The organism is uncultured Alsobacter sp., assembly GCF_945952055.1.
GTDB lineage: Bacteria > Pseudomonadota > Alphaproteobacteria > Rhizobiales > Beijerinckiaceae > Alsobacter.
Window position 1 is genome coordinate 108371 of sequence record NZ_CAMFHB010000006.1, and the last position, 57344, is coordinate 165714.

Sequence of the window (57344 nt, forward strand, 5' to 3'; positions counted from 1 at the left end):
GACCACCGTGTCGATGTAGAGCGCGCCGATCTCGCGGCAGTACTCCATGATGTCGAGGGAGGAGGTGTCGACCGAGAGGTTGACGCAGAATCCCTGGCCGGGGCCGGCCTTGAGCAGCGGGCCGAGCAGGTGCTTGTAGTTGTCCTTCGTCACCGCCTGGTGGATGAAGGAGACGCCCTTCCCGTCCAGCAGCTTGCGGTCCGCGTCCGACGGATCGATGACCGTGAGCTTCGACCGGTCATAGTCGAAATGGCGCTCGATCAGCGGCAGCGTGCCGCGACCGATGGAGCCGAAACCGATCATGACGATCGGGCCGTCGATGCGGCCGTAGACGGGATGCTGGCTCACGGTCGGAAGTCTCCTCTTTGGCAGGGGGGGCTTGCGGAAAGCGGGTAACAACCAAGCCGGACCCCGTCCGTCAACCCCGCTCGTGTCGAAGATCAGGCGATGTAGGGGTTGGACGCGCGTTCCTCGCCGATGGTGCTGGTCGGGCCGTGGCCGCAGATGAAGGCCACGTCGTCGCCCAAGGGCAGGATCTTGGTCTTGATGGACTGGATCAAGGCCGCATGGTTTCCGCCCGGCAGGTCGGTGCGCCCGACCGAGCCCCGGAACAGGACGTCGCCCATCAGGGCGAAGCGGTTTTCCGGATTGAACAGGACGACGCTGCCGGGCGAGTGGCCCGGACAGTGGAAGACAGAGAAGGTCAGGTCCGACACCGTCACCGTGTCGCCTTCCGCCAGCCAGCGGTTCGGCGTGAGCGCGCGCTGGCCCGTGATGCCGAACCGCTGACCGGCCTCGACCAGGGTGTCGAGCAGCGGCTTGTCGTCCAGGTGCGGGCCTTCGACGGGCACCCCGAGAATTTCGGAGAGCTCGGCGGCGCCGCCGGCATGGTCGATGTGGCCGTGGGTGATGAGGATCTTCTCCACGGTGATGCCGGTCTGGCGGATGGCATCCTGGATGCGGTCGAGGTCGCCGCCCGGATCGACGACCGCGCCGATCTTGGTGCCGTCCGACCAGACCAGGGTGCAGTTCTGCTGGAACGGCGTGACGGGCACGATGGCGGCGCGGGCTTGGGGCATGGCTGTCTCCGACTGTCTGAAGCGTGCACATAGCGGAGCAACACCCCGATGAACAGGCAAGCCGCGCGCCAGGCGCCGCCTGTGGCAGACTCCGCAGCCGTGATTCTGGTGCGGACACCGCGATGCTCGCCGAACTCCTCCTGAGCGCCGTGACGCCGGCATCCCGCGCCCTGCGAGGCATGGGGCTGGTGACGGCCAGCGTCGGCCTGTGGTCCCGCGGCGCCCGCCGGTCGCGCGAGTGGGGGCCGCACTATCGGCGCTGCCACGCTGCGGTGGGCCGGGCCATGGGCGGCCTCTCCCGCCGCCGCACGGCGGTGGTGCTCGGTTCGGGCCTCGTCCGGGACGTGCCGATCGCCGAACTCCTGGACCAGTTCCGGCACGTCCTCCTCGTCGACGCCGTGCACCTGCCCACCGTTCGGGCGCGCTTCGCCTTCGAACGGCGCGTGAGCTTCGTGACGGCCGACCTGTCGGGCCTGGCGGGATGGCTGGAGGGCACTGAGCAGGGCCGCGTCGCCCCCGATCCGGGGCTGTTCGCGGGCGAGGACGTTGACCTCGTGATCTCGGCCAATCTCCTGTCGCAGATCCCGCTCGGCGTGGAGACCTTCCTCGTCGATCATCCGGACCGTGCGAGGACGCTGCCGGACGACCTGCTCGCCCGCTCGGTGCGCGGCCATCTCGACGATCTCGCGCAGGCGAGGGCGCGCGTGTGCCTTCTGACCGACGTCGTGATGGAGAAGCGCGACAGGGCCGGAGCGTTGACCGACCGCCTCGACCTGATGCGCGGCGTGCCGCTGCCGCGCCCCGACGAAGGCTGGGACTGGACGGTCGCGCCCTTCGGCGAGCTCGACGCGGAGCACGAGTACGTTCACCGGGTGCACGCCTACGCGGACGTCGCCGGAGTCCTGCGCGACGCTGCTACAGGCTGAAGCGCCGGACGTCGTCGAGCAGGGCCAGGAAGCGGCGCGGCGTGCGCGAGAATGAGCCTGCCGGCCTCGGCGGTCGCGCGGCTGGCATCCCCCAGGGCACCGGTGGCATGGAGGTCCTGGGCCATCCAGGCGAAACCGGCCGGGCGGGTCGCCCGCAGCACCGTGTAGTCGTCCTCCATCGCCCGGCCACGCGAAACGAAGTCGGCGGCCTTGTCCATGCGCACGAGGTCCGGGCGGCAGGCGAGCATCACGGAGGTCTCGGCAAAGCCGCCGTGCCAGTCATGGGCCAGGTCGTTGGCCAAGTCTGGGCCGAAGTCCGGCGGCGGGCCGAGCCTTTGCCAGGACGTGGTCACAGCGATCATGCCGAACCGGACCCGCAACGCCTGCGCCACGAGGTCCATGACGGGGGTGTTGCCGCCGTGGGAACTCACCAGCACGATCCTCGTGCAGCCCGCGCGATGGACGCCTTCGCCCAGCGCCGTCCAGGCCGGCAGGGCCAGCGCCGGCGTCAGCGACAGGGTTCCCGGAAAGGCGAGGTGCTCGTCCGACGCACCCACGTCCTGCACGGGCAGGAGCACGAAGGGGACCTCTCCCGGCGCCGCGAGCACGGCGTCGAGATGCGCCTGCATGATGAAGCGGTCGACCCCGAGCGGGAGATGGGGCCCGTGCTGTTCCACCGCTGCCAGCGGCAGCACGGCAACGGCCTCGCCCAGACGGCCGCCGGCGATGTCGTCGCGGCTCAGTTCGCTCCAGTGGCGTGGCAGCATGCGGATCCTCGCGGTGTCGCGTGCGACAAAGTCGTGGCCGCGGGGGTGCCCGCCGGCGTGCGGGCGGAGTATATGCTGCCCCGCAGCCGGCGCCGACCCTCGTTCGGCGGCCGCGGCCGCGTTCCCCGGAGTGTCCGTCATGCCCCCGTCCATCGTTCGTGCGCTGTGTCTCGCCGCGATCGCCTGGGTCAGTGCGGCCGCCGTCCCGGCCGGGGCGGCGGACCGGGTCACCTTCGGCACCAATTGGCTGGCCCAGCCCGAGCACGGCGGCTTCTACCAGGCGCTGGCCGACGGCACCTATGCTCGCTACGGCCTCGACGTGACCATCGCGCCGGGTGGTCCGCAGGTGAACAACCGCATGCTGCTGCCCACCGGCAAGATCGACTTCTTCATGGGAGGCAATCTCGTCCAGGCCTTCGCGGCGCTCGAGCAGGACATTCCCACGGTGGTGGTGGCCGCCCTGTTCCAGAAGGAGCCGCAGGTCCTCATCGCCCATCCGGGCCAGGGCTACGAGCGGCTGGAGGATCTGCGCAAGGCGCCGCTCTTCCTGGCCAAGCCCACCGTCGCGACGACGTTCCAGTGGCTGAAGTCGGCCTGGGGCTTCCGCGACGAGCAGGTTCGCCCCTACGCCTTCTCGGCGGCGCCTTTCCTGGCCGACAAGAGCTCGGCCCAGCAGGGCTACGCCACCTCCGAGCCGTTCACCATCGAGAAGCAGGCGGGCTTCAAGCCCAAGGTGTTCCTGCTCGCCGATTTCGGCTTCGACAGCTACGCCACCACCATCGAGACGCGTCGCGACCTCGTCGAGCGCAACCCCGACCTCGTGCGCCGCTTCGTCGAGGCCTCGATCGTCGGCTGGTACACCTATCTCTATGGCGACAACGCCAAGGCGAACGCCGCTATCAAGGCAGCCAATCCCGACATATCCGACGAGCTCATCGCCTTTTCGATCCGCAGCATGAAGGAGAACGGCATCGTCGACTCGGGCGATGCCCTCACGCTTGGGATTGGTGCCATGTCGGACGCCCGCTTCGCGTCCTTCTACGCGACCATGGTGAAGGCGGGCGTGACACGCCCCGGCCTCGACGTGCGCAAGGCCTACACGCTGGATTTCGTGAACCGCGGCGTGGGCCGGGAGCTTGGCCGCAAGCCGTGAGCGTGTCGCGCGGACCCCTCGTCTCGCTGCGGGACGTCTCCCGCGCCTTCGGCGACCGGGTGGCGGTGGCCGGCGTCGATCTCACCGTGGACGAGGGCGAGTTCGTCGCCATCCTGGGCCCATCCGGCTGCGGCAAGACCACGGTGCTGCGGCTCATCGCCGGCCTTGACGATCCCACCGCGGGAACCGTCGGCGGCCGCGACCTGGGGCCTGCCGAAGGCGGCGTCGCTTACGTCTTCCAGGATCCCACCCTGCTGCCCTGGGCGACGGTGTTCGACAACGTCTACCTGCCGCTGCGCATCGCCGGGGTGCCGCGCGCGGCGGCCGCGGACCGCGTCCGGGCCATGATCGCACGGGTCGGGCTCGCCGGGCGCGAGGGCGCCTGGCCCCATGCCCTGTCCGGCGGCATGCGGATGCGCGCCGCGCTGGCCCGGGCGCTGGTAACCCGCCCCGGTCTCCTGCTGATGGACGAGCCCTTCGCCGCGCTCGACGAGATCACCCGCCAGCAGCTCAACGACGACCTCCTGCGCATGGTGGCGGAGAGCGGCTGCACGGTTCTCTTCGTGACCCATTCGGTGGCCGAGAGCGTCTATCTCGCGACCCGCCTCGTGGTGATGGGCGGCGTACCGGGCCATGTGGTGGGGGAGCTTCCGGTGGAGCTGGGGTCCGTGCGCAACGAAGCGTTGCGGCGCGACCCGGCCTATCTGGCGCTGTGCATGCGGGCCTCGGCCCTGCTCGCGGTGGGCATGGGGACCGGAGGGACGCTATGACGCGATCCACCACGGTCGCTCTCATGCCAATTGCCGTGCTGGTGGTGCTGTTCGGCGGTTGGGAGCTCCTGGTCCGCGTGATGGCCATTCCACCCTACGTCCTGCCCGCGCCGTCGGCGGTGCTCGCGGCTCTCGTGGGGGATGCGGGCATCCTGCTTCCGGCACTGGCCGTGACGCTGCGCATCACCGTGGCCGGCTTCGTCACGGCGGTCGTCGGCGGAATCGCGCTCGGCGTCCTGATCACGCGGTCGCGGCTGGCCGAGGCGGCGTTCTCGCCGCTCGCGGTGATCCTCCAGGTGATGCCGCTCATCGCGATCGCGCCGGTGATCGTGATCTACGCGGGCCCGGCGGTCACGGTCTATCTCAGCGCGTTCATCGTCGCCTTCTTTCCCGTTCTCGCCGCGACTGCGGCCGGCCTGAAGGCGGTGGAACCCGCCCACCGGGATCTCTTCCGGCTCTACCGGGCTCGGCCCGGCCAGAGGCTCGGCTGGCTGGAAGCCCCGACCGCCGTTCCCTACGTCCTCGCCGGCGTGCGGACGGCGGCGGGGCTCTCGCTGGTGGGCGCGGTGGTCGCCGAGTTCGTCGCTGGCACGGGCGGGGCGGGATCCGGCCTCGCCTATCGCCTGGTGGAAGCGAGCTACCGCCTGAACGTGCCCCGGCTCTTCGCGGCGGCACTGCTCATCTGCCTGGCCGGAGTGGTCATCCATGCCGCCGTCGGCCGGGCCTGCGCGGCGCTGCTGCGGCGCTGGCGGCCGCAGGGGGAGCGATGAGCGGCACGCCTCCGGCGCAGGGGAGACAAGCGGCGCCACGAATTCACTCCGGTGCCGAAACCTGTATAGGAAGCCGCGGCCGCGCGGACGGCCGGGCTGCTGGTAGGGCATGACGGCGAGCACCACCGACGATACGCAGCGCACGGCCCGCCGCGACCGCCTGCTCGGCATCGGGCTGATGTGCGGAGCGCTGCTGTGCTTCTCCTGCCTCGACACGACGGCGAAGTATCTCGGGCGCGAACTGCCGACGCTCCAGGTCGTCTGGGCGCGCTACTTCTCCAACGTCGCCATCGTGCTGATGGTCATCAACCCGGTCACGCAGCCGGGCGTCCTGCGCTCGCGGCGCATCGGGCTCCAGATCTTCCGCTCGTTCCTGCTCTTGGCCTCGACGATCCTGAACTTCTGGGCGCTGCGCTACCTGCAGCTCGGCGAAGCCATCTCCATCAACTTCATGCTGCCCCTGCTGGTGGCCATCCTCGCCGTGCCCATGCTGGGCGAGCGGCTGGAGCGCAACCGGATGGGCGCGATCCTGGTCGGCTTCGCGGGGGTCCTCATCGTCACCCGCCCCGGGCTGGGCGGCATGCATCCCGCCGCCCTGCTCTGCGTCATCGGGTGCATCTGCTACGCGTTCTACGGCATCACGACGCGCATCCTGTCGACGCACGACAGCTCGGCCACCACGCTCGTCTATTCGGGGTTCGTCGGCGTCGCGCTGCTCACGCCGATCCTACCCTTCCTGTGGCAGCAGCCGGCCTCGACGACGACCTGGCTGTTCATGGCGTCGATGGGGATCTACGCGGCGCTGGGCCACTATCTCCTCATCGTCGCCTACAAGAAGGCTCCGGCCGCGGTGGTGGCGCCGTTCATCTACACCCAGCTCTTGTGGATGAACGTGCTCGGCTACCTCGTCTTCGGCGACGTGCCGGATCGCTACACCCTGCTCGGCGGCCTCGTGGTCGCCGGGTCCGGGCTCTATCTGCTGTTCATGGAACGGCGGAAGGCCTGACGGCCCTCACACGGCCACCGAATGCCGGCCCTTGCCGGCGCGCAGATAGACGTCGAAGGCCGCCGCCGCGAGGCGCATGAAGGGCCGCCCCCGGTCGGTGAGCCGCAGCATCCTGCCGTCGAGCTCCAGCACCCCGTCGCGCTGCAGGCCCTCGAGGTCGGGAAGGGCATCGTCGAGCGCGTGGCTCTCGCCCGTGGCCGCCGCGGCCAGCGCGCCGAAGTCGACGGCGAAGTCGCACATCAGCCGTTCGATCACGCCGCCGCGCAGCACGTCGTCCTGCGAGACAGCGCAGCCGCGCACGATCGACAGCTGGCCGGCCTCCACGGCCCGGCGCCAGGCGCCGACATCCGGCGCGTTCTGCATGAAGCCCTCCGGCGCGCGCCCGATCGATGACGCACCCAGCCCGATCAGGGCATCCGCGACGTCGGTCGTATAGCCCTGGAAGTTGCGGCGCAGTGTTCCTTCACGCGCGGCGATGGCCATGGGATCGTCCGGGCGGGCGAAATGGTCCAGGCCGATCACCTGGTAGCCTTCGGCGACCAGCGCGGCCGTGGCCGCCGCGGCCTGCTCCAGCCGCTCGCCGGCGCCGGGCAGGGTCGCCGCGTCGATGAGGCGCTGGTGGGTCTTGAACCACGGCACGTGGGCGTAGCCGAACAAGGCGAGACGCGACGGCGACAGGCTGGCGGCGAGCGTGGCGGTGCGGACCACGTCCTCCACGGACTGCTTGGGCAGCCCGTACATGAGATCCAGGTTCACCGCCGCGATGCCGTGCTTGCGCAGCAGGCCGACGCAGGTGGCCACCACCTCGAAGGGCTGTATGCGGCCGATGGCCTCCTGCACGTGGGCGTTCATGTCTTGCACGCCGAGGCTGGCCCGGTTGACGCCGCAGGCGGCCAGCGCCTCGACCAGCGGCTCGTCCACGGTGCGCGGGTCGAGCTCGATGGCATGCTCGATGATGGCGGAGAGGTCGAAGCGCTCGGCGATGCGGTTCACGAGGCGGGTCAGCCGCTCCGGACCCAGCAGGCTGGGCGTGCCGCCGCCCCAGTGGATGTGGGTGACGCGGCGGGCGGGAGTCGCCCTGGCGACGACGTCGATCTCGGCGAGGAGCGTTTCGGTATAGGCCTCGAGCGGGTCGTCGCGGCGCGCCGCCTTGGTGTGGCAGCCGCAATAGGTGCAGATCGACCGGCAGTAGGGAACGTGGAGATACAGCGACAAGGCCGCGTCGGTGGCCAGGCCGGCGAGCCATCGCCCGGCGACGGTCGCGTCCACGGTGGGGGTGAACTGGGGAGCGGTCGGGTAGCTGGTGTAGCGCGGGACCGAACGCTCGGCGAGGACGAGGGGGGAGAGGGGGGTGCTCATGCCCCACTCTGGCGCCGGTCCGCGTCAGGCGTCCTTGACGCGGATCAAAGTCCAGGTGGATTGCGGGGGCGGTGAGGAGTTGTGCGTCCGTCGACACGGCCGCTGCGCGGCGTGCTCAGGATGAGGATCTTTTTGAGATCGATAGGTCCCTACAATGGCCCTCATCCTGAGCAGCCTGCGAAGCAGGCGTGTCGAAGAACGCAGAGACCCTCCGCCGCCTTAGTCCTCCAGCCCGTTCGCCTTCGCCACGGCGGTCGCCAGCATCGGCACGTAGTCGTCGGCGCCGCCGGCGCCCACCGCCATGGCGTAGCTGTTCTTCACGGCCGCGCCGACGGGGTTGGCGATGCCGGCCGCGTCGGCCATGGACGCCAGGTAGCGCATGTCCTTGCAGGCGTTGCGCAGGGTGAACTTGTGGGCATCGCGGTCGCCCTCGAGCGTCCAGCGCATGAAGGTCTGGTAGAAGGCGCTGTCCATGCGGCCACCGCGGATGACGCTGTCGAAGCGCTCCGGCGTGATGCCGACCTTGCGCGACAGGGCCAGCGCCTCGGAGTAGAGCGCCGCGTAGCCCATGGCGATGAAGTTGTTGAGGAGCTTCATCTTGTGGCCGTCGCCGACGGCGCCGATGTGCACCACCTTGCCGGCCCAGGTGTCGAGCACGGGCTTCAGGCGGGCGAACACCGCGTCGCTGGCGCCGACCATGGTGTCGAGCGTGCCCTCCCAGGCCTCCTTGGGCGTCCGCGACAGCGGCGCGTCGGCGAAGTCGATGCCGGCGGCGGCGAGTTCGGCCGCGAGGGCGACGGTAGAGGTGGGATCGGCGGTCGAGCAGTCGACCACCACCGAGCCGGGGGCAAGGCCTTCGCGCAGGCCGCCGGGGCCGCGCACGATGGCCTCCACGTCGGCCGAGCCGGTCACGCACAGGAAGACGATCGTGGATGCGCGGGCGACGTCGGCCGGCGTCTTCACCTCGGTGGCGCCGCGGGCCACGAGATCCTCGACCGGCTTGCGGTTCGATCGGCCGAGGATGGTGAGCGGGTAGCCCTTCTCGACGATGTTCTTGGCCATGCCGTGGCCCATGAGGCCGACGCCGACAAAGCCGATGCGCTCGCTCGCGATGCTTTTCGTTGACACGCTTTCCTCCTGCCTTTTCAGTCGCGCCCGGTCCTTGGCTTCGATCAAGGCAGGCACGCATGCGATCCGGTAGCATGAATAACCATGCCGGACACGGGTGGAGACATGACGGGCGACAAAAGGGTTGCCGAGCGCAGCGATCCCAGGCGCGTGACGCTTCAGGTGATCGCCGAGCGGCTGGAGGTCTCGACCGCCACCGTGTCGCTGGCCTTGCGGGACAGCCCGGTGGTGGCCGAGGCGACGCGCGAGAAGGTGCAGTCGCTCGCCCGTGACCTGGGCTACGTCTACAACCGGAGCGCCGCGAGCCTGCGCACCGCCCGCACGAACATGATCGCGGTCGGGTTCCACGACATCACCAACCCCTTCTTCGCCGAACTGCTCGTGGCCATCGAGGAGTCGATCTACGCGTCGGGCCGCACGGTGCTGCTGGCCACCTATGGCGAGAACCTCGTGCGGCAGGACAAGGTGCTGCGCACGCTGCGCGAGTATCGGCCCGACGGCATGATCCTCTGTGCGGCCGGTGGCACGAGCCAGCCCGACATGCGCCTGCTGATGGGGGCCGGCATCGCCATCGTGCAGCTCGTGCGCGAGATGGTGACCGACGTCGACTTCGTCGGCATCGACGACCGCGCGGCGGCGCGCGAGGCGACCGAGCATCTCATCGACCTCGGCCATCGCCGGATCGCGTCGATCGCCGGGCTGGAGGGCATTCCCACGGCGCGGGCGCGCCGGGCCGGCTGGCGCGATGCCCTGGAGGCGCGCGGGATCCCGGTCGATCCGGCGCTCATCCACGAGGGCCTCACCACCCGCGAAGTGGGCTACGAGGCGATCCGGCACCTCCTGACCCTGCCGGATCCGCCGACGGCGGCCGTCTGCTTCAACGACCTGGCCGCCTTCGGCACGATGCTGGGGCTCCGCCAGCACGGGCTCGAGCCCGGGCGCGACTTCTCCGTCATCGGCTGCGACGACATCCGCGAGGCCGCGCTGTGGTCCCCGGCGCTGACCACGATCAACAACCGCCAGGAACAGCTCGGGGCGGAAGCCGCGCGGGTGCTGGAGGAGCGCATCGCCAACCCCGGCGCACCGGTCCAGCGTGTGCTGCTCCGCCCGCGCTTCGTCGTGCGCGGCACCACGGCCCCGCCGCGGGTCAGGCCCGCGTGACCCTGGCGGCGTAGCAGCCGCGTGCCGCGAAATGCACGTGCACCTCGTCGGTGTCCGGGCGGTCGAGGAGCGGGGCGAGGGCCGTGCGGAAGTCGCGACCGTCGGTCAGGGCGGCATCCACGATGAAACCGCGCTGGTCGAAGGCCCGCAGCGAGAGCATGCGCCGGGCCAGCATGTCCGGCACGTCGTCGACCACGTGGGCCGGTCCGCGCGAGTCGCGGGCCACGTAGATCGCGTGCGTCGCCCGGTAGGGCGATCCGGCGGGCTGGTGGCAATGGTTGACGAGCAGGAGTTCCTCGCCGGGCTCGGCGTCGCGCAGGCCGATGCGGCAGGGAAAGCCCGGGCGCGAGTCGGCCGTGACGCGGACGGCGCGGCGCTGTGCGAGCCCCTCGTCGTCGAGCGAGAACAGCGGGGCGAAAAGGGCGTGATCGAGGCCGGTGATGCGGAAGGACATGGGTGGCTCCGGTTGACGTGAGCCCCGACCATGTAGTCCGGCAGGCTGCTCCGACACCCGCTTCCTGCCATGCCCGTTCTGCCGCGGCTCAGCCCACCGGACGCTCGTCCGAAATCACCTTGCCATCGTTGGGCAGGCTCCCCGGCGCCACGAGCTCGACCTTGCCGCGCAGGCGCGTGACCCCCTGCAGGGTCTCGCCCAGCGCCGTGACGAAGGCATCCGAGCAGTGCGCGGTCTCGACCTTGAGGGTCATGACGTCCTGCTCGTCGGCCCGCGTCACCACGAGGCGGAGCCGGGTGGCTTCCGGGTGGCGGCGCGCGATCTCGGCGATCTGCTCGGGGCGGACAAACAGGCCCTTCACCTTGGCGGTCTGGTCGGCACGCCCCATCCAGCCCTTGATGCGGGTGTTGGTGCGACCGCAGGGGGACGCACCGGCCAGCACGGCCGAGAGGTCCCCGAGGGCGAGGCGGATCACCGGGTGGCTCGGCGAAAGCGACGTCACGACCACCTCGCCGACCTCGCCGTCGGGCACCGGATCGCCCGTGCCGGGACGCACGATCTCCAGGATCACGTCCTCGTTCAAGACCAGGCCCTCGCGGGCCGTCGTCTCGTAGGCAATGACGCCGACATCGGCGGTCGCGTAGGCCTGGTAGGCGGCAATGCCGCGGCCGAGGAAGAGGTCGCGCAGGCTCGGTGGGAAGGCCGCGCCGGAGACGAAGGCCTTGGTGATCGACGACACGTCGCGGCCGAGCTCGGCGGCCTTGTCGAGGATGATCTTCAGGAAGTCGGGCGTGCCGGTGTAGCCGACGGGGCGCAGGTGGCCGATGAGGTCGAGCTGCTGCTCGGTGTTGCCGGGCCCGGCCGGGATCACGGGGCAGCCGAGTGCCCGGGCGCCGGAGTCCATGATGAAGCCGCCCGGCGTCATGTGGTAGGCGAAGGTGTTGAGCACCACGTCGCCCGTGCGGAAGCCGGCCGCGAACAGCGCGCGCCCCGTACGCCACGCGTCCGTGTCGCGGGACTCGGGCTCGAAGATCGGGCCGGGCGACGTGAAGAGCCGACCGTAATAGGCGAGCGGTTCGGGGATGAAGCCCGCGAAGGGCGGATCGGCCTTCTGCAGTCCGGGCAGGTCGGACTTGCGCAGCACCGGCAGGCGCGCCAGCGCCTCGCGGCTCGTCAGCGCGGCGGGATCGATGCCACCCAGATGCCGGGCCCAGCCCGGCGCCGTCACGGCCTTGGCGACGACCGCCGGCAGCCGGGCGAACAGGTCGGCGTCGCGGGCCGAGGGCGAGCGGGTTTCGAGCGCGTCGTAATGGTCGGTCATGGCAGGTCCGGTTGCATCGATGCACGGGCGGGAAGGCAGGTTACCACGGCGGGTTGGTGGGGCGGCGCGAGCCGCCGGACTATCGTGGACGCCACGCGACATTCGTCCAGGGGCCACGCATGAGCCAATCGGCTGATCGCATGACGATGGCTGCGTTCCTCGACTGGCAGCGGAGTCAGGAGCTCAATTGGGAGCTGGATGCCGGACAGCCCGTGCTTCCGCTCAAGAGTCGCGCAGGCGCATCCCAGGCGCATGACCGTATTGCTGTGAACATCATCGGAATGCTTGGCATGCAGCTTCGGTCGACACCGTGTCGGCCACCACTGACAACCTTCTCCTCGTCACGAGTCCTTGTTCGCTCCGCCGTCCCGACATCACCGTCCAGTGCGCCGAAGCCGATCCCAAGTCGATGACCAGCGTCGAACCGCGCGTCCTCATCGAGGTGCTGTCGCCCTCGACCATGAACTACGATCGGGTCAAGAAGCTGGACGAGTACAAGCGACTGGCCGCCGTCTCGGCCATCCTGCTCGTCGACACCGAACGCCCGCGCGTTACCGTGCATGGGCGCGGGACCGACGGGGCGTGGGACAGCGTCGAGTTCGTGGGACTGGACGCCGCCTTCGACCTGCCGACCATCGGCGCGCGGCTGGCGCTGGCCGATATCTTCGAGGGCGTGCACGCGGCCTGAACCTCAGGCGAGCCAGCGCTTGCGGCGCTTGTAGCTCTTCACCTCGCGGAAGCTCTTGCGGTCGTCGCCGGCCACGCCGAGGTAGAATTCCTTCACGTCCTCGTTCTCGCGCAGGCTGTCGGCGGCGCCATCCATGACCACGCGGCCGGTCTCCAGGATGTAGCCGTAGGTGGCATAGCGCAGCGCGATGTTGGTGTTCTGCTCGGCGAGCAGGAAGGACACGCCTTCCTTGGCGTTCAGCGTGCGCACGATCTCGAAGATCTCTTCCACGACCTGGGGGGCGAGGCCCATCGACGGTTCGTCGAGCAGGATCATGCTGGGCCGCGACATCATCGCCCGGCCGATGGCGCACATCTGCTGCTCGCCGCCGGAGGTGTAGCCCGCCATGGACGTCTTGCGCTGCCGAAGGCGCGGGAAATACTCGTAGATCGCCTCGAGGTCGCGCTTGATGGCAGCGTTGCCGTCACGGCGCGTGAAGGCGCCGGTCAGCAGGTTCTCCTCGATGGTCAGGTGGCCGAAGCAGTGGCGGCCCTCCATCACCTGGATGCAGCCGCGCCGCACCAGTTCGTTGGGCGACATGCGGTCGACGCGGGTGCCGTTGAACTCGATCGAGCCCTTGGTCACCTCGCCGCGCTCGGCCCGCAGAAGGTTCGAGATCGCCTTCAGCGTGGTCGTCTTGCCCGCTCCGTTGGCGCCGAGGATGGCCACGATGCCACCCTTGGGGACCGTGAGCGACACGCCCTTCAGGACCAGGATGACGTGGTCGTAGACGACCTCGATGTTGTTGACGGAGAGGATGGTCTCCGTCCCCGCGGCGGGTGCCGTCTGCGGCGCTGCGCTCATGGTCTTCCCCGGCTCTGATTTCAGGTTCGTTCCAGCTTGCCCCACTCTCTCCTCGTCATGGCCGGGCTTGGCCCGGCCACCCACGACTTGAGGATGGCCCCGGCGAAGTCGTGGGTCCCCGGGCCAAGCCCGGGGATGACGGCTGAGAGGTGGTATCCACTTGGACGGCCACAGCTCTCTCTCTAGCTCAGGAGCCCTTCTCGCAGGCCTCGGTGCGCTGCGGCCAGCCGGTGTTCGACTTGGCGTAGTCGGCGGCGGCCGCCTCGAGCATCGGGCGGACGACGTCCTTCTGGGGGGTGATCCAGTCGGAAGCCTTCACCCACTTGGCGCCGTCCCACTGGTGGATGAACACCTGGTTGTGGCCGGAGTGATCGGCGCAGGTGAGCTTCAGCGGAGCGGCGAAGCCTTCCATGCCCATCTCCTTGAGGCGGGCATCGGTGATGTTGAGCGCCTCGAGACCACGGCGGGCGTCCTCGGCGGTGATCGCCTTCTTGCCGGTGATCTTCTGCGCGTTGCGGATGCCTTCGGCGATCAGCATCGCGTTGTAGACGCCACGGTTGTAGAGGCTCTCGCCGACCTTGTCCTTCGGCGCCTTGCTCTGCCCCTTGTCCACGATGAACTTCATGATGTCCTGGATCACGGGGTAGTTAGCGCCGGCCTGGTGGTAATTCAGGGCCTTGTAGCCCTTGGCACCGTCACCGCCGCCGCGGGCGTCGTCGTCACCGCCGGCGAACCACACGCCCACCATCCGGTCCATCGGGAAGCCGTTCTTGGCGGCTTCCTTCACGGCGGTGGGGTTCATCGCGCCCCAGCCCTGCACGTACAGCCAGGCCGGACGGTCGCGGCGGATGTTGAGCCAGGTCGAGCCCTGGTTCTGCATGTCCTGCGCGGCGATCGGGTAGAGCTTCAGCGTGAAGCCGTAGGTTGCGGCGAGCTTCTCGAGGACCGGGATCGGCTCCTTGCCGTAGGGCGCGTCGAGATGGATCAGGCCGATGGTCTTGCCCTTCAGCTTGTCGAGCCCGCCCTCGACGGCCGCGGCGTGCTGGATGAAGACCGAGGCGCCGTCCCAATAGGTGACCGGCGGGATGAACACCCAGGGGAACACGTTGCCGTCGGCCGAGGCCGACAGGCCATAGGACATCGACAGGATCGGGATCTTGTCGACGGCGGCCTTCGGGATGATCTGGAGCGTGATGCCGGTCGAGTACGGGTTGTACATGACCGCGCCCTTGCCCTTGGTGGACTCGTAGCACTCGACGCCCTTCTTGGTGTCGTAGCCGGTCTCGCATTCCTCGACCGACAGCTTCACCCCGCCGATCCCGCCGTCACGCTCGTTCAGCATGCGCAGGTAGTCGGACATGCCGTCCGCGATCGGGATGCCCGAGCCGGCGAAGGGGCCGGTCCGGTAGGTGAGCAGCGGAACGTAGATTTCTTGCGCCGAGGCGGGCAGCGCCATGGCCGTGGCGCCCGCGACGGCGGCAGCGGCCATCGTCCCCAGTGTCAGCTTTCGCAGCGTCATGTCTTACCTCCCAGGTTCCGGGTCGATGCCCGGTGAGTTTGGCAGCCGGCCGACGGCCGGATGCATGTCCGCGCCGTGCCCCTCAGTAGGGGAACGGCCACAAGCGCAGTTTCTGCTTCGCGATCTGCCAGAGCCTGGCCAGGCCGTGCGGCTCCACGATCAGGAAGAAGATGATGAGCACGCCGACGGTCAGGAAGGTCAGGTGCTCCGCCGTCGCCCCGGAGAGCGGGATGCCGATGGCGGGCAGGCCGAACTTCAGGATCGTCGGCAGCATCGAGATGAAGGCGGCGCCGAAGAAGCTGCCGATGAGGCTGCCCAGGCCGCCGATGATCACCATGAACAGGATGGTGAAGCTCTGGTTGATGTTGAAGGCGTCGTTGGCCTCGCCGCCGCCGTACCACAGGAACATCATCGCCGCGCCGGCGACGCCGCAGTAGAAGGACGACACGGCGAAGGCGAGAAGCTTGGTGGGCAGGAGCCGGATGCCCATGAGCTCGGCCGCGATGTCCATGTCGCGCACCGCCATCCAGGCGCGGCCGACGCGCCCGTGCACGATGTTGGAGGCGAACCAGGTGAGGACGACGACGAGCGTCAGCAGCACGAGGTAGCGCGTCTCCGGCGTGGCGTTGGCGCCCGTCACCGGCAGGCCGAACAGGGTGCGCTGCGGCACCTCGATCGCGCCCGAGGCGTTGTAGTTGTAGAGCCAGGGAATGCGGACGAAGCACCACTGCAGGAAGAACTGCGCGGCCAGCGTCGCCACCGCCAGGTAGAAGCCCTTGATGCGCAGGCTCGGCAGGCCGAAGAGCACGCCCACGAAGGCCGACACGAAGCCCGAGGCGACGATCCAGACGATGATGTTCACGCCCGGGAACAGCGTCGTCAGCTTGTAGCAGGCATAGGCTCCCACGCCCATGAAGGCGCCGGTGCCGAGCGACAGCAGGCCGGTGTAGCCGGTGAGCAGGTTGAGCCCGATGGCGGCCAGCGAGAACACCAGCATCGGGATCATGACGCTGGTGAGCAGGAACTCGTTCTGCAGCGCCGGGATGCCCAGATAGGCCAGCGCGAGGATGATGGCGATGCCGATGCGATCCTGGCGGATCGGGAACACGGCCATGTCGGCCGCGTAGCTCGTCTTGAACTGGCCGGCTTCCCTGTAGAACACGCCCGTCCCCCCTCAGATGCGCTCGATGAGCTTCTCGCCGAACAGGCCCTGCGGCCTGAACAGCAGGAAGGCGAGGGCGATGAAATAGGCGAGCCAGCTCTCGATGCCGCCGCCCACAAGCGGGCCCCAGTAGAATTCCCCGAGCTTCTCGCCGATGCCGATGATGAGCCCGCCGACGATGGCGCCCGGCACCGAGGTGAAGCCGCCGAGGATCAGCACCGGCAAAGCCTTGAGCGCGATGATCTGCAGCGCGAAGGACACGTCCGATCGCGCGCCCCACATGATGCCGGTGACCAGCGCGACGATGCCCGCCGTGAACCACACGATGACCCAGATCTGGTTCAGCGAGATGCCGACCGACAGCGCCGCCTTGTGGCTGTCGGCCACCGCGCGCAGCGCGCGGCCGATGCGGGTCTTCTGGAAGAAGAAGGCGAGCGCGGCGATCATGAGCGCGGCGATCAGGGCGGCGGCGATGTCGATCTTCTGCAGGGCGACGAAGCCGCCGGCGAAGGGGAACTCGATGGACCCCTTGGGCAGCATGAGCTGGTCGGCGATCATCTGCTTCGGGTTGCCGCCGAACACCAGTTCGCCCAGGCCGATCAGCACGTAGGTGATGCCGAACGTCGCCATGAACAGGATGATGTCGGGCTGGTTCACCAGCGGCCGCAGCACGACGCGCTCCACGCTGACCGCCAGCAGGAACATCACGCCCAGCGTGAGGATGAGGGCGAGGAAGGCGGGCACGCCCATCTCGTAGAAGCCGACCAGGGTGAGGCCCGCAAACACGACCATGATGCCCTGGGCGAAGTTGAAGACGCCCGAGGCCTTGAAGATCAGCACGAAGCCCAGCGCGATGAGGGCATAGAGCACGCCCGACACGAGGCCTTCCCACACCGTCTGCACGAGCAGGTCGGGAGCGTCCTTCATCTGTCGGAACGGGTCGATGAACACCGTGTCCAGCGGGTTGCCCTTGCCGATGACGCCGGTGAGGCTCGCCAGCAGCAGCAGGATCGCCGCGCCTGCCAGCCCGAGCAGGGTCCAGCCCGTGGGCGTGAGGCGCAGCGGCGGTTCGGGAGCTTCGATCGCGCTCATCGTCAGTCCCTCAATGCGGCACGCCGAGATAGGCGTCGATCACGGCCTGGTTGCGCTTGACCTCGTCCGGCGTGCCGTCGGCGATCTTGCGGCCGTATTCCAGCACGACGACGCGGTCCGACAGATCCATCACGACGCCCATGTCGTGCTCGATCAGCGCCACGGTCGTGCCGAACTGGTTATTCACGTCGAGGATGAAGCGGGACATGTCCTCCTTCTCCTCGAGGTTCATGCCGGCCATCGGCTCGTCCAGGAGCAGCAGGTCCGGCTCCATGGCGAGCGCGCGGCCGAGTTCGACGCGCTTCTGCAGGCCGTAGGGCAGCTTGCCCACCGGGGTCTTGCGGATGGCCTGGATCTCGAGGAAGTCGATGATCTCCTCGACGACCTTGCGGTGCTCGATTTCCTCGCGCATCGCCGGCCCATGCCGGAACAGCTGCCAGAAGAAGGACCCGTCCATCTTCAGCGTGCGCCCGGCCATGATGTTGTCGAGCGTGCTCATGCCCTTGAAGAGCGCGACGTTCTGGAAGGTGCGGGCGATGCCCTGCGAGGCCGCCACGTGCGGCCGCATGCGCTGGCGGGTCTCGCCCTTGAAGGTGATGCGGCCGTGCTGCGGGTGGTAGAAGCCGTTGATGACGTTCAGCATCGACGTCTTGCCGGCACCGTTCGGGCCGATGATCGCGCGGATCTCTCCCTTGCGGATGTCGAACGACACGTCGGTGATGGCCTTCACGCCGCCGAACGACAGCGACACGTCGTCGACGGCCAGAAGCACGTCGCCGGCCATCTGTCCCTTGTCCGATCCCGGAGCCCTCATTCCGCCGCCTCCAGGGTCTGCTGTTGGGTCACGGGGTAGGTCTTGCAGTCGCGCACCTTCACCCGCGCGGCGATGACGCCCTTGCGGCCGTCCTCGAAGGTCACTTCGGTCCGGATGTCGGCCTCCGAGGATCCGTCGTAGAGCGCGTCGACCAGCGGGCCGTAGCGGTCGGCGATGAAGCCGCGCCGCACCTTTTGGGTGCGGGTGAGCTCGCCGTCGTCGGCGTCGAGCTCCTTGTGCAGGATCAGGAAGCGCGCCACCTGGGCCCCGCCCATCATGGGCTCGGCGGCGAGCGAACGGTTCACCTCGTCCACGTGCGCCGCGATCATGTCGTAGACCAGCGGATGGCCGGCGAGCTCCTGGTAGGAGGCATAGACCACGTTGTTGCGCTCGGCCCAGTTGCCGACCGCCACGAGGTCGATGTTGACGAAGCAGGCCACGTGGTCGCGCGCGTTCCCGAAGGCCACGACCTCCTTGATGTTGGGGTAGAACTTCAGCTTGTTCTCGACGTATTTCGGCGGGAACAGCGAGCCGTCGCGCATGCGCCCGACGTCCTTGGCGCGGTCGATGATCTTCAGGTGGCCGCTCTTGTCGAAGAAGCCGGCATCGCCCGAATGCACCCAGCCGTCGGCGGTCTTGGTGCGCTGCGTCGCCTCCGGGTCCTTGAAGTAGGCCTGGAAGACGCCGGGCGAGCGGAACATCACCTCGCCGTCGTCGGCGATCCTGACCTCGACGTCGGGAGCGGGCCGGCCGACGGTGTCGGCCTTGATCTCGCCGTTGGGCTGCATGGTCACGTAGACCGAGGCTTCCGTCTGGCCGTAGAGCTGCTTCAGGTTCACGCCGAGCGCCCGGAAGAACCGGAAGATCTCGGGGCCGATGGCTTCGCCGGCCGTGTAGGCGACCTTGATGCGGGTGAGGCCGAAGCGGTTCTTGAGCGGGCCGTAGACGAGGAATTCGCCCAGCCGGTAGAGCAGCCGGTCGCCGAGCGACACGCTCTCACCGTCCAGGATCCTCTCGCCGCAGCGGCGTGCGACGCCCAGAAAGTAGTGGAACATCCGGCGCTTGAGGGCGCCCGCATCCTCCATGCGCACCATGGTGAGGGTGAGCAGGTTCTCGTAGACGCGCGGCGGGGCGAACGCGTAGGTCGTGCCGATCTCGCGCCGGTCCTCGACCACCGTGTCCGGGCTTTCCGGGCAGTTCACGCAGAAGCCGGCCACGAGCGACTGGGCGTAGGAGAAGATGTGGTCGCCCACCCATGCGAGCGGCAGGTAGGCGATGACCTCGTCCGTCTCGTCCAGGCGGTCGAAGTCGCAGCCGTTGCGGGCGGAAATCAGCACGTTGTCGTGGGTGAGCATCACCCCCTTGGGCCGGCCGGTGGTGCCCGATGTGTAGAGGATGATGGCGAGGTCGGAGCCCTTGCTCCCCGCCACGCTCGCGTCCAGCGCCTGGCCTGCCGAGGGATCGGACGCCAGCCGCTTGCGGCTCTCGGCGAGCATCTGCCCGATCGGATGCAGGCGGCCATGGTCGTAGTCGCGCAGGCCGCGCTCCTCGTCGTAGAGGACGTGGCGCAGGGTGGGCAGGCGATCGGCGATCGACAGCACCTTGTCGACCTGTTCCTGGTCCTCGACGATGGCGACCTTCACCTCGGCATGGGCGAGGACGTAGGCCATCTCCTCCGCCACGGAGTCCGAATAGACCGGCACAGGGACCGCGCCGAGCATCTGGGCGGCCATCATCGACCAGTACAGGCGAGGGCGGTTCGACCCGATGACGGCCACGGTCTCGCCCGGCGTCACACCCAGCGTGCGCAGGCCCTCGGCGAAGGCGCGGCAGATCTCGCGCACCTCCGACCACGTCCACGACTGCCAGATGCCGAGGTCCTTGTGCCGCATCGCCGTCCGGCCGCCGCGCACGGTGGCGTTCCGGTCGAGCAACTTCGGAAACGTGTCCTCTCGTGAAGCCTGAGTGGCTACCACGTTGTTCCTCCCTCCTCTGGACCGGTTGCATCGGCATCCGATCATCCAGCCCGCGCCGGTAGTCCCGGCCGTCTTGGCTGGTCGCGATGCCCGTCACCCGGCCAGGCCGGACGAATGGGCGATGAAAGATATGGTTCGCGGAATGTCGCGATCCAGTCCTTCAACAGTCAAAAATGAGGGTATTCCCTCATTCTGGCAAGGCAACCGCGACTTTCGTGGAAGCGGGCGCGCCACCGCCGGGCGGCACACCCCTGGAGGGAGGCGGAAAAACGGCCCGGCTACTCGGCCGCGAGGGGGAGTGAATCGGGCGAGCGCAGCCGGCCCAGCAGCTGCTCTTCCTCGGCCCTCGCCGCGGCCAGATGCCGCTCCTTGACCGGACCGTAGCCGCGGATCTTCTCCGGCAGGGACAGGAGCGCCACGGCGATGGGCAGCGTCGAGGGCGAGAGCCGCGCCAGCGCTTCGTCGACATGCGCCTCGTAGCGGGCGATCAGCGCGCGCTCGGTGCGCCGTTCGGCGCTGTAGCCGAAGATGTCGAGCGCCGTGCCGCGCAGGCGCTTCATGCGGGCCAGAAGGCGCATCGCCCCGAGCATCCACGGGCCGAACGTGGTCTTCACCGGGCGCCCTTCGCCGTCGCGCCGGCCGAGCAGGGGCGGGGCGAGATGGAAGGTGAGCTTCACGTCGCCTTCGAACTGGGCCGCCAGGGCGCGGGCGAAGGTTCCGTCCGTGTAGAGGCGAGCGACCTCGTACTCGTCCTTGTAGGCCATGAGCTTGAACAGGAACCGCGCGGCTGCCTCGGTCAGCGCGGTCGATCCGGGAACGGCCTTCTCCTCGGCGGCGCGGACCGCGGCGATGCGGGCGGCGTAGCGATCCGCATAGGCCCGGTCCTGGTAGCGGGTGAGCGTCTCGACCCTGCGGGCGATGACGTCGTCCAGCGTCTGCGAGATCCGCAGGTCGCCTTCGGCCGCCTTGGGCGGGACTGCCAGCGCCGTCACGGCGGCTTCGTCGAGGGCGGCGCGCCGGCCCCAGGTGAAGGCGGACTGGTTCATCGCCACGGCTTCGCCGTTGAGCGCGATGGCCTTCAACAGGGCGGTCGACGACAGGGGGACCCGGCCCTTCTGGAAAGCGTAGCCGAGCATGAACATGTTGGCGGCGATGGCATTGCCGGTCAGCGCCGTGGCGATGCGCGTCGCATCGATGAAGAACGCGTTCTCCTGGCCCGCCGCCGAGCCCACCGCGCGCTTGATGCGTTCGGCCGGCAGCGAGAAATCCGCGTTGCGGGCGAAGTCGCCGGGAAGGACCTCGGCCGTGTTGACGACCAGCGCCGTCTCTCCCGCCTTGACCGCGGCGAGCACCTTGCGCGTGCCCGTGACGACGAGGTCGCAGCCGAGCACGAGGTCGGCCTCGCCGGCCGCCACGCGGATCGAGTGGATGTCGTCCGGTCGGGGCGCCAGCTTGACGTGGCTGTAGACGGCGCCGCCCTTCTGGGCGAGGCCGGCCATGTCGATCATGCCGCAACCCTTGCCCTCCAGGTGCGCGGCCATGCCCAGGATCGCGCCGATGGTGACGACGCCGGTCCCGCCGACGCCGGTCACGATGATGGCGTAGGGCCGGGAGATGGCCGGGTAGACGGGCTCGGGCAGCGGCGCCTGGTCCACCGTGTCCTGCGCCGTCCCCTGAGCGGGTGCGGCCTTGCGGATCGTGGCGCCCTCGACCGTCACGAAGGACGGGCAGAAGCCGCTGACGCAGGAGAAGTCCTTGTTGCAGTTCGACTGGTCGATGCGGCGTTTGCGGCCGAACTCCGTCTCGACCGGCTGCACGGAGACGCAGTTTGACTGCACGCCGCAGTCCCCGCAGCCTTCGCACACCTGGGTGTTGATGAAGACGCGCTTGTCGGGGTCGGGGAACTCGCCGCGCTTGCGGCGGCGCCGCTTCTCGGCCGCGCAGGTCTGGTCGTAGATGATGGCGGTGACGCCCGGCTCCTCGGCGAGTTCGCGCTGGATGGCGTCAAGTTCGGAGCGGTGGTGGCGGGTCATGCCGGCCGGCCAGTCGGTGGCCGGCGGGTACTTGTCCGGCTCGTCGGAGACGAGCGCGATGCGCCTGACCCCTTCCGCCGCCACCTGCCGCGCCAGCGCGTCGACGGTGAGCCCGCCCTCGTGATGCTGCCCGCCGGTCATGGCGACGGCGTCGTTGAACAGCAGCTTGTAGGTGACGTTCACCTTGGCCGCGAGCGCGAAGCGGAGCGCCAGCGTGCCGGAGTGGTTCCAGGTGCCGTCGCCGAGATTCTGGAAGACGTGGCCGCGCCGGGAGAACGGGGCCTCGCCCACCCAGTTGGCGCCTTCGCCGCCCATCTGGGTGAAGCCCTCGGTCGAGCGGTCCATCCACTGCGCCATGTAGTGGCAGCCGATCCCCGCATAGGCGCGCATGCCGTCGGGCACCTTCGTCGATGAATTGTGCGGGCAGCCCGAGCAGAAATAGGGAATGCGGTTGGCCACGTCCTTGGTCTCGACGAGGCGAGCCTGCGCCTGCTTCAGCCGGGCGACGCGGGCGGAGAGCTCCTCGTCGGGGCGCACGGCAAGGAGGCGCTCGCCGATGGTGATGGCGACGTCGTTGGGGTCCAGCGCGCCCTTGACCGGGAAGAGCCAGCGGCCCTGCTCGTCCTTCTTGCCGATGCAGACCGGCTGGTTGGCGGTGCCGTAGAGCTCCTCGCGGACCTGCACCTCGATGAGGGACCGCTTCTCCTCGACCACGATCACGAGGTCGAGGCCCTGCGCGAACTCCTTGAGGCCGACGGGATCGAGCGGCCAGGGGCAGGCGATCTTGTACAGACGCAACCCCATCGCGTTGGCCTTCACCTCGTCGATGCCGAGGTCGTCCATGGCCTGGCGCACGTCGAGGTAGGACTTGCCGACCGTGATGACGCCGATGCGCGCGTCCGGCCCGCCCGAGGTGATGATGCGGTTGAGCCTGTTCGCCCGCACGAAGGCCAGCATGGCGTCGCGCTTCCAGTCGTGGAGGCGGGCCTCCATCTCCAGGATGCCGTCGCGCGGGCGGATGTTCAGGCCGCCCGGCGGCATCTCGAACTCGGGCCGGACGATCTGCACGCGGTCGAGCGCGCCGTCGACGATCGCGGTCGATTCGACGGTGTCCTTGATGCACTTGAGGGCGGCCCAGCTGCCGCAGAAGCGGCTCATGGCGAAGCCGTAGAGGCCGTAGTCGAGGATCTCCTGCACGCCCGCGGGGTTCAGGATCGGGATCATCACGTCGACGAAGTGGAACTCGGACTGGTGCGCCGTCGTCGAGCTCTCGGCGGTGTGGTCGTCGCCCATGAGGGCGAGCACGCCGCCATGCGGCGAGGTCCCGGCCATGTTGGCGTGGCGGAACACGTCGCCCGAGCGATCGACGCCGGGACCCTTGCCGTACCAGACCGAGAAGACGCCGTCATAGGCGCCGTCGCCGCGCATCTCGGCCTGCTGCGTGCCCCAGCAGGCGGTGGCCGCGAGCTCCTCGTTGATGCCGGGCTGGAAGACGATGTGGCGCGGCTCGAGGATCCTGCGCGCCTTGGCGAGCTGCTGGTCCAGCCCGCCGAGGGGCGAGCCGCGATAGCCGGAGACGAAGCCGGCGGTGTTGAGCCCGGCGCGGCGGTCGCGTTCGTGCTGCATGAGGAGCAGGCGGGCGATCGCCTGCGTGCCGGTCAGGAAGATGCGGTCCTTGGAAAGATCGTACTTGTCGTCCAGGGAGACGTCGCGCAGCTCCGGACCAGCACCGCTCATTCCATCCTCCGCCTGACATCGCCACCGAGGGCACGGGGGTCCATCATGGACTTCTCCCGTCAGGCATCAGCATAGGACAGAAAGGCTGACCTATCAAGGAGGCGCGACGGCCCGGAGCTCACCCGTGCAGCAGGCGGGCCCGGATGGTGCCGGGCAGGGCGCGGACGGCCTCGACCACTTCGGTCGAGTTCTCGACGCGCTCGCATTCGAGCACCACGTAACCGACCTCGCCGTCCGTCTGGTAGTACTGCGCGGTGATGTTGATGCCGCGCGACGCGATCAGGTCGTTCAACTGGCCCAGCATGCCGGGCATGTTGCGCTGGACCTGGATGAAGCGAGTGCCGGAGGGGCGCGCCGGCAGCTGCACCTGCGGGAAGTTGACGGCGCCGACCGTCGAGCCCACGTCGCTGTAGTCCACGAGCTTGCGCGACACTTCGCCGCCGATGCGCTCCTGCGCCTCCTCCGTCGAGCCGCCGATGTGCGGCGTCAGGATCACGTTCGGCAGGCCCTGCAGGGGAGACACGAAGCGCTCGCCGTTGGCCGAGGGCTCGACGGGAAACACGTCCACGGCCGCGCCGCGCAGGTGCTTGTCGCGCAGGGCCGCCGCCAGGGCGTCCAGGTCGACCACCGTGCCGCGGCTGTTGTTGATGAGATAGGCGCCGGGCTTCATCTGGGCGATTTCGGCGGCACCGATCAGCCCGGCCGTCGCCGGCGTCTCGGGCACGTGCAGGCTGACGACGTCGCTCATGGCCAGCAGGGCCTGCAGGGTTTCCACGGGCTCCGTGTTGCCGTGCCTGAGCTTGTCGGTGAGGTCGTGGTAGACGACCTTCATGCCCATCGCCTCGGCCAGGGTGGACAGCTGGCTTCCGATGTTGCCGTAGCCGACGATGCCCAGCGTCTTGCCGCGCACCTCCAGGCTGTCGGTGGCCGACTTGTCCCATCCCCCGTCATGCGCGGCCATGGAGCGCGGAAACACCCGCCGCAGCAGCATCACGATCTCGCCGATCACGAGCTCCGCCACCGAACGCGTGTTGGAGAAAGGCGCATTGAACACCGGAATGCCGCGCAACCGCGCCGCGTCCAGGTCCACCTGGTTGGTCCCGACGCTGAAGCACCCGACGGCGATGAGCCGGTCCGCCGCGTCGAACACGGCCTCGGTGAGCTGGGTGCGCGAGCGGATGCCGAGAATGTGAACGCCCTGCAGCGCGGCCCGCAGGGCCTCGCCGTCCAGTGCCTTCGGCAGGCGCGTCACGTTGCTGTAGCCGGCGGAGCTGAACAGCTCGGCCGCGCTGTCGTTGACGCCCTCCAGCAGCAGCACGCGGATCTTGTCCTTCGACAGGGAAAGCCGTTCGCTCATGGCGCAAAGTCCTGGGCCGCTGGACGCCGGAGCGTCGAAGTCATGGGTCAAGCCTCCGGTCGGGTGCCCGGGGCGGTCTGCACATACGGGACGGGCGCGACCGGCGCAACGGCGTCGCCCTCCCGGGCCAGCCGCCGGGTTCGGGGATATCTCCCGTCGGGTATCGTCCTGATTGTGAGCGGAGCCGCGTCCGGGTAGGCATTGTTCCCGGAAAGGGCAAATCCCCCATGGCTCAGAAGCATCCCTCAGGTCGCCCCGTGACGAAGCGCAAGTTCGGTGTCTCGAGCTGCGTGCGTTGGCCTCGCGATGGTTTTCTCAATCCCCGGCTCGAACCGGATCCCCGGCTCGCCGGCGGCTTCGGCTTCCGCATGCCCGACGCCGTGGCGCCCGAGCTGCATCACGTGGCCTGGACCGGTCGAAAACGCTGAGGGCCGGCCGACGGCAGGGACTGGCGTCGCACACCACAATTCGCGAGACTGAGGCCGCGGACCGCTCCGGTCCGGGGAAACGCCTCGCATGACATCCTCTTCTTCCGCGCCGGCGCGCCGACGGGTCGCTCTCGTCGGCCTCGGCATGGCCCACAAGCCCCACCTCGCAGGCCTTCGCGACCTGTCCGACCGCGTCGAGATCGGCGCGTGCTTCGCGCCCAGCGCCGCCCGGCGCGCCGCCTTTTCCGCGGCCAATCCGGACCTTCCCGTCGTGGGCTCGCTGGAGCAGGTGCTCGCGGACCCGTCGATCGACGGCGTCCTGATCCTGACGCCCCCCAACACCCATCTCGAGCTCGTCGAACGCTGCGCGGCCGCCGGCAAGGCCGTGCTCCTGGAAAAGCCGCTGGAGATCTCGCTGGCGCGGGCGCGGCGCATCGTCGAGACGATGGAAGCGGCGAAGCTGCCGCTGCAGGTGATGCTGCAATTCCGCTTCCGCGCCGTTTCGCGGCGGCTGCGCGAGGTGCTGGCCTCGGGCGAGCTCGGGGAGGTCGTCTCGGCCTCCGCCTCGGTGCGCTGGTGGCGCACGCCCGCCTACTACGCCGAGCCGGGCCGCGGCATGAAGGCGCGCGATGGCGGTGGCGTCCTCATCACCCAGGCGATCCACACGCTCGACCTGTTCCAGTCGCTGGCCGGCCCGATCACCCGCGTGGCGGCGATGGCCGTCACCTCCCCGCTGCGACAGATCGACACGGAGGACATCGCCGCGGCCGCGATCGGCTTCGCCAACGGGGCCATCGGCACCATCGACGCCACGACCGTCGCCTATCCGGGCTTTCCGGAGACCATCGAGATCGCCTGCGCGCGGGGCACGGCCCGGCTCGCCAGCCAGTCGCTGGACATCTGGTGGCAGGACGGCCGGCACGAGCGCTCCGGCAACGACGGCGGTGGCGGCGGCGGCGCCGACCCCATGGCCTTCTCCCACGAGCCGCACCAGGCGGTCATCGCGGACTGGCTCGACGCGCTCGACGGGGGCCGGGCGCCCACCATCTCCGGGCGGGAAGCGCTGCGGGTCCACACGCTGATCGAGACGATGCTGGAGTCGGCGCGCAGCGGCCGCGAATGCGCCGTTCCGCAGGAGTGAGGGCGGCATGACCGTTCCTCCCGGAAGGCCGCTGTCCTACGCGCAGAACCTCGAGGACGTCCACATCGCGCTCGCCTTCGGCGGGCGCGCCGAGGGCGTCTATGTCGACATCGGTGGCGGGCATCCCGTGGCCGACAACGTCACGTATGCCGCCTACCTCCAGGGCTGGAGGGGCGTGGTCGTCGAGCCCCAGGCGTCCCTGGCCGCGCTGCATGCGCGCCTGCGGCCGCGCGACACCGTGCTCCAGTGCGTCGTCGGCCGCAGGGACGGCGAAGCGGCCTTCCACGCCATCGAGCGCTTCCACGGCCTGTCCAGCATCGTCGAGGACCATGCCCGGTCGGCCGGCGAGCGCTTCGGCGCCGGGCTGGTGACCACCACCGTTCCGATGCTGACGCTGGCCTCGCTCGCCCGCGATCATTGTCCCGGCGGTTTCGACGTGCTGAAGATCGACGTCGAGGGCGCCGAGGGCGAGGTGCTCGCGGGCAACGACTGGAGCCGTGTCCGGCCGACGCTGATCGTGGCCGAGGCGATCGCGCCCGGCACCAACGAGCCCGCATGGGAGGGCTGGGAGCCAGACCTCCTGGCCCAGGGCTACGACTTCGTCTTCTTCGACAAGCTCAACCGCTTCTACGTGGCGCGCGAGGCGCCGGAGGTCGCGCAGCGGCTAAAGGCGGCGCCCGTGGCCTGGGACAGCGTCACGCATCTCTACGAGATCGGCCGCGCCTTCGAGCCGCGCCATCCGGACCACGCGCTGGCCGACGTCCTGCGCAGAGGGCTGTGGGCGTCCCTGCCCACGCTCGACGATGCGATGCTCGAGAGCCTCGTGCGGGCCGCGGGCGCCGACCCCGCCGCGGTTCTTCCCGCGACCGCCGACGAACGCGCCGCCGCCTTGGGACGCATCGCGATGGGCTACGACGGCGGCCAGATCTTCGACGACCTGGGCTGACCGGCGGGCAGGGCGATCGCGAACGTCGCCCCCCGCACCGTGTCGCGAAGGCCGATGGTGCCGCCCTGCGCCTCGACCACGGATCTGGCGATCGCCAGGCCCATTCCCGTTCCGCCCTCGGCCCGCCGGGTCGTGAAGAAGGCGTCGAAGACGCGCTCCCGGTTGCCGGGCGCGATGCCCTCGCCGTCGTCCGCGACGTCCACCACGATGTGGTCGCCGTCGCGGGCGGCCGCGATGCCGACACGGGTCGCGCCGTGCCGGGCGGCGTTGTCCATGAGCTGGCCGAGCACGATCGCCAGCGCTTCGGCCGACATGGGCAGGGTGTCGTCCGGGCCGGCGGAGACCTCGATCGCCAGCGTCCGATGCTTGGCCCGCAGGTCCGCGACCACGCCGTCCAGCCCGCACTGGCCGGCGGCGGGAACGCCTTCGGCGCGCGCCAGCTCGCGCAGCCGGCCCAGCAGCCGTTCGAGCCGGTCCGCCTCGGCGACCACGGTGGTCAGGAGCCGCGAGCGGTCCTGCGGGGTCAGGGGCTGGCCGGCCTCGGCGGCGTCGTCGAGCAGGATCTCGGCGGCCGCCCGCATGGAGGTCAGGGGCGACTTCAGCTCGTGGGAGACATGGGCCGCGAACGTCCGGATGAAGTCGGCGCGCCGGGCCAGGCCTCCCGCCATGTCGAGCAGGCTCTGCGAAAGCTCTGCGAGTTCGGCCGTCCCGTGCCGCTCGAGGGGCGCGAGGGCGGCACGGTCGCCCGCGGCGATCGCCCGCGTCCGGTCGATGAGCGCCTTGACCGGCCGCGTGACGGAGCGATGGATGACGAACCCGGCAAGGCCGGCGAGCAGCGCCGCCAGGACGAGCGCGACCGTGGTCGCCTCCGCCGCGCTGGCCTTTCTCACGAACTCGCTCTCGTGGACGCGCAGCACGAGAGCGAGCGCGAGCGGCAGCACGATCGCGAGCCCCAGGACCAGCGCGACCACCAGCCCGAGCGAAGGCCGCCATTTGGTCGGGACGCGGGCCGGGCGGGAGCCCGTCATGCCGGCGCCCGGCATGGACCCAGCCTGAAGCCCAGTCCATGCACGGTCTCGATCGCGGAAGCACAGCCCACCACCGCCAGCTTGCCGCGGATGTTGCGGACGTGACTGTCGATGGTGCGGTCGGACACCTGCATGCCGCCGCCATAGGCGGCCTGCATGAGGCGTTCGCGCGACAGGACCTGACCCGGACGCTCGATGAGCGCCTGCAGGAGCTGGAACTCGAGGATCGTGACCTTGACGGCGGATCCGTCCCAGCTGAGGGCGTGCCCGTCGAGATCCAGGACGAGGCCGCCCTGGCGCAGGACGTGGCCGGGCTCCTGCGCGGCGGGGCGCTGGCCCCGCCTCAGGATGGCGGCGATCCGTGCCACCAGTTCGCGCGGGCTGAACGGCTTCGTGACATAGTCGTCGCCGCCCATCTCCAGCCCCAGGATCCGGTCGATCTCGTCGTCCCTGGCGGACAGGAAGAGGATCGGGACCTCGCTGGTCCGACGGATGCGCCGGCAGGTCTCGAGGCCGTCCATGTCGGGCATGCCGACGTCCAGGATGACGAGTTGCGGTCGCCAGCCGGCGAGCAGGTCCAGCGCGGACTGGCCGCTGGCGGCCTGGCACGTCTCCATCCCGGCCTTGCCGAGGGCGAAGCACACGACGTCGCGGATCTGGGGATCGTCGTCGACGACCAGGATGCGGCTCATCATTCAATGCCGGCCTGACTCTGAACGGTGCCATGTCTAGCGAGGTATCCGTCAAGACGCCATGAATCGAACGACCATTCCCGCCAGTCCCGTTGCCGCGTCGTGACGGCTTCGGCCAGCCTGGCCCGCATCGCCGTCGCCCTTTCGATCAGCCGCGGGTCGCGCGAGCCGCGGATGGCATCGTCCAGGGCGGGGATGATCTGCGGTCCGAGCCGCCACAGGTAGGGCCAGTCCAAGGGAACGGCGTCGCAGCCATCCGCGGCGCAGCGCGACAGGTTGCTGCGCGCGATGACGTCGGCGAAGGGCGCGAACGTGCAGCCGTAGAGCACCAGCACCGCGGCGAGGGCGTTCGTCCGCACGATCCAGCGCGTGCCCCTGCCGGCGACGATGGCGAGCACGATCGACGCCAGCCCGAAGCAGACGAGCCCCATCCAGATCATCGCGGAGAGGCGCCACTGCGTCATGCCGTAGGCGTCCACGTAGAGGTCGAGCCGGCGGATGGAGGACACCACCAGCAGGACGTTCTGGGCCAGGAACAGGACCAGCAGGGCGGTCGTCGCCAGCGATCCGCGGCCCACCCTCTCGTGGCGGGTCGCCGCGATGGCGAAGGCGCCCGCCAGGAGGGCGGACGCCACCAGGGGATAGGCGCCGCGATGGGCATAGCTCGCATGAGTCATCCCCGCGGGGAGAGCGTGGCCGGCCCACAGGTAGGTGGCGTCGAGCGCGGTCTGGAGGCCGAAGACCAGGTTGAACAGCACGAGGCTGCGCAGGATGACCGTGGGACCGAAGAACACCGTCTCCCTTGCCGGAACGGACACGTCCCACGCCGGCGACTTGCGGCGCGGATGGACGACGTGGAGGAAGGGCCAGGCGGCGACCGCGAGGGCTCCCCAGAAGAGCATGCGCTCCGGCTGGACGATCGGGCCCCACGCGCCCGGATCGAGCGAGGCCAGCCAGTCCTCCAGAACCGGGTTGGCATCGACGAACAGCGCGAAGAACACCACCGACAGGCCGACGGGCACCAGCCAGCCGAGGAGGGCCACCAGCCGGACCCGCCCGGTCCGCTGACGGGCCATCGCGCGGCGGGCGCGGCGAAGATCCAGCACCAGCCGCACGGGCCCGGCGAGGGGAATCACCAGCGCCGAGATCCAGGCCGCGGGCCAGGCTCTCCGGACCTGTCCCAGGACCGTCACGCAGACCGCGACGCCCGCGAACACGAAGGCAACCGACAGGGGATTGGCATCGACGACGACGGGCAGCAGGCCCGCGGCCAGGACGATCCCTGCCGTGACCCGGGTGCCGCTGTCGGCGCGAACGGGATTGAGGAGGCAGGACAGCAGCGCCAGCGCCGCGCCGAACAGGGCCAGGCCCAGCGCCGGGTCCACCCCGTAGAGGAGCCGATCCCCGGCGAGCACGATGGCACCGGCCGTGAGGCCGCGGCGCGTGAGCCACGTTCCCGCGCGCGGCCCGCGATGCACGCTCGCGAGCGTCGCGCTCATCGGGCACACTCCCGCAGACGGCATCTCGCCAGGCGTCGCCGGCGTTCGGGGCCCGTGGGCAGGACGAGGATGTCGGCCGTGCGATCGGGGACCTCGACCAGCCACCAGCCGTCCTTGAGGAGGATCGCAGGCAATTTCGGGGAGGCGGCGGTGGTCGTCGGTGTCGTGCTGTTGCTCATGCGGCAAGGTTGCCGCGGGCCGGCGGGGGACCTGTGGCGCGGTCGTGCAGGGCTCCAGGCGTTTCGTGCAGATTTCGTGCAGACGCGACGGAACGGGGGCCGCGGCGTACCGCCGTCAGCCGGCGACCGGACCCTGCACGCGGGGGGAGGGGACGGGCGCCCCGGCCCGGCCCGTCACGGTGAAGCGGGCCGAGAGGCCGCCCTCGGGCGAGGGCGACAGCACGAGGCGCGAGGCGTAGGCGGCGAGCACGTCGTTGACGATCGACAGCCCGAGCCCGCTGCCCTCGATGTCCTCGCGGCCGCGCTCGCCGCGTTCTAGCACGACGTCCGCCTGCAGCGCAGCCACGCCCGGGCCGTCATCGTCGACGCAGACCGTCAGGCCGTCCGAGTCCTGGATGCGCACCACCACGCGGCGCGCGGCGAATTTCCGCGCGTTGTCGACCAGGTTGCCGAGGACCTCGCCGAAATCGTCCGAGTCCATCTCGCAGCGCGTGCCGGGAGGGATCTCCATCGCCCACTCGATCTCCTCGCCGCGCGGCATCCGCCGCATCAGGCGCAGGAGACGCTCGACGGTCGGGCCGATCTCCGTCTGCAGCCCCGTCGTGGTGGGGGTGCCCTGGGTTCGCGCGCGGGCCAGTTCGCGCTCGACATGGCGGCGCATCAGGCCGATCTGCTCGCGCAGCGTCGCCGCGGCCTGCGCCATGCCGGCCTCGTCCAGACGCCGGGCCTCGGCCGACAGGATCGTCAACGGCGTCTTCAGGCCATGGGCGAGGTCGCCCGCCCGGTCGCGGGCCTTGGCCACGAGTTCCTGCTGGCGGTCGAGAAGCGCGTTGAGATCGCTGGCGAGCGGCGCCACCTCGTCGGGGAAGGGGCCGTTGAGCCGTTCGGACTGGCCCCTGTGGACGGCGTTGAGACGCTCGCGCAGCTTCTGCAGCGGGCTCAGGCCGACGCCGGCCTGAAGCCAGGCGCCGACCAGCAGCAGAACGCCGAGCAGGAACAGGGCGACCGCCATGTCGAAGGCGAAGGACCGGCGCAGACCGTCGATGTCGGCGGACCCCAGCGCGACGGAGAGCAGGAAGGCCCTCGCGCCGCCATCGACCGAGACCTGCACGTTGCGTTCGAGGACGAAGAGGGTGGATCCGCCGGGGCCCGTCCTTTCGACCGCCGAGCCGCGGCCGGTCGAGGCGGGCGTGCGCGGCATCTCGTCGTCCCACAGCGAGCGCGAGCGCAGCACCGCGCGCCCGTTGGCGTCGCTGACCTGCCAGTACGAACCGCTGTACGGGTACTGATACTGCGGGTCGGAGGGAAAAGCGTTCAGCTTGGGCTCGCCGCTCGTGTCCAGCGAGAAGGCCGCGGCGAGCTCCACCAGGCGCGTCTCGAGTTCCTGCTCGAGCCTCTGGTCCAGGTGCCGATTGAAGATGACGATCAGGCTGGCGCCGGCCACGGTGAGGGCCGTCACGATGGACACGGCCGCGAGCACGATCACCCGCACCCGCAGCGAGCGTGCCTGGCGCATGGTCAGTCTTCCACGAGGTAGCCGTAACCCCGTCTGGTCACGATCGTGTCGGGGCCGATCTTGCGCCGGATCCGCTTCACCAGCGCCTCGATGGCATTGCTGTCGGGCTCCTGATCGCTGGCGTAGATGTGCTCCTCGATCTCGACCTGGGAGACGATCCGCCCCTTGTTGTGGACGAGGTAGCGAAGGAGCCGGAACTCGAGCGGGGAGAGTTCGATCGTGCCACCCTGCATGGTGACCGTCATGCGGCGCGTGTCGATGCTGATGGGCCCTGCCTCAAGGACGTGGGACGGGTGCCGCTCGCTGCGCCGCAGGATCGCGTTCAGGCGCGCCAGCAGCTCCTCGACGTGGAAGGGCTTGGGCAGGTAGTCGTCGGCGCCCGCGTCGATGCCCTCCACGCGCTCCATCCACGACCCACGGGCCGTCAGGCACAGGATGGGCGTCCGGATGCCGGCGCGCCGGAGGCGCTTCATCACGGACAGGCCGTCGAGCCTGGGCAGCCCGAGATCGAGAATGATGGCGTCGAAGTCCTCGGTCTCGCCGCGGAACCAGCCCTCTTCGCCGTCGTGGCAGGCTTCCACCACGTAGCCCGCGCGGACGAGCTGTTCCCTGACTTCGTCGACGATCCGAACCTCGTCCTCCACCAGCAGGACGCGCACGTATCACCTCACCTCGAGGACCCGGTTGCGGCGCGCGTCGACGACGACGTCGCGGTACCAGCCGTCCTTGGCCAACACGGTGACAGTGTATGTCATGGTCCCGGCCTGATTGCGAGACACCTTCACGTCGAGCACCGACCCCGGCACCGTCGAGCGGACGGTCGCCAGGACCTTGTCAAAGGGCACCGCCTGTCCGCGGGTCACGGCCTCGCGTGCGATGTCCTGGTCGCCGCGGCCGGTCTCACGGCCTCGCTGGGGCGGGGTGCGCTCCGGCTGCGTGCCGCGCGGCGCGGGAGCCGTCGCAGCGGAGTCCTCGAGTTTCTGCGTCGGTGGCCCGTGGCGGCCCTGATCGGCGGCCTTCTTCGGCCCGCCGAACAAGGCGCCGAGGAAATCGGCAATTCCGGACAGGCCGGACGGAGCATCCCTGCCATTCCCACGCGCGCCGTTCGAGCCGCCGGTGGCGCTCGCACTGCCGAGCCCCACGGCACCGTTGGCCGCGCCTCCGGCGCTGGCGCTTCCTGTGTCGCCGGCGGTGCCGCTGGCATTCCCGCTGCTGCTGCCATTCGCTCCGCCGGCGGAATTCCCGCCGGCATTGCCGTTGTTGCCGGCATTGCCACTGGCGTTGCCGCCCGCGTTCGAGTTTCCGCCGGCGTTTCCGTTTCCGTTGCCCCCGGCGTTCGAATTTCCACCGCCGTTGGCGTTGCCGTTGCCATTTCCGCCGGCGTTGGAGTTCCCGCCGGCATTGCCGTTGCCGCCGCCATTCCCGTTCCCGTTGCCGTTTCCGCCGCCGTTGCCGTTTCCGCCGCCGTTGCCGTTTCCGCCCGCGTTGCCGTTGCCGTCATTCTCGGCAAAAGCGTTCCACGTGGACACCGGCACCACGGCGCACGCCAGCATCAGGACCAAGGCGGTCCTGGCTCCGGTCCTGAGAAGGGTGTTTCGCGACGTCGTCATGGGCCGGTCTTAGCGCAAGGCCCCTGACCTTGCGCTGACATCCCATTTCATGTCGATAATTGTCGGACCGCAAGGTCAACAATCTGGATCGACATACCCCTTAGGAGCAGGCGTGACGCCCGGTCAGGCGTCGATCAGGGCGGTCGGCCGCGCGAGCCGGCGCAGCGCCTCCGCGTCCCTGATGGCGATGGCCGCTCCGTGGAACGACACGCCGTGCGGTTCCAGCGAGGCGATGGTCCGCGACAGGTTCTCCGGGGTCATGCCCAGGAGCGAGGCGAGGGTGCGCTTGCGGAACGGCAGCTGGATGCGCTCGGCGCCCACGCGCTCGGCGCTGGAGAGGATCCAGTTCGCCAGGCGCTCGGCAGAGTTGCGGAGCTTCTGGTTGTTGATCTCGCGCACCAGGTCCAGGTTCTGGCGAGACACCTCGACCAGCATGGCCTGCGAGAAGCGGCAGCATTCCGAAATGGCCGAGCGAAGCGCCGATGCCGGCACCATCAGGGCCAGCGACGGGCCGATCGTCCGGGCGCAAGCCAGCGTCGGCTTGTCGGAGATGACGGCCGCGAGCGAGAAAGGCCGACCCGGCCCGTAGATGGTCACCGTGCCTTCGCTGTTGCCGTGGCAGGCCGTCAGCTCGGCCGAGCCGCTCAGCAGCACGAACAGGAAGTCGGCGAGGCTGTCCTGCTCATGCAGGACGACGCCCGTGGGGAACGTCTGCAGGAAGCTCACCGCAAGCATGCGTGAGAACACGGCGTCGTCCATGACCGAGAAGCCGGGAAGCGCCCGAATGGCTTGGATGTCTTCTGCGCGCATCGGAATCTTTCGACGGGTGACGAGGGCGCCGGCGAAGATGTCCCGCCAGACTGCCACTTCAGGGTTTGGGAAATGAACCGCGGAGCCAAGCGGACTCAGGCGATTCGCAAGCGAGCATCGTTGGTCGCTGTTGAGGTTCGTCGTAACTGAATCTGAAGCGTGACGATAGTCGAAATTACACTTATGGGGCGACTACCAAGCCGCCGATGCAATGCTGAGTTCGTAAAACGGATGTTCGGTGTTCGCTATCGGACCAAAACGCCATCGCTCAAGCTGGGATCCACAGTGCGGCACGGCGCGAGGCCGAGTGCAACCGCTTGCAATGCTCCGCTCGCCCCAGTGAGCGGGCACAATACGATTTGTTCACGATGACGGCAGATGCCGAGGTCAGCCGGTCACGACTGCCTCGGCCTCCATCTCCACGAGGTAGTCGCCGATGAGGTTGCCGATCTCGACCAGCGTATTCGCCGGACGGATCTCGCCGAAATAGCGGCCATGGGCGCGGGACACGGGCTCCCAGTCGCTCGCGTTCCGCAGATAGATCCGCGTGCGCACCACATCCTCCAGCGAACCGCCGAGCGCGGCGACGCTCGCAGCGATCTTGTCGAGGATGTAGACGGCCTGGCCCGCTGGATCGCCCGGGCAGACCACCTCGCCCGATCCATGCGTCGCGGTCGTCCCGCTCACGAGGATCCGGTCGCCGACCCTGACCGCGCGGCTGTAGCCGCACACGGGCTCCCAGATGCTGCCGCTGTCGATGCGCGTGCGACCGGGGCGGCCCGGAACCGGCTCCGCGCGATAGACCTTCGGGATGGCAGCCAGGTGATGGCTGAGGTCGCCGGAAGCGGTGAGGAACGGCGGCCGGCGATACTCGTCGCCGCAGTCGCCCGGAATGCGCCGCGAGGCGGCGAAGGCCCGGTCGAGGAGGGCCTTGTCCTCGTCGTCCAGCACCACGTCGAAGGTCCGCAGGTTGTCGGCCCGGTGCTCGCGCTCCGTCAGCCGCGCGCCGACGATCACGCCCGCGACGGCCGGCTGGTCCAGGACCCAGCGGGTCGCGACGTTGGCGATGGACGCGCCGTGGCGCCGGCCGACGGCCTGCAACGCGGCGAGGATCGTCTGCAGCACGTCCCAGCCGCCGATCGCCTCCACGAAGCGCTGGTACTTCATCTTGCTCCAGTCGTCGTGCGCCGAGGGCGCCGCGCCGAGCCAGCGCTCCGACAGCAGCCCGCCCGCAAGCGTGCCGTAGGCGAGAAGCTTCACGCCGTTGGCGAGGCAGAACGTGCTCATGTCCTCCGCCGCGCGCCGGTCCAGCACCGAGAAGCACACCTGGTTGGTGGCCACGGGGATGCCGTGGCGGACCAGCAGCGCCAGATGGGCGGTGTCGAAATTGGTGACGCCGATGTGACGGATGCGGCCTTCCTGGCGCAGCGCCGCGAGCCCCTGCATGGCATCCAGGTAGTTCGGATGCTCGAAGGTCCACCAGTGGAACTGGAGCAGGTCGATCGTCTCGACGCCAAGGCGATCGAGGCTGCGCTGGACGCCGGCGCGCACCGTCTCGGCGGTCATCGGGCCGGGCGGCGGGCACCACTTGGTGAAGACGGTCGCCGCGGGACCGCCCTCCCTGCGGGCGGCCTCCAGGAAGCGGCCCGTGATGAGTTCGGCGCCGCCGTAGTGGTCGGCCATGTCGAAGGTGTCGAACCCCGCGCGGGCATAGGCGGCCATGTCCTGGGCGGCCCGCGCGTGGTCGAGGACGCGCCCGTCGCGCTCCTGGTCGGCGACCTGCCAGAGCCCCGTGACGAGGCGGCTGATCTCGAGGCCGGGGGCGAGTTGCGTGCGGGGCGGGCGGCGGGTGGTTTCGGTCATGACTGGTCGCTGGTCCGTGGTGTCGGCGAGGGACTATAGTGGAGGTGCCGCCGGACGCCATCCGCGAAGCGACGTCGGTGAGCCGATCAGGAGCGGCGGCCCACGAGCGCGGTGGCGAGGTCGAGGCTGGTCCCCTTGCCACGGGCGAGATCGAGATCGTGCTCGACGTGCTCCAGGTGCGCGGTCATGAGGGCGACGGCGGTGTCCGCGTCGTGCCGCGCGATGGCCTCCAGCAGGGCTTCGTGCTCCTGCGTGCCGCACGAGGACGCCCGCGTCGTGCCGTAGAGCGCGATGACCAGTGCCGACCGGGAAATCAGCTCGCGCAGGAAGCCCGTGAGCACGTCCTGCCGCGACAGCTGGGCGATGCGCATGTGGAAGTCGCCCGACAGGCGAATGGCGGCCGACCGGTCGCCACGGGCCAGGGCTTCGCCTTCGGCGGCGATGTGGCCTCGCAGCGCCCGGACGTCGGCCGGCTTGCAGCTTTTCGCGGCATCGCGGATCAGGGCGGCCTCGACGACCCGGCGCGCGTGGAAGACCTGGCGCGCCTCGGTCACCGTCGGCGAGGCCACGGTCGCGCCGCGGTGCGGGCGCATGGTCACGATCTGGTCGCGGGCCAGCATGCGAAGGGCCGCGCGCACGATGGTGCGGCTCACCCCGAACGTCGTTCCCAGGTCGTCTTCCCCCAGCCGCGTCCCGGGGGCCAGCCGCTGCTCGACGATGGCACCGACGATCGCCTCCGCGATCTCGGACGAGCGGTCGGCGGCTTCGGGCAGGCCGGTCGTGCCATCGGTCACGGTTGCATCTCCTCGCGGCGATGATGCCATGCCCGCGGTCTGCGTGCCTGTAGAGATCGTATACAATCTCTGCCCCTGATCGTATCCAATTGCCTCTTTATTGGGCGCCCGCCGCTCGCCACCTGGCCGATCGCGGCCCCACGCACCGCGGCTGTCTTCGCAAGTCTCTCAGACTCCCCGCCGAATCCGCGCTGGCACGGCCTTTGTATCGCTCCCCTCGCAATCAGGAGTGATCGCGTGAAAGGGTCCGCCCTCGAACTGGTCAGCGTGACCAAGCGCTACGGCATCACCACCGCCGTGGACAGGATCGATCTCAAGGTGCCTGCCGGCACCTATTGCTGCCTGCTGGGCCCGTCGGGCTGCGGCAAGACGTCGACGCTGCGGATGATCGCCGGCCACGAGGCCGTGAGCGAGGGCGACATCATCATCGGTGCGGCGAACGTGACTGACCTGCCGCCCGCCCGGCGCGGCACCGCCATGATGTTCCAGAGCTACGCGCTCTTTCCCCATCTCAACTGCATCGACAACGTCGCCTTCTCGCTGCGCATGCGGGGCGTGGCGAAGGACGTCCGCCGTGCCAAGGCGATGGAGCTCCTCAAGCTCGTCGCCATGGACCCCTATGCCGAACGGCTGCCGGCCCAGCTCTCGGGCGGCCAGCAGCAGCGCGTCGCGCTGGCGCGGGCCCTCATCACCGAGCCGCAGATCCTGCTGCTCGACGAGCCGCTCTCGGCGCTCGACCCCTTCCTGCGCATCAAGATGCGCGCCGAACTCAAGGCGATGCAGAAGCAGCTCGGCATCACCTTCGTGCATGTCACGCATGGCCAGGACGAGGCCATGGCGCTGGCCGATCTCGTCGTCGTCATGAACCAGGGCCTGATCGAACAGGCCGGTTCACCGCGCGAAGTCTTCAACAGACCGCGCACCGCCTTCGTGGCCCGCTTCATCGGCGGACACAACGTCATCGAGACGTCGGCCGGGCCAATCGCCGTCCGAGCCGACCGGATCCGCCTCTCGCGCAGCGAGGGCGGCCACCTGCGCGCCCGTGTCCGGGACGTCGAGTACCAGGGCACCTACGTGCAGGTGGGTTTGGAATCCCCCGCGGCTCGGGAGCTGACCGCACAGGTCGGCGAGGCCGCATTCGATGCCGCGCCCCTCAATCCCGGCGACGAGGTCGCCGTGTCCTGGGGCGAGGCAGACATCCATCGCTTGTCACCCGCCGCCTGACGCGACGGGCTTTTTCATGAGGAGAGGGGCATGACTGACGAAACCATCAAGACGACGCGGGTATCGCGTCGCTCGGTGCTGAAGACGGCCGGTGCCGTCGCCGGCGCCGCTGCCGGCTCGGGCGCCATCACCGGCTTCCCGGCCGTCTGGTCGCAGGAGAAGAAGGTCCTGCGCTATCTCGGCACGGCGGTGAACCAGGCCGACGACATCAACAAGCAGCTCCTGAAGGACACGGGCATCACGCTCGAGTACATCTCGGCCACGACGGACGACGTCACCAAGCGCGTCATCACCCAGCCGAACTCGTTCGACGTGCTCGACACGGAATACTTCAGCCTGAAGAAGCTCATTCCGTCGGGCAACATCCTTGCTCTCGACGCCAAGAAGATCAAGGAATTCGACAACATCACGCCGGTCTTCACCAAGGGCCAGCTGCCGAACGGCAAGGTCATCGGCGACCAGGGCACGGCGCCCAAGAAGGTGATGTTCCTCGAGGGCAAGAACTCCACCAAGTTCGCCAAGGGCGTGACGGAGTGGGTCACCCTCATCCCGACGACCTACAATGCCGACACGCTCGGCATCCGCCCCGACCTGATCAAGCGTCCGATCGAAAGCTGGAAGGAGCTCCTGAACCCCGAGTTCAAGGGCAAGGCCTCGATCCTCAACATCCCGTCGATCGGCATCATGGATGCGGCGATGGTCGTGGAAGCCTCCGGCCTCTACAAGTACCCCGACAAGGGGAACATGACGAAGCAGGAAATCGACCTGACGATGAAGGTGCTGACGGAGGCCAAGAAGGCCGGCCAGTTCCGCGCCTTCTGGAAGGACTTCAACGAGTCCGTCAACCTGATGGCGTCCGGCGAGACGGTCATCCAGTCGATGTGGTCGCCGGCCGTGACGGCCGTGCGTTCCAAGGGCATTCCCTGCGTGTTCCAGCCGCTCAAGGAAGGCTATCGCTCCTGGGCCTCCGGCTTCTGCATGTCGAAGGGCGTCACGGGCAAGAAGGCGGAGTGGGCCTACGAGTTCGTCAACTGGTTCCTGTCCGGCTGGGCCGGCGCCTACCTGAACCGCCAGGGCTACTACTCGGCCGTTCTCCCGACCGCCAAGAAGTTCATGACGGAAGACGAGTGGGGCTTCTGGATGGAAGGCAAGGCGGCCAAGAACGACATCAAGGCTCCGGACGGCTCGCTGCTCGAGAAGGCCGGCTCCAAGCGCGACGGCGGCTCCTACGACGACCGCATGGGCAACGTCGCCTGCTGGAACGCCGTCATGGACGAGAACGACTACATGGTCCGCAAGTGGAACGAGTTCATCGCCGCCTGAGGCGCTGACCGACGATCCGGCCGCGGCGGCTCGTCCGCCGCGGCCTTTTTCAGCCGGCAAGACGGGAGCGCGGTCCGCGTGAAGACGAAAGATCCCTTCACCCTTCCCGCCTGGGCTCAGGTCGGTCCGTTCGCGTTCGTCTTCGGGCTGTTCTTCATCATCCCGCTGGCCTTCGTGGTGATGGTCAGCTTCTGGGACTACACCGAGTATTCGCTCGTCCCCGACTTCACGCTGCGCAGCTACGTCGAGACCTTCGAGGGCTGCTACGACCAGCTTCCCGGCCTGTGCACGATCCTGAAGACCTACGTGTCGACGGTGAAGTTCTGCTTCCTGGTGTGGCTCTTCACCCTGCTGATCGGCTTCACGATCGCCTATTTCCTGGCCTTCCACGTCCAGTCGGTGACCATGCAGATGACGCTGGCGCTCATCAGCACCATCCCGTTCTGGACGTCGAACGTGATCCGCATGATCTCGTGGATCCCGCTGCTCGGGCGCAACGGCCTCGTCAACCAGGGCCTGATCAAGCTCGGCGTGATCAAGGAGCCGCTGGAATGGCTGCTCTACTCGGATTTCGCCGTGGTGCTTGCCTTCGTGCACCTGTTCACGTTCTTCATGGTGATCCCGATCTTCAACTCGATGGCCCGCATCGACAAGCGGCTGATCGAGGCCGCCTACGACGCCGGCGCCACCGGCTGGCAGACGCTGTGGACCGTCATCATCCCGCTGGCCAAGCCCGGCATCGTGATCGGCTCGATCTTCGTGATCACCATCGTCATGGGTGACTTCGTCACGGTCGGCGTGATGGGCGGCCAGCAGATCGCGTCGGCGGGCAAGATCATCGAGACCCGGCTGGGGGCGCTGCAGTTCCCGCCGGCCGCGGCCAATGCCGTGATCCTTCTGGCGGTGGTGCTCCTGATCATCACGGCGATGAACCGGGTGGTCGACATCCGCAAGGAGCTCTAGAGATGCGCGAGGGTCGCCCTGGTTCCTTCTACTGGCTGCTGGCGTTCTTCTGCGCCTTCCTGCTGTTCCTCTACGGGCCGATGATCACGATCTTCGTCCTGTCCTTCCAGGGGCCGGAAGGCGGTCTCACCTTCCCGCTGCGCGGGCTTTCGCTGCACTGGTTCGAGAAGCTCTGGAACGGCGGCGGCATCGTCGACATCAAGGGTGCCTTCGTACGCTCGGTGTTCATGAGCCTCACGGTCATGGCGGCCACCGTGGTGCTGTCGGTCCTGGCGGGGCTGGCGTTCCGCAAGCGCTTCCGCGGGCAGGCGCTCGTCTTCTACGTCACCGTGGCGAGCCTGATCGTGCCGTCGATCGTGACGTCGCTCGGCATCGCGTTGCAGTTCCGCCTGTTCGACGACTTCATCAAGACCTACGGACCCGAGTGGCTCTCCGAGGGCTACACCACGGCCATGGGGCTCTACACCTCGGGCATGGGCGCACACCTCACCTGGACCCTGCCGTTCGGCCTGCTGATCATGTTCGCGATCTTCAACCGCTTCGACACGCGGCTCGAGGAGGCGGCGCGCGATCTCGGCGCGACCCCGTGGCAAACCTTCCGATTCGTGATCCTGCCCATCATCCTGCCCTCGCTGGTCGGCGTCGGGCTGTTCGGCTTCACGCTGTCGTGGGACGAGATCGCCCGCTCGTCGCAGTCGATCGGCGAAAAGAACACCCTGCCTCTCGAACTGCAGGCCTTGACCACCACGGTCACGACGCCGGAAATCTATGCCCTGGGGACCGTCACGACCGGCGTGTCCTTCGTGGTCATCGGCGTGGCGCTCGCGTCCATCCTGACCCTTCGGGCCCGGCAGGCCCGCAAGGGCTCGGACGCCGGCAAGGGTCTCGTGTGAGCTTCATGCATATTCTCGTCATCAATCCAAACACCACCGCGTCCATGACGGCCAAGATCGGCGAGGCGGCCCGCGCGGTGGCGGCGCCCGGCACCGTGATCACGGCGGTCCAGCCCGCCAACGGGCCGGTCTCGATCGAGGGCTACTACGACGAGGCCTTCTGCATCCCGGGCGTGCTGGAGGAGATCGCCCGTGGCGAGGCGAACGGCGTGGCCGGCCATGTCATCGCCTGCTTCGACGACACGGGACTCGAGGCGGCCCGGTCCCTCGCCCGGGCGCCGGTGGTGGGCATCGGCGAGGCCGCCTACCACGTCGCCAGCATGCTCGGCCATCGGTTCAGCGTCGTGACGACGCTGTCGCGGTCGATCCCGTGCCTGGAGGTGAACCTGCTCAAATACGGCCTGGATCGCCGCTGCGCCCGCATCCGCGCCGCCGAGGTTCCCGTGCTCGAACTCGAGAACCCGGCATCCGACGCGGCCCGCCGGATCGGCGAGGAGATCGAGCGTGCGAAGGCGGAGGACCACGCCGATGCCATCGTGCTCGGCTGCGCCGGCATGGCCGATCTTGCCGCCGTGCTGTCCGAGCGCCACGGGCTGCCCGTCGTCGACGGCGTCGCCGCGGCCGTGAAACTCGTCGAGGGCATGGCATCGATCGGCCTCAAGACCTCCAAGCGCGGCGGCTATGCGCCCCCCGGCCCCAAGGTCTACCGTGGCATCTTCGCGGATGCCGCTCCCAAGGGGTGATCATGAACCAGGACATCACCATCAGGGCGATGTCCCGGGCCGAGCTCGACGTCGCCACCGATTGGGCGGCGGCCGAGGGCTGGAACCCGGGCCTCGCCGATGCCGACGCCTTCCTCGCCACCGACCCCGGCGGCTTCCTGATGGCTTTCGTCGGCGACCGGCCGGCGGCGTGCATCAGCGTCGTGGCCTATGCCAACAGCTTCGGATTCCTGGGCTTCTACATCGCGACGCCCGAGTTTCGGGGCCGCGGCATCGGCTGGCAGCTCTGGCAGGCCGGCATGGGTCGGCTCGCCGGGCGCACCGTGGGCCTCGACGGCGTGGTCGCGCAGCAGGACAACTACCGCAAGTCCGGCTTCGCGCTGGCCCATCGCAACGTCCGCTACGCCGGCGTCGCGCGGGCCGACATGCCGCAGGACCCGCGCCTCGCGCGGATCGGGCAGGGCATCCTGCCGTCCGTGGTCGCCTATGACCGCGCCTTCTTCCCCGTGCCCCGCGACGGTTTCGTCGGGCGCTGGACGCGGGACGGCGGCCGCACCGGCTGGTGCCTCGTCGAGGACGGCGAAGTCCGCGGCTATGGCGTGATCCGCAAGGCGCGCCAGGGCTACAAGATCGGCCCGCTGTTCGCCGACGATCCGCGCGACGCCGACCTGCTGTTCCGGGCCCTCGCGTCGGGCGTGAAGGGCGAGGAGATCGCGCTCGATCCGCCCGAGCCCAACGACGAGGCCATCGCGCTGGCCGAGCGCCACGACCTGTCGCCGGTGTTCGAGACCGCGCGCATGTATCGCGGCGCTGACCCCGGCCTGCCGCTCGACCGCATCTTCGGCATCACGACGTTCGAGCTGGGTTGAGAGCGCGTGGTTTCGCTCGATCCGTTTGCCCACCATACGGGGGCTGGTCCTTGGCGGACACGTTGCCGTTTCAGACACACGAGGGGGGACTTCCATGGCGACCTATGACCTTGCGATCCGGGGCGGCACCGTGGTGACCGCCGCCGACGTGACGCGTTGCGACATCGGCATCAAGGACGGACTCGTCGCCGTGCTCGCCGGGGCGGTGACCGACGCGGACACGGTGGTCGACGCGTCCGGCCTTCTCGTCATGCCCGGCGGGATCGACAGCCACGTGCACCTCGCCCAGAAGGCCTATGGCGCGCAGATGGCCGACGGCTTCGAGACCGGCTCGCGCTCGGCGGTGGCCGGCGGCAACACCACGATCATCCCCTTCGCGATCCAGCCGAAGGGCGCGTCCCTGCGCGAGAGCGTGAAGGCCTACCACAAGGAGGCCGACGGGCAGTGCCTCGTCGACTACGGCTTCCATCTCATCGTCACCGACCCGTCTCCCACGGTGCTCGGACAGGAACTGCCCGCGCTGGTGGCCGACGGCTACAGCTCGTTCAAGGTCTTCATGACCTATGACGACATGGTCCTGAACGACCGCGAGCTGCTCGAGGTGTTCGACTGCGCGCGGCGCGAGAAGGCGCTCGTGATGGTCCACTGCGAGGGCTACGACGCGATCCGCTTCATGACCGAGCGCCTCGAGGCGGCCGGCAAGACGGCGCCCTACTATCATGCGGTGTCGCGGCCGCAGATCGTGGAGCGGGAGGCGGCCCACCGCGCCATCTCCCATTCCGAGCTCATCGACGTGCCGATCATGATCGTGCACGTGTCGGGTCGCGAGGCGATGGAGCAGATCCGCTGGGCCCAGCAGCGCGGCCTCAAGGTCTATGGCGAGACCTGCACCCAGTACATCTCGCTCACCGCGGACGACCTCAAGGGCCTCAACATGGACGAGAGCGGGGGCAAGTATGTCTGCTCGCCGCCGCCGCGCACGCGGGCCGACTGGGACGCCATCTGGGAGGGCATCCAGACGGGGGTGTTCCAGACCTTCTCGTCCGACCACTGCCCCTATTTCTACGAGGGCGACGTCGGCAAGCTGAACCCGAAGGCGCGCACCTCCTTCAAGTGGGTGCCGAACGGCATTCCCGGCGTCGAGGTGCGCATGCCGATCCTGTTCTCGGAGGGCGTCGCAAAGGGCCGCATCACGCTCGAGCAGTTCGTGGCGCTGACCTCGACGAACCACGCCAAGATGTACGGGCTCTACCCCAGGAAGGGCTCGCTCGCGATCGGGGCCGACGCCGACATCGTGCTGTGGGATCCGAACCGCAAGGTCACCATCAGCCAGGCGCTGATGCACCACGGGTCCGACTACACGCCGTGGGAAGGCTTCGAGGTCACCGGCTGGCCGGTCGGGACCTTCCTGCGCGGCAAGCACGTCTACGACGACGGCAAGATCCTCGGCGGCCCGACGGACGGCCAGTTCCTGCCGCGCGGGCTGTCGCCCTACGCCAAGCCGCGGGGGACGGGGCCGGCCTACGAAGGGTGAGAAACGGAGGCCTCCGCCTCCGTCGGCAAGGCCGCCTCACAATTGACCTCGGCCTCTCCGCCGTCATCCCCGGGCCTGGCCCGGGGACCCACGACTTTGCCGGCACCATCCTCAAGTCGTGGGTGCCCGGGCCAAGCCCGGGCATGACGCGCTGGAGAGATGGAGAGCTGATGGCTCACGCCGCGCGGCGGGCCTCGCCGTCGTTGGCCTGGGCCGCGACGAGCGCGGCCAGATCCGGCGTCGGGGCGAGCTCACCGGTCGCGCTGACGAAGCCGCGCGCTCCCGCGAGGGCTCCATCCACCAGCTCGAGACCGAGGAACCGCTCCCGCTCGACCGGGCCCGGCATCCACAGGCTCTCCGTGACCGCGGCCGAGAAGCCGAAGCGCTCGTAGTAGGGCGCATCGCCGACCAGCAGCACGGCCCGCGCACCGTCGACCGACGCCCGGTTGAGCGCCGCGCGCATCAGCGTGGCGCCGACGCCGCGGGAACGCTCGGTCTGGTCGACCGCCAGCGGGCCGAGCATCAGCGCGCGCCGGCCAGGGCCGGCGGCCACGTGCCACAGGCGGACGGTGCCGACGAGGCGGCCGTCCTCGTCCTGCGCCGTCAGGGCGAAGGAGGGGAGGCGGCCTTCGCGCAGGCGCTCGCAGGTCTTCAGGTGGCGCGCCGGGCCGAAGGCGGCATCCAGCAGCGCCTCGCGGGCGGCAACGTCGGCAAAGACTTCGTCACGGATCGTGATCGCGGCCATGGTCGTGCTCCTTCCCCGCGGCGGCTTGGCCGCGGTTCGAAATCCGGGGGGCTTTCGGGAAGCTGGACCCGGTGAACCGGGTCCGAAGCGCGGGCGCGGGGAGGTGCGCGCCAGGACGGTGCGGGGCTCGCGCCCCGCCGTCCTCCAGTCGTCCTGCACCAGAGACCCTGGTGGAGGGATCAGATCACGTAGGATCGCAGCGGCGGGAAGCCGTTGAAGGCCACGGCCGAGTAGGTGGTCGTGTAGGCCCCGGTCCCTTCGATCAGCACCTTGTCGCCGATCTCCAGGCTGACGGGGAGCCAGTACGGCTCCTTCTCGTACATCACGTCGACCGAGTCGCAGGTCGGGCCCGCGAGCACGCAGGGGACCTTGTCGTCGCCGTCGTGATCCGTGCGGATCGGGTAGCGGATCGCCTCGTCCATCGTCTCGGCGAGACCGCCGAACTTGCCGATGTCGAGATAGACCCAGCGCACCTCGTCCTCTTCGGCCTTCTTCGAGACGAGGACGACCTCGGCCTCGATGACGCCCGCATTGCCGACCATGCCGCGGCCCGGCTCGATGATCGTCTCCGGAAGGCGGTTGCCGAAGTGCTTCGACAGCGCCCGGAAGATGGCGTTGCCGTAGCTCTTCACGCCCGGAACCGGCTTCAGGTACTTCGTCGGGAAGCCCCCGCCGAGGTTGACCATCGAGAGGTGGATGCCGCGCTCGGCGCACTCGCGGAAGATCGCGGAGGCCGAGGCGAGCGCCTGGTCCCAGGCGCCCGTGTCGCGCTGCTGCGAGCCGACGTGGAAGGAGACGCCATAGGCCTCCAGACCCAGACGGTGCGCATGCTCGAGCACGTCCGCGGCCATCTCCGGGACGCAGCCGAACTTGCGCGACAGCGGCCACTCGGCGCCGACGCCGGCGCAGAGGATGCGGCAGAACACCTTCGAGCCCGGCGCGGCACGGCCGATCTTCTCCACCTCGGCGACGCAGTCGACCGCGAAGAGGCGGATGCCGAGGGCGTAAGCCCGCGCGACGTCACGCTCCTTCTTGATCGTGTTGCCGTAGGAGATGCGGTCCGGCGTGGCGCCGGCGGCCAGCGCCATCTCGATCTCGGCGACCGACGCGGTGTCGAAGCACGAGCCGAGCGAGGCCAGCAGCGACAGCACCTCCGGCGCCGGGTTCGCCTTCACGGCGTAGAACACGCGCGTGTCGGGAAGGGAGCGTGCGAAGGCGCGGTAGTTGTCGCGCACGACATCGAGGTCGAGCACCATGCAGGGCCCGTCGTCACGTCGGTTGCGCAGAAACTCACGGATGCGTGCGGTCATGGCACGGTCCCCCAAGGTCAAGCAGCGACACACGGTCGCCAGGTGGTTCCCGGGTGACGGTCCCACGACGCGGCGCGATGGAGACGCCAGCGTCGGGTGAGGTCACCCGCAGCGAACTGCCTTGGATTGGATCGGCTTGGGGCCGCTCCGCACGCCTGGCAAGATGGACAAGCCTCTTCGGTGACCCGGCCTTTGGAGGGCCGGACGAGACCAAAAAAGCCCGCTCCGTCGTTGCTTTAAGCCACGTCCCCTGGGGAGAGCAGGGTACGCCGGTTTCGCCTCCGGCTGCTGGTCAGGGTTCGGAACGCGGCATTGCTGCCGGGATCATCGCCATCAGGGTTCCCACCCCGATAGTCCCGATCCTGTCCCGGGCGGCTGTCCGGCCTCTTGTCCGGATGCCCACCGACCAGCACGCGACCACAGGCACGTGCGAAATTGGGCGAGGCGATACATAGGTCCCATGGCCCCTCCCTTCAAGTGAAATTTCCGACGATGTTTAAATTCGCTACTGCAAGGCCTAAGTCTCTGATATCTGGGTGTTCCCAAGCGCTTTCCCCATCGCCCAGGAAGGCCCGCCGGCGCGCCTTGCGCACACCGGGGCCGCCTTGCCGCCGCATGGGGGCGTGATTCTCATTCCGCTTCGACCGTCCGAAGCCGCTTCACTGCTCTGCGAGACCCGCCGATGATTCCGTCACGCCGCGATTTCATGTCCAGCCTGATCGCGCTGTCCGCCGCTCTCGTGGGGGAGCGGGCCGCGGCCCAGACCGGCCCCGCCGCGCCCCCGCCGGCCCCGCCGGCGCCGGCGCCGCGCTTCGGCTACGACGACGTGGTGAACCGGGCCCGGGACCTCGCCTCCGTCCCCTACGACAACACTCCGCCGCCCCTGCCCGAGGCGCTGGCGAAGCTGGACTACGACGCCTACCGTGACATCCGCTTCCGTCCCGACCGCGCCATGCTCGGGGCCAATGGCGGCGCGTTCCGGATGCAGATGTTCCATCCGGGCTTCCTGTTCACGCGTCCCGTGACGGTCAACGTCATCCGCGACGGCGTGCCGGCGCCCGTGCCCTATTCGGCCAACCTGTTCGACTACGGCCGCAACAAGTTCGATCGGCCGCTGCCGGTGAACCTGGGCTTCGCAGGCTTCCGCCTGCACTATCCGCTCAATGATCCCAAGGTGCAGGACGAGCTCATCTCCTTCCTGGGGGCGAGCTATTTCCGTTTCCTCGGCCGCAAGCAGCGCTACGGCCTCTCGGCCCGCGGGCTGGCGATCGGCGTGGGCGCGAAGGAGACCGAGGAATTCCCGGTGTTCCGCGAGTTCTGGATCGAGGCGCCGGGCCCGGAGGCGGACCGCGCCGTGATCTATGCCCTGCTGGACGGCGTGTCGGTCACCGGCGCCTACCAGTTCCTGGTCTACCCGGCGACGCAGTCGGTCGTGGACGTGACGATGACGCTGTTTCCGCGCCGGGCCATCCCGCGCATCGGCATCGCCCCGCTGACCTCGATGTTCTACGTGGGCGAGAACGACCGGCGCTTCTTCGACGATTTCCGCCCCGAACTGCACGACAGTGACGGCCTGCTCATGCACACGGGGGCCGGCGAGTGGATCTGGCGGCCCTTGCGCAACGCCCGCGAGATCAGCCTGTCGAACTTCATGGACACGAACCCGCGCGGCTTCGGCCTGATGCAGCGCGACCGGATCTTCGAGCACTACCAGGACCTCGACCTCGGCTACGAGGCGCGGCCGAGCTACTGGGTCGAGCCGCGCGACAACTGGGGCGAGGGCTCCATCGAGCTCGCCGAGATCCCGACGGGCGACGAGACCAACGACAACATCGTGGCCTATTGGAAGCCCAAGGCCACCCCGGAGCAGGGCCAGCAGCTGATCTGGCGCTACCGCGTCACCTCGGTGCTGAACGATTTCGCGCTTCATCCCGGCGGGGCCGCCATCAACACGTGGCAGACCAGCGCGCGGGCGCTGGGCTCCACCGAGCCCGCGGCGCCCGGCACCCGGCGCTTCATCATCGACTTCGCCGGTGGCGACCTGGGCTACTATCTCACCGATCCCGACAAGGTGCAGATCGTGCCCAGCATCAGCAACGGCCGCATCCTGCGCACCTTCCTGACGCCCAACCCGCGCCTCGACGGCTTCCGCGCCGGCATCGACGTGGCCGTGGACAAGGGCCAGTCGGCCGATCTGCGCGCCTTCCTCAAGGCCGGAAACCGGGCCCTGACGGAAACATGGACGTTCCCCTGGCGGGCCGAGTAGCGTCGGCAGGCTCCGAACCGCGGGCGGCCTCGCGCTGTGCGCTATCGCACACCGCTACGGTGCCGATGACGGCAGCCTCGCAGCTTCAGTCAGTCTGGAGATCTGCGTCATGGCCGTCAGCAACGATGCCGTCCGCCAATGGATCGCCTACTACCAGGCCCTTCACTCGGCCGAGGATGTGCTGCCTGCCCGCGAACACGCGTTCCGCGACTGCAAGGCGTTCCGCAACGTCGGCAGCAACTCCGTCGACGAGTCCCTGGCGGCCGCCGAGCATTACCTCTTCGCCCGGTACATGGTCAGCAACGGGATCGTCAGCCAGCGCCAGATGAACATCATGATCGCCGGCTACGACGCGGTGAAGATCGCGGCCCAGCAGTCGCCGCAGCTCGAGGTCCTGATGCGCCACAACAAGGACAATCCGACCTCCAAGGCGTCCGCGGACTCCATCGCGTGGGGCCTCAAGGGGGCGGAGGAAGGCGCGGAGGACTTCCGGACGCAGAATCCGGGCGCCTCGCCGCCGGGCTGGAACTGGGACGCCATGAAGTTCGGCGGAGCGACGGACAAGGCCGTCGAGCTCGCCAAGAAGACCTACTGAGTCGCGAGGATCGCGGCCCCCGGGCCGTCAGGCGGGGTGGGTCTTCCTCCAGTGGTCGGCGATGTCGATGCGCCGGGTCACCCAGACCTTGTCGTGCTTCAGCACGTAGTCGAGGAAGCGTTCCAGCGCCGCGGCGCGGCCGGGGCGTCCGACCAGGCGGCAGTGCAGGCCCACGTTGAACATCTTGGGCGATCCCTCGACGCCTTCCGCATAGAGCACGTCGAAGGAATCCTTCAGGTAGCTGAAGAACTGGTCCCCGCTGTTGAAGCCTTGGGGCGTCGCGAAGCGCATGTCGTTGGAATCGAGGGTGTAGGGCAGGATCAGGTGCGGTCCCTTGGGGCCCCGCACCCAGTAGGGGAGGTCGTCGGCATAGCTGTCCGACGAATAGGCGAAGCCGCCTTCCTCCATCACCAGCTTCGTCGTGTTCATCGAGCAACGCCCGAGATACCAACCGGTCGGGCGTGAGCCGGTCACCTCGGTGTGAATCCGGATCGCCTCCATGAGGTGGCGGCGCTCCTCCTCCTCGGGCATGTCCTTGTACTCGACCCACTTGTAGCCGTGCGAGGCGATCTCCCAGCCGGCCTCCTGCATGGCGGCGACCTGCTCGCGCCCGCGCATCATCGCCGTGGCCACGCCATAGACGGTGACCGGCATCTTGCGGCGGGTGAACATGCGCCACAGCCGCCAGAAGCCGGCCCGGGCGCCGTACTCGTAGATCGACTCCATATTCCAGTGGCGCTGGCCCGGCCATGGTGCCGCCCCGACGATCTCCGAGAGGAAGGCCTCCGACGCCGCGTCGCCGTGCAGGACGTTGTTCTCGCCGCCTTCCTCGTAGTTGATCACGAACTGGACGCAGATCCGCGCACCGCCGGGCCAGCGCGGATCGGGCGGATTGCGCCCATAGCCGGTCATGTCGCGCGGGTAGATGTCAGTCATGGCGGTGCTCCTCGAGGTCGCCCCAGCGAACAGGGTCTCGCCCACGCTGGCAAGAGGCCTGCCAGGTATGGGGGCTCCGGGGGACGGGGTGGGTTGTGAATTGCGAATGGCGAGTAGCGAGGAGCGATAGGGGCCGTGCGAAGGAAAGGCGGTTGCCATTCTCCGTCTGCGCCGTTCCCCACGCGCTACCTCGCCGTTCGCTACTCGCTCTCTCCCCTGGTCACACGCCCTTCGCTCCCCGGTTTCCCCCGGGGCCCCGACGCCCTACACTGTCGCCATGCCCGCCACCGCACCGCTTGCCCGCGCCAACGCCTCCTCCGGGGTCGTCATCCGTCCCGCCACGCTGGCCGATCTCGACGCCATCGAGACGATCGAGAACCGCGTCTTCGAGACGGATCGCCTGTCCCGGCGTTCGCTGCGCCGGTTCATCACCACCGATCGCGACGCCCTGCTGGTGGTGGATCGCGGGGGTGAACTGGTGGGCTACGCGCTCGTCGCGTTCCGCCGCGGGACGGCCCTGGCGCGGCTCTACTCCATCGCGATCCTGCCGGAAGCCGGCCGTGGCGGCCTCGGGCGGCAACTGCTGGCCGCCGTCGAGGCCGAGGCCCAGGAGCGCGGCTGCCTGCTGCTGCGCCTCGAGGTGAGGGCCGACAACCACGCGGCCATTCGCCTCTACGAGCGCTGCGGCTATCACCGCTTCGGCGTCTACGAGGACTACTACGAGGACCATCAGGACGCGCTGCGCTACGAGAAGCCGCTGGTGAAGCACGCGGAGCCGCCCCGCGGCGGGCCGCCCTTCTGGGAGCAGACGACCGACTTCACCTGCGGACCGTCCTGCCTGCTGATGGCGATGGCCTGGGCCGACCCCACCTTCGCGCCGAGCCGCGCCGCCGAGATCCGGCTTTGGCGCGAATCGACCACCGTGTTCATGACCTCGGGCCTGGGCGGATGCGAGCCCTACGGCCTGGCGGTGACGCTGGCCCGGCACGGCGTCATCCCGGAGGTGCGCCTGTCCGAGCCGGGTCCCTTCTTCCTCGACAGCGTGCGCTCGCCCGAGAAGCGGGAGGTGATGCGCATCACCCAGGAGGAATTCCGGCGCGATGCCGAGGAGATGGCGATCCCCGTGATCATCGAACCGCTCGGGGAGGCGGAACTGCACCGGGTGCTCGATGCGGGAGCCGTGGTGATCGTGCTCGTCTCGGGCTACCGCATGTTCCGCAAGAAGGCGCCGCACTGGCTGCTGGCACACGCCCATGACGGGCGGCACGTCTTCGTTCACGATCCCTGGGTCGAGCCGTCGGACTTCGAGACCCCGATGATGGCCTCCAACCTGCCCATCCCGGCCGACGAGTTTCACCGCATGGCGCGCTACGGATCGAGCGACCTGCGGGCGGCGATCATCGTGAGGCGTCCCGGCGGCTGAGGCTCTGCCCTCATCCTGTCGCAAATCTGCGTATGGTTTCGCAACCTGCCGCGCCGAGCGGCGTTGGACTGCCTCGGAACGGGACCGGGGCGTGTTGCCCTCCCGTCCCGCACGGCCGCGTTCCCCACTCCAGAACTTCGGTTCAGCGCTCCGAGAACCTTCATGACCGGTTGGGTCATCCTCGTCGACAATCTGCGCGACTTCCCGAACGCCGACACCCCTCACAAGGTGATCACGACAAGCGATTATCTTGCCCGGCCCCGTCTGTTCGAGGGCGGCCGGACCAAGGTGATCAACCTGTCACGGTCCTACAACTACCAGTCGCGAGGCTACTACGCTTCGCTTCTGGGTGAGGCGCGTGGCCACCGCATGCTCCCGACCGTGGAGACGATGCTGGAGCTGCGGGAGCGCAAGCTTTACGAGCACGCTCTGCCCGAACTCGAGGACGCGCTCAACCGGGCGCTCGCGAAGGCCGGGCGAGTGCCGGAGGACGGAAAAATCCTCGTCTGCTTCGGCATCGTCCGCGACGAGGCCTTGGAGCCCTTCGGCAAGCTCCTGTTCGACTGGTTCCGCGGCCCGGCCCTGCAGGTTTCCGTCGAGGCGACCACCACGGCCGGCGGGTCGTGGGCCTCGATCGAGCGCATCCGGCCGCGACCCCTGGCAAAGCTCGATCCGGACGACCTCGCCTTCTTCCGCGAGGCGCTGCACGCCCACACCCGGCAGACCTGGAAGACGCCGCGGACGCGCCCCGTCGCCAAGTACTCGCTCGCGGTGCTACACGACCCGGCCGATCCGCTGCCGCCGTCCTCTCCCGAGACGCTGCGCCACTTCGCCCGCATCGCGGAAAAGATGTCCGTCGACGTCGAGCCCATCACGCGGCGCGACCTGTCCTCGCTCTCCGAATTCGATGCGCTCTTCATCCGGGCGACCACGTCCATCGACAACTACACCTACCGCTTCGCCCGGCGCGCGATGCAGGAGGGCATGCCGGTCATCGACGATCCGGTGTCGATGATCCGGTGCACCAACAAGGTCTACCTGACCGAACTCATGATGCAGCACGGGGTGCCGATCCCCCCGACGGTGATGATTGCCGACGAGGACGACATCAGGACGGCCATCGACACGCTGGGCCTGCCGCTGGTCGTGAAGATCCCCGACGGATCCTTCTCGCGGGGGGTGCACAAGCTGGGCACCGAGGCCGAGGTGCGCGCGCTCGTCGCCCGCCTGTTCCAGGACACCGACCTGCTGCTGGCGCAGAAGTTCATGCCGACGGCCTTCGACTGGCGGGTGGGCGTGCTCGGCGGCGAGCCGCTGTTCGCCTGCCAGTACCACATGGCCAAGGGGCACTGGCAGATCCTCAAGCACGATGCCAACGGCACGAGCAAGGAAGGCGGGCACAGGACCGTCCCGATCGAGGAGGCGCCGCGCGACGTCATCGACATCGCCCTGAAGGCCGCCCGGCCGATCGGAAAGGGCCTCTACGGGGTCGACCTGAAGGAGACGCCGGACGGCGTCGTCGTCATCGAGGTCAACGACAACCCCAATCTCGACCATGGCGTCGAGGACCAGGCCGGCAAGGACGTCGTCTGGACCCGCCTCCTGGAGTGGTTCATCGGCCGCATCGACGCGTGAGGCGGAAGTTCCCTGCGGTCATCGGCCCATGAACGTCTTCATCCTGAGAGCTTTTGAAACATTTGCCAGTCCAGCTTGCCTCATTCTCTCCGCGTCATGGCCGGGCTTGGCACGGCCACCCACGACTTGAGAATGGCGCAGGCAGAGTCGTGGGTCCCCGGGCCAAGCCCGGGGATGACGGCTGAGAGGTTGGCTTGAACTGGACTGCCAGTCCTAAGACAAGAGTCTCGACAGTCTCGAGCTGCCCGCGCCGCAGCCTTCGACCGCTGCTCTTGATGTTGGCCGCGGGTGGTGACACCTACACCTGTACCTTCGCGCTTTCGGCCGCGGCGTCGATATGGGCGACGAGCTGTTCGTCGAGGCCGAGCGCCTCTGCCAGCGCGGCCAGGAAGTCCTTCTCGGCCTGTTCGTCGGGATCGATGGTGAGCCTGGCCGCCGTGTAGACCTGCGCGGCCATGGCGGGCTCGGCCACGGCGGCGGCGAGGTCCTCCACGGTGGCGGGGTTGGCGAACTCCTGGTCCAGGAACTGCGCGGCCTCGGTGTCGATGCCGAGCTGCTGGAGGCCGCCGACGATCTGGGCCCGCTCGGCATCGTCCACCGTCCCGTCCGCGGCCGCCGCGGCGATCATGGCGCGCAGCAGGATCTCGGCGTTCTCCTGGTCGACCCGGTCGTTGCCCGTCGATCCGAAGGGCGAGCGCTCCGGCGGGGCCGCGAGGCCCTGGGCCTGCCCCAGGTCCATCATCGGCTTGCCGAGCGAGTAGTTCTGCCACGCCTGGTAGGCGAGGCCGCCGATCATGGCGAGCCCGCCGAGCTTGGCTGCGTTGACGGCCAGGCCGCGGCCGGCCTTGCTGCCGAGGAAGAGGCCGGCCAGCGAACCGAGCGCGCCGCCGGCCGCGAACTGGTTCTGGTTGACGACGTCGCGCAGCTTGCCGGCCAGATCGCCGCCCGAGCGGCCGCCCGAAAGCTGGCCGATGATGTCGTTGAGGGCGGGACCGGCGCCGGACTTCTGAGCCGCGCCCTGGAGGCCCTGCGTCGCTTGGCCGAGCACGGCGCCCAGCAGGCCGCCGAGGCCGCCCGCCGCGCCGCCGGCCGAGGTGCCTCCCGGCGCGCCCTGCTGCAACTGGCCGAGCACGGAGCCGAGAATGTCGCCCAGGCCGCCCTGCGGGGCAGCGCCGGGAGCCGCGCGGGCCCCGGATGGAGCCTGGCTGGCCGCGACCAGCGCATCGAGCATTTTCTTCGCGTCGAACATGGATCCCCACTCCCCTGGCATGGCTTTGCCCAGTCTAGGCCCAGCCATCAAACGAGGGGAATGCGGAAAGCGTGTGACGCGTCAGCCTTTCAACTGGGACGCCGCCCTGGCGAGATCGGTGATCGTCTGCCAGTCGCCGTCCTTCAGGGCCGCCGCCGGCGTGACCCACGACCCGCCGACGCAGACCACGTTCGGGAGAGCGAGGTAGTTCTTCGCCTTTGCGGCGTCGATGCTGCCGGTGGGGCAGAAGGTGAGGTGCGGCAACGGGCCGCCCAGCGCCTTCAGATAGGCGAGGCCGCCGGCCGGCTCGGCCGGGAAGAACTTCAGGACGTGATGGCCCATCTCGGCCGCGGCCATCGCCTCGCTCGCGGTGGCGACGCCGGGGAGCAGGGGCGCGGGGCAGCGGGCCGCCGCGTCGACGAGCTTGGGCGTGGTGCCAGGGCTGACCAGGAACTTGGCGCCGGCCGACACCGCCTCGTCGACCTGCGAGGGGGACAGCACGGTGCCGGCGCCCACCACGGCTTCGGGCACGTGCTTGGCGATGGTCTCGATGGCCTCGAGCGCCCCGTCCGTGCGCAGGGTGATCTCAAGGACGGGCAGGCCGCCGGCCACCAGCGCGCGGGCGAGCGGCAGGGCCTGCCGGGCGTCGTCGATCGTCAGCACCGGGATCACCGGCGCGAGGCGCAGCGTGGCGAGGAGGCTGGCGTTGCGGGCATCGGACACGGGCGTGCTCCTTGGTGCAGGGGGCCTGACGTGGGTGTGCACGGGCGGGATGATGACGTCAACAGCGGGAGGGGGCGCGACCCTTCTGCGCCCTTCGACGCGCCGCCTTCGGCGGCTGCTCGGGACGAAGACCCGTGCTGAAGCCGAATCCCTCTGAGGGCTCTTCACACGCTCTGACCATCGGCCGCGGGCGGCGTGTCGACGGATGCTGGACGATCCAGGCCTACTCCGCCGGGGCGTGGGCTTCCGTGCCGGCAGGGCGCCCGGCCTTGCGGGCCTGCTTCTCGGCCTTGCGCGCCAGCCGTGCCTCGCGCCGGCGTGCCCGCCAGGCGGAGACGTTGGCGAGCGCCATCAGCGCCGCCGGCGTCACCACGAGCGTCAGGACGGTGGCGAAGCCCAGCCCGAAGACGATGGCGGTGGACAGGTGGATCCACCACTGCGTCGACGGCGCGCCGATGAAGATCTCGCGCTGCACGAAGTCGATGTTGATGCCGAAGGCGATGGCGAGCACGCCCAGCACCGCGGTGACGGCGGTGAGCACGACCGGACGGGCGCGCTCGCGGCAGGTCTCGATGATGGCGTCGTAGGCGTCCCAGCCCTCGCGCCGTAGCCTGTCGTAGGTGTCGATCAGGACGATGTTGTTGTTCACGATGACCCCGGCATTGGCGATGATGCCGATGCCGGTCATGACCACGCCGAAGGCCTGGCCCATGACCATGAGCCCCAAGAGCACGCCGATGGTCGACAGGACGACCGCCGAGAGCACCAGCAGCACGCTGGTGAACTTGTTGAACTGGGCCAGCAGGATCGCGAAGATCAGGAACATGGCCGTGCCGAAGGCCTTCACGAGGAAGGCGCCGGCCTTGGCGCGCTCCTCGTCCTCGCCCTTCAGCCGGAACGTCACGCCGGCTCCGAGATCGGCGGCGGCGAGGTCCCTGGCGAGCGCCTGTTGGACGACGGCGCTCTGCACGCCCTCCGCGACGTTCGAGGACACGGTCATCACGCGCTGCCCGCCGACGCGGTTGATCTGGCCGACGCGCTGCGTGGGCACCCGCTCGACGAAGTTGCCGATGGGTACCGAGCCCGCGGGCGTTGTCATGCGCAGTTCCTCGAGCTGGTCGAGGGTGCGCTTGTTCTCCGGGAAGCGGACGATGAGGTCGACCGACTTGTCGGTGTCGTTGGGCCTGTACTCGGTGATCTTGACGCCGTTGGTCACGAGCTGGACCGCGGTTCCGACTGTCAGGGCGCTGGCGCCGTACTTGGCGGCCTCCGTCTTGTCGACGCGGATGGTCCAGTCGATGCCGGGCAGCGGC

The 57344-nt window shown here is 69.2% G+C and carries 50 protein-coding genes and 1 pseudogene (2 of these 51 running past the window's edge); 21 read left to right on the forward strand and 30 right to left on the reverse strand.

All coding sequences use genetic code 11. From position 1 onward, the window contains the following. On the reverse strand, window positions 1-303 hold the start of the coding sequence (locus tag Q0Q47_RS06705) for a homospermidine synthase (protein ID WP_293856569.1). 1086 nt of this gene lie to the left of the window's left edge; only the first 303 of its 1389 coding nucleotides appear in the window; its start codon is at window positions 301-303; the stop codon falls past the left edge of the window. 137 nt (window positions 304-440) lie between these two features. Next, window positions 441-1079, reverse strand: coding sequence for an MBL fold metallo-hydrolase (locus Q0Q47_RS06710; RefSeq protein WP_293856301.1), 639 nt, complete (start codon window positions 1077-1079; stop codon window positions 441-443). A gap of 122 nt (window positions 1080-1201) precedes the next feature. On the opposite strand from Q0Q47_RS06710, the gene Q0Q47_RS06715 reads away from it, so the two are divergent. Beyond that, on the forward strand, window positions 1202-2005 hold the full coding sequence (locus Q0Q47_RS06715; protein WP_293856304.1) for a hypothetical protein: 804 nt from the start codon (window positions 1202-1204) through the stop codon (window positions 2003-2005). Here the strand turns inward: Q0Q47_RS06715 and Q0Q47_RS06720 are convergent. Beyond that, on the reverse strand, window positions 1960-2772 hold the full coding sequence (locus Q0Q47_RS06720) for a creatininase family protein (RefSeq protein WP_367278216.1): 813 nt from the start codon (window positions 2770-2772) through the stop codon (window positions 1960-1962). The genes Q0Q47_RS06715 and Q0Q47_RS06720 overlap by 46 nt on opposite strands. 139 nt (window positions 2773-2911) lie before the next feature. Between Q0Q47_RS06720 and Q0Q47_RS06725 the strand changes: the two genes are divergently transcribed. From Q0Q47_RS06725 to Q0Q47_RS06740, 4 genes are all read left to right on the forward strand, one after another. Continuing rightward, window positions 2912-3925 carry an ABC transporter substrate-binding protein gene (locus Q0Q47_RS06725; RefSeq protein ID WP_293856307.1) on the forward strand — a complete coding sequence of 338 codons (1014 nt, stop codon included), beginning with the start codon at window positions 2912-2914 and terminating at the stop codon, window positions 3923-3925. Window positions 3926-3927: 2 nt separating this feature from the next. Further along, on the forward strand, window positions 3928-4695 hold the full coding sequence (locus Q0Q47_RS06730; protein WP_293856309.1) for an ABC transporter ATP-binding protein: 768 nt from the start codon (window positions 3928-3930) through the stop codon (window positions 4693-4695). After that, window positions 4692-5465, forward strand: coding sequence for an ABC transporter permease (locus Q0Q47_RS06735; RefSeq protein ID WP_293856312.1), 774 nt, complete (start codon window positions 4692-4694; stop codon window positions 5463-5465). The genes Q0Q47_RS06730 and Q0Q47_RS06735 overlap by 4 nt, the downstream gene beginning before the upstream one ends. Before the next feature lie 109 nt (window positions 5466-5574). Further along, window positions 5575-6471 carry a DMT family transporter gene (locus Q0Q47_RS06740; RefSeq protein ID WP_293856315.1) on the forward strand — a complete coding sequence of 299 codons (897 nt, stop codon included), beginning with the start codon at window positions 5575-5577 and terminating at the stop codon, window positions 6469-6471. Between the two features lie 6 nt (window positions 6472-6477). Here the strand turns inward: Q0Q47_RS06740 and hemN are convergent, their stop codons facing one another. Both hemN and Q0Q47_RS06750 read right to left on the reverse strand, forming a co-directional pair. Beyond that, window positions 6478-7830 carry an oxygen-independent coproporphyrinogen III oxidase gene (gene hemN, locus Q0Q47_RS06745; protein WP_293856318.1) on the reverse strand — a complete coding sequence of 451 codons (1353 nt, stop codon included), beginning with the start codon at window positions 7828-7830 and terminating at the stop codon, window positions 6478-6480. 219 nt (window positions 7831-8049) lie between these two features. Further along, window positions 8050-8958 carry an NAD(P)-dependent oxidoreductase gene (locus Q0Q47_RS06750; RefSeq protein ID WP_293856321.1) on the reverse strand — a complete coding sequence of 303 codons (909 nt, stop codon included), beginning with the start codon at window positions 8956-8958 and terminating at the stop codon, window positions 8050-8052. 105 nt (window positions 8959-9063) lie between these two features. Between Q0Q47_RS06750 and Q0Q47_RS06755 the strand changes: the two genes are divergently transcribed. Next, on the forward strand, window positions 9064-10119 hold the full coding sequence (locus Q0Q47_RS06755; protein ID WP_293856324.1) for a LacI family DNA-binding transcriptional regulator: 1056 nt from the start codon (window positions 9064-9066) through the stop codon (window positions 10117-10119). Here the strand turns inward: Q0Q47_RS06755 and Q0Q47_RS06760 are convergent. Then, entirely contained in the window at window positions 10106-10573 is a 468-nt protein-coding gene (locus Q0Q47_RS06760) for a DUF1203 domain-containing protein (RefSeq protein WP_293856327.1), read from the reverse strand. The genes Q0Q47_RS06755 and Q0Q47_RS06760 overlap by 14 nt on opposite strands. An 88-nt stretch (window positions 10574-10661) precedes the next feature. Beyond that, complete coding sequence (locus tag Q0Q47_RS06765; protein WP_293856330.1) at window positions 10662-11894, reverse strand: phenylacetate--CoA ligase family protein; 1233 nt, start codon at window positions 11892-11894, stop codon at window positions 10662-10664. Between the two features lie 310 nt (window positions 11895-12204). On the opposite strand from Q0Q47_RS06765, the gene Q0Q47_RS06770 reads away from it, so the two are divergent. Next, window positions 12205-12582: a Uma2 family endonuclease gene (locus Q0Q47_RS06770; protein WP_293856333.1), complete on the forward strand. Its 378-nt coding sequence runs from the start codon at window positions 12205-12207 to the stop codon at window positions 12580-12582. Between the two features lie 3 nt (window positions 12583-12585). Here the strand turns inward: Q0Q47_RS06770 and Q0Q47_RS06775 are convergent, their stop codons facing one another. The 8 genes from Q0Q47_RS06775 to serA form a co-directional block, all read right to left on the reverse strand. Then, on the reverse strand, window positions 12586-13425 hold the full coding sequence (locus tag Q0Q47_RS06775) for an ABC transporter ATP-binding protein (RefSeq protein ID WP_293856336.1): 840 nt from the start codon (window positions 13423-13425) through the stop codon (window positions 12586-12588). Window positions 13426-13612: 187 nt separating this feature from the next. Continuing rightward, window positions 13613-14944, reverse strand: a complete 1332-nt coding sequence (locus tag Q0Q47_RS06780; RefSeq protein WP_293856339.1) for an ABC transporter substrate-binding protein — start codon at window positions 14942-14944, stop codon at window positions 13613-13615. Between the two features lie 82 nt (window positions 14945-15026). Beyond that, window positions 15027-16106 (reverse strand): branched-chain amino acid ABC transporter permease, encoded by a 1080-nt coding sequence (locus Q0Q47_RS06785; protein WP_293856342.1) that lies wholly within the window; start codon window positions 16104-16106, stop codon window positions 15027-15029. 12 nt (window positions 16107-16118) lie between these two features. After that, window positions 16119-17033, reverse strand: a complete 915-nt coding sequence (locus Q0Q47_RS06790) for a branched-chain amino acid ABC transporter permease (protein WP_293856571.1) — start codon at window positions 17031-17033, stop codon at window positions 16119-16121. Window positions 17034-17208: 175 nt separating this feature from the next. Next, window positions 17209-18012, reverse strand: coding sequence for an ABC transporter ATP-binding protein (locus Q0Q47_RS06795; RefSeq protein ID WP_293856345.1), 804 nt, complete (start codon window positions 18010-18012; stop codon window positions 17209-17211). Beyond that, window positions 18009-19988, reverse strand: a complete 1980-nt coding sequence (locus tag Q0Q47_RS06800) for a long-chain fatty acid--CoA ligase (RefSeq protein WP_293856348.1) — start codon at window positions 19986-19988, stop codon at window positions 18009-18011. The genes Q0Q47_RS06795 and Q0Q47_RS06800 overlap by 4 nt, the downstream gene beginning before the upstream one ends. A 278-nt stretch (window positions 19989-20266) precedes the next feature. After that, complete coding sequence (locus tag Q0Q47_RS06805) at window positions 20267-23758, reverse strand: indolepyruvate ferredoxin oxidoreductase family protein (RefSeq protein WP_293856351.1); 3492 nt, start codon at window positions 23756-23758, stop codon at window positions 20267-20269. A 118-nt stretch (window positions 23759-23876) separates the two neighbouring features. Next, window positions 23877-25115 carry a phosphoglycerate dehydrogenase gene (gene serA, locus Q0Q47_RS06810; RefSeq protein WP_293856354.1) on the reverse strand — a complete coding sequence of 413 codons (1239 nt, stop codon included), beginning with the start codon at window positions 25113-25115 and terminating at the stop codon, window positions 23877-23879. A 257-nt stretch (window positions 25116-25372) separates the two neighbouring features. Between serA and Q0Q47_RS06815 the strand changes: the two genes are divergently transcribed. From Q0Q47_RS06815 to Q0Q47_RS06825, 3 genes are all read left to right on the forward strand, one after another. Next, window positions 25373-25543: a hypothetical protein gene (locus Q0Q47_RS06815; RefSeq protein ID WP_293856357.1), complete on the forward strand. Its 171-nt coding sequence runs from the start codon at window positions 25373-25375 to the stop codon at window positions 25541-25543. Window positions 25544-25631: 88 nt separating this feature from the next. Next, window positions 25632-26684 (forward strand): Gfo/Idh/MocA family oxidoreductase, encoded by a 1053-nt coding sequence (locus tag Q0Q47_RS06820; protein ID WP_293856360.1) that lies wholly within the window; start codon window positions 25632-25634, stop codon window positions 26682-26684. A 7-nt stretch (window positions 26685-26691) separates the two neighbouring features. Beyond that, window positions 26692-27630 carry an FkbM family methyltransferase gene (locus Q0Q47_RS06825; RefSeq protein WP_293856363.1) on the forward strand — a complete coding sequence of 313 codons (939 nt, stop codon included), beginning with the start codon at window positions 26692-26694 and terminating at the stop codon, window positions 27628-27630. On the opposite strand, the gene Q0Q47_RS06830 is transcribed toward Q0Q47_RS06825, so the two are convergent. From Q0Q47_RS06830 to Q0Q47_RS06870, 9 genes are all read right to left on the reverse strand, one after another. After that, complete coding sequence (locus Q0Q47_RS06830) at window positions 27594-28658, reverse strand: HAMP domain-containing sensor histidine kinase (RefSeq protein WP_293856366.1); 1065 nt, start codon at window positions 28656-28658, stop codon at window positions 27594-27596. The genes Q0Q47_RS06825 and Q0Q47_RS06830 overlap by 37 nt on opposite strands. Next, a complete protein-coding gene (locus Q0Q47_RS06835; protein ID WP_293856369.1) occupies window positions 28655-29353 on the reverse strand; it encodes a response regulator transcription factor in 699 nt (232 codons plus the stop codon). The genes Q0Q47_RS06830 and Q0Q47_RS06835 overlap by 4 nt, the downstream gene beginning before the upstream one ends. Next, complete coding sequence (locus Q0Q47_RS06840) at window positions 29350-30849, reverse strand: DUF4153 domain-containing protein (protein ID WP_293856372.1); 1500 nt, start codon at window positions 30847-30849, stop codon at window positions 29350-29352. The genes Q0Q47_RS06835 and Q0Q47_RS06840 overlap by 4 nt, the downstream gene beginning before the upstream one ends. Window positions 30850-31143: 294 nt before the next feature. Beyond that, the gene (locus tag Q0Q47_RS06845; protein WP_293856375.1) at window positions 31144-32544 is read right to left on the reverse strand and encodes a HAMP domain-containing sensor histidine kinase; all 1401 of its coding nucleotides are present in this window, start codon (window positions 32542-32544) and stop codon (window positions 31144-31146) included. Between the two features lie 2 nt (window positions 32545-32546). Then, entirely contained in the window at window positions 32547-33203 is a 657-nt protein-coding gene (locus Q0Q47_RS06850; protein ID WP_293856378.1) for a response regulator transcription factor, read from the reverse strand. Between the two features lie 3 nt (window positions 33204-33206). Further along, window positions 33207-34106: a hypothetical protein gene (locus tag Q0Q47_RS06855; RefSeq protein ID WP_293856381.1), complete on the reverse strand. Its 900-nt coding sequence runs from the start codon at window positions 34104-34106 to the stop codon at window positions 33207-33209. 171 nt (window positions 34107-34277) lie between these two features. After that, complete coding sequence (locus tag Q0Q47_RS06860; RefSeq protein WP_293856384.1) at window positions 34278-34964, reverse strand: helix-turn-helix domain-containing protein; 687 nt, start codon at window positions 34962-34964, stop codon at window positions 34278-34280. 387 nt (window positions 34965-35351) lie between these two features. Further along, entirely contained in the window at window positions 35352-36827 is a 1476-nt protein-coding gene (locus tag Q0Q47_RS06865) for an aldo/keto reductase (protein ID WP_293856387.1), read from the reverse strand. An 86-nt stretch (window positions 36828-36913) separates the two neighbouring features. Further along, on the reverse strand, window positions 36914-37621 hold the full coding sequence (locus tag Q0Q47_RS06870; protein ID WP_293856390.1) for a GntR family transcriptional regulator: 708 nt from the start codon (window positions 37619-37621) through the stop codon (window positions 36914-36916). A gap of 237 nt (window positions 37622-37858) precedes the next feature. Between Q0Q47_RS06870 and Q0Q47_RS06875 the strand changes: the two genes are divergently transcribed. From Q0Q47_RS06875 to hydA, 7 genes are all read left to right on the forward strand, one after another. Further along, window positions 37859-38845 (forward strand): ABC transporter ATP-binding protein, encoded by a 987-nt coding sequence (locus Q0Q47_RS06875; protein WP_293856393.1) that lies wholly within the window; start codon window positions 37859-37861, stop codon window positions 38843-38845. Window positions 38846-38875: 30 nt separating this feature from the next. Continuing rightward, window positions 38876-40168, forward strand: a complete 1293-nt coding sequence (locus Q0Q47_RS06880; protein ID WP_293856396.1) for an extracellular solute-binding protein — start codon at window positions 38876-38878, stop codon at window positions 40166-40168. Between the two features lie 78 nt (window positions 40169-40246). After that, the gene (locus Q0Q47_RS06885; protein ID WP_293856399.1) at window positions 40247-41131 is read left to right on the forward strand and encodes an ABC transporter permease; all 885 of its coding nucleotides are present in this window, start codon (window positions 40247-40249) and stop codon (window positions 41129-41131) included. A 2-nt stretch (window positions 41132-41133) separates the two neighbouring features. After that, window positions 41134-42024, forward strand: a complete 891-nt coding sequence (locus tag Q0Q47_RS06890; RefSeq protein WP_293856402.1) for an ABC transporter permease — start codon at window positions 41134-41136, stop codon at window positions 42022-42024. 5 nt (window positions 42025-42029) lie between these two features. Beyond that, a complete protein-coding gene (locus Q0Q47_RS06895) occupies window positions 42030-42767 on the forward strand; it encodes an aspartate/glutamate racemase family protein (RefSeq protein WP_293856405.1) in 738 nt (245 codons plus the stop codon). A gap of 2 nt (window positions 42768-42769) precedes the next feature. Beyond that, window positions 42770-43615 carry a GNAT family N-acetyltransferase gene (locus tag Q0Q47_RS06900; protein WP_293856408.1) on the forward strand — a complete coding sequence of 282 codons (846 nt, stop codon included), beginning with the start codon at window positions 42770-42772 and terminating at the stop codon, window positions 43613-43615. A 94-nt stretch (window positions 43616-43709) separates the two neighbouring features. Continuing rightward, on the forward strand, window positions 43710-45149 hold the full coding sequence (gene hydA / locus Q0Q47_RS06905; RefSeq protein ID WP_293856411.1) for a dihydropyrimidinase: 1440 nt from the start codon (window positions 43710-43712) through the stop codon (window positions 45147-45149). A 175-nt stretch (window positions 45150-45324) separates the two neighbouring features. On the opposite strand, the gene Q0Q47_RS06910 is transcribed toward hydA, so the two are convergent. After that, window positions 45325-45894: a GNAT family N-acetyltransferase gene (locus tag Q0Q47_RS06910; protein WP_293856414.1), complete on the reverse strand. Its 570-nt coding sequence runs from the start codon at window positions 45892-45894 to the stop codon at window positions 45325-45327. Between the two features lie 179 nt (window positions 45895-46073). Next, complete coding sequence (locus tag Q0Q47_RS06915) at window positions 46074-47204, reverse strand: type III PLP-dependent enzyme (RefSeq protein ID WP_293856417.1); 1131 nt, start codon at window positions 47202-47204, stop codon at window positions 46074-46076. A 682-nt stretch (window positions 47205-47886) separates the two neighbouring features. Between Q0Q47_RS06915 and Q0Q47_RS06920 the strand changes: the two genes are divergently transcribed. After that, window positions 47887-49470, forward strand: a complete 1584-nt coding sequence (locus Q0Q47_RS06920) for a glucan biosynthesis protein (protein WP_293856420.1) — start codon at window positions 47887-47889, stop codon at window positions 49468-49470. Window positions 49471-49579: 109 nt separating this feature from the next. Next, complete coding sequence (locus Q0Q47_RS06925) at window positions 49580-50065, forward strand: hypothetical protein (protein ID WP_293856423.1); 486 nt, start codon at window positions 49580-49582, stop codon at window positions 50063-50065. A 36-nt stretch (window positions 50066-50101) separates the two neighbouring features. Here Q0Q47_RS06925 and puuE read toward each other — a convergent pair. Further along, window positions 50102-51001 (reverse strand): annotated as a pseudogene (gene puuE, locus Q0Q47_RS06930) (allantoinase PuuE); the annotation flags it as partial. 277 nt (window positions 51002-51278) lie between these two features. Here puuE and rimI point away from each other — a divergent pair. Next, on the forward strand, window positions 51279-52424 hold the full coding sequence (gene rimI, locus Q0Q47_RS06935; protein ID WP_293856426.1) for a ribosomal protein S18-alanine N-acetyltransferase: 1146 nt from the start codon (window positions 51279-51281) through the stop codon (window positions 52422-52424). 162 nt (window positions 52425-52586) lie between these two features. Next, a complete protein-coding gene (locus Q0Q47_RS06940) occupies window positions 52587-54059 on the forward strand; it encodes a RimK family protein (RefSeq protein WP_293856429.1) in 1473 nt (490 codons plus the stop codon). A gap of 298 nt (window positions 54060-54357) precedes the next feature. Here the strand turns inward: Q0Q47_RS06940 and Q0Q47_RS06945 are convergent, their stop codons facing one another. The 3 genes from Q0Q47_RS06945 to Q0Q47_RS06955 all read right to left on the reverse strand — a co-directional run. Then, the gene (locus Q0Q47_RS06945) at window positions 54358-55308 is read right to left on the reverse strand and encodes a DUF533 domain-containing protein (RefSeq protein ID WP_293856432.1); all 951 of its coding nucleotides are present in this window, start codon (window positions 55306-55308) and stop codon (window positions 54358-54360) included. Window positions 55309-55389: 81 nt separating this feature from the next. Further along, on the reverse strand, window positions 55390-56031 hold the full coding sequence (gene eda, locus Q0Q47_RS06950; protein ID WP_293856435.1) for a bifunctional 4-hydroxy-2-oxoglutarate aldolase/2-dehydro-3-deoxy-phosphogluconate aldolase: 642 nt from the start codon (window positions 56029-56031) through the stop codon (window positions 55390-55392). A gap of 223 nt (window positions 56032-56254) precedes the next feature. Next, window positions 56255-57344, reverse strand: partial view of an efflux RND transporter permease subunit gene (locus Q0Q47_RS06955; protein ID WP_293856438.1) — the final stretch only. It continues 2072 nt past the right edge of the window; 1090 of the gene's 3162 nt are visible here — the last part of the coding sequence; its start codon lies off the right edge, out of view; its stop codon occupies window positions 56255-56257.

Coding starts and splice junctions, on each gene's coding strand:
- Q0Q47_RS06780 (WP_293856339.1), bottom strand. CDS start 14,944: ATGACGCTGCGAAAGCTGACACTGGGGACGATGGCCGCTGCCGCCGTC.
- Q0Q47_RS06945 (WP_293856432.1), bottom strand. CDS start 55,308: ATGTTCGACGCGAAGAAAATGCTCGATGCGCTGGTCGCGGCCAGCCAG.
- hydA (WP_293856411.1), top strand. CDS start 43,710: ATGGCGACCTATGACCTTGCGATCCGGGGCGGCACCGTGGTGACCGCC.
- Q0Q47_RS06725 (WP_293856307.1), top strand. CDS start 2,912: ATGCCCCCGTCCATCGTTCGTGCGCTGTGTCTCGCCGCGATCGCCTGG.
- Q0Q47_RS06820 (WP_293856360.1), top strand. CDS start 25,632: ATGACATCCTCTTCTTCCGCGCCGGCGCGCCGACGGGTCGCTCTCGTC.
- Q0Q47_RS06925 (WP_293856423.1), top strand. CDS start 49,580: ATGGCCGTCAGCAACGATGCCGTCCGCCAATGGATCGCCTACTACCAG.
- Q0Q47_RS06860 (WP_293856384.1), bottom strand. CDS start 34,964: ATGCGCGCAGAAGACATCCAAGCCATTCGGGCGCTTCCCGGCTTCTCG.
- Q0Q47_RS06790 (WP_293856571.1), bottom strand. CDS start 17,033: ATGAAGGACGCTCCCGACCTGCTCGTGCAGACGGTGTGGGAAGGCCTC.
- Q0Q47_RS06890 (WP_293856402.1), top strand. CDS start 41,134: ATGCGCGAGGGTCGCCCTGGTTCCTTCTACTGGCTGCTGGCGTTCTTC.
- Q0Q47_RS06795 (WP_293856345.1), bottom strand. CDS start 18,012: ATGAGGGCTCCGGGATCGGACAAGGGACAGATGGCCGGCGACGTGCTT.
- Q0Q47_RS06880 (WP_293856396.1), top strand. CDS start 38,876: ATGACTGACGAAACCATCAAGACGACGCGGGTATCGCGTCGCTCGGTG.
- Q0Q47_RS06720 (WP_367278216.1), bottom strand. CDS start 2,772: ATGCTGCCACGCCACTGGAGCGAACTGAGCCGCGACGACATCGCCGGC.
- Q0Q47_RS06825 (WP_293856363.1), top strand. CDS start 26,692: ATGACCGTTCCTCCCGGAAGGCCGCTGTCCTACGCGCAGAACCTCGAG.
- Q0Q47_RS06920 (WP_293856420.1), top strand. CDS start 47,887: ATGATTCCGTCACGCCGCGATTTCATGTCCAGCCTGATCGCGCTGTCC.
- rimI (WP_293856426.1), top strand. CDS start 51,279: ATGCCCGCCACCGCACCGCTTGCCCGCGCCAACGCCTCCTCCGGGGTC.
- Q0Q47_RS06900 (WP_293856408.1), top strand. CDS start 42,770: ATGAACCAGGACATCACCATCAGGGCGATGTCCCGGGCCGAGCTCGAC.
- Q0Q47_RS06715 (WP_293856304.1), top strand. CDS start 1,202: ATGCTCGCCGAACTCCTCCTGAGCGCCGTGACGCCGGCATCCCGCGCC.
- Q0Q47_RS06865 (WP_293856387.1), bottom strand. CDS start 36,827: ATGACCGAAACCACCCGCCGCCCGCCCCGCACGCAACTCGCCCCCGGC.
- hemN (WP_293856318.1), bottom strand. CDS start 7,830: ATGAGCACCCCCCTCTCCCCCCTCGTCCTCGCCGAGCGTTCGGTCCCG.
- Q0Q47_RS06915 (WP_293856417.1), bottom strand. CDS start 47,204: ATGACCGCACGCATCCGTGAGTTTCTGCGCAACCGACGTGACGACGGG.
- Q0Q47_RS06710 (WP_293856301.1), bottom strand. CDS start 1,079: ATGCCCCAAGCCCGCGCCGCCATCGTGCCCGTCACGCCGTTCCAGCAG.
- Q0Q47_RS06895 (WP_293856405.1), top strand. CDS start 42,030: ATGCATATTCTCGTCATCAATCCAAACACCACCGCGTCCATGACGGCC.
- serA (WP_293856354.1), bottom strand. CDS start 25,115: ATGAGCGAACGGCTTTCCCTGTCGAAGGACAAGATCCGCGTGCTGCTG.
- Q0Q47_RS06830 (WP_293856366.1), bottom strand. CDS start 28,658: ATGACGGGCTCCCGCCCGGCCCGCGTCCCGACCAAATGGCGGCCTTCG.
- Q0Q47_RS06805 (WP_293856351.1), bottom strand. CDS start 23,758: ATGAGCGGTGCTGGTCCGGAGCTGCGCGACGTCTCCCTGGACGACAAG.
- Q0Q47_RS06775 (WP_293856336.1), bottom strand. CDS start 13,425: ATGAGCGCAGCGCCGCAGACGGCACCCGCCGCGGGGACGGAGACCATC.
- Q0Q47_RS06735 (WP_293856312.1), top strand. CDS start 4,692: ATGACGCGATCCACCACGGTCGCTCTCATGCCAATTGCCGTGCTGGTG.
- Q0Q47_RS06910 (WP_293856414.1), bottom strand. CDS start 45,894: ATGGCCGCGATCACGATCCGTGACGAAGTCTTTGCCGACGTTGCCGCC.
- Q0Q47_RS06840 (WP_293856372.1), bottom strand. CDS start 30,849: ATGAGCGCGACGCTCGCGAGCGTGCATCGCGGGCCGCGCGCGGGAACG.
- Q0Q47_RS06835 (WP_293856369.1), bottom strand. CDS start 29,353: ATGATGAGCCGCATCCTGGTCGTCGACGACGATCCCCAGATCCGCGAC.
- Q0Q47_RS06760 (WP_293856327.1), bottom strand. CDS start 10,573: ATGTCCTTCCGCATCACCGGCCTCGATCACGCCCTTTTCGCCCCGCTG.
- Q0Q47_RS06845 (WP_293856375.1), bottom strand. CDS start 32,544: ATGCGCCAGGCACGCTCGCTGCGGGTGCGGGTGATCGTGCTCGCGGCC.
- Q0Q47_RS06940 (WP_293856429.1), top strand. CDS start 52,587: ATGACCGGTTGGGTCATCCTCGTCGACAATCTGCGCGACTTCCCGAAC.
- Q0Q47_RS06740 (WP_293856315.1), top strand. CDS start 5,575: ATGACGGCGAGCACCACCGACGATACGCAGCGCACGGCCCGCCGCGAC.
- Q0Q47_RS06755 (WP_293856324.1), top strand. CDS start 9,064: ATGACGGGCGACAAAAGGGTTGCCGAGCGCAGCGATCCCAGGCGCGTG.
- Q0Q47_RS06765 (WP_293856330.1), bottom strand. CDS start 11,894: ATGACCGACCATTACGACGCGCTCGAAACCCGCTCGCCCTCGGCCCGC.